The organism is Mycolicibacterium sichuanense (genome assembly GCF_033741125.1).
Taxonomy (GTDB): domain Bacteria; phylum Actinomycetota; class Actinomycetes; order Mycobacteriales; family Mycobacteriaceae; genus Mycobacterium.
The window spans coordinates 115,343-172,000 of the sequence record NZ_JAWQPU010000007.1 but is presented as its reverse complement, the minus strand read 5'-3'; the positions used below and the strand labels follow the sequence as shown (position 1 = coordinate 172,000).

Sequence of the window (56,658 nt, the reverse complement as noted above, 5' to 3'; positions counted from 1 at the left end):
TGGACCGGGATCGTCATCGCCACCTGCACCCTGCTCGCCGTGCAGGCGACGACGAGCGCCCTATGGCTGTCCGTCGCGGTCGGCATCGGCAGCTTGGTGATGGTTCAGGCCTCCCGCATACCGTCGATCTCGGCGACTCCGGCGATCGTCTTCGGGTTTGCGATGACGGTCGGGACCATGGCGGCGACGGGTCGACCGATCACCACGGCCGATTTCTCTCACCCGGCGCTCGTCGCCGCGGTCACCGCACTCGTCGGTGCGTGCTTCGGCGTCGCCTCCGAAGTGGGCGCAACGGCATTGGAGCGAGGTTTTGGTCGGCTGCGGTCCGCCTCGGCACAACCCACCTAGCGGCGGTGGCGCGCGCCACCGCCGCATGCGGTAATTTCCCAATAATTCGCAATGGAAGCAATGAGCTCAGGAGCATGGTGCCAACGCGTACTGATCTGGACGTGGTCGCCCACGGGTCCGAGGTGTTCTTCGATGCCGCGCGCTGGTGGACCGAGGCGTTCGGTACCGCCCTCGTCGACTCCGACGTGAACACACTCGAAGGCTGGCGTGTGCTGGGAGCCCTTCGCCACGGTGACGGATCGACGATGAGTGAGATGTCGGCGGCGATGGCGATTCCGCCGCCCACGCTCACGCGGATCGTCGACAAGCTCGTCGATGGCGGGTTCGTTCTGCGTCGCGTCGACGCAGCGGATCGGCGACGCGTGCTCATCTACCTCTCGGCTCGCGGTAAGACCAAGGTGCGCAAGCTCAGCAAGTCCGAAGCGCTCGTCAGGCAGAAGCTGGTCGACCATCTGGGCGCGGATGCCACGGCGCAGTTCCTCTCGACGCTGGCGCGAATTGGCGAGTTGACCGTCTGATTCGAGAGGTGGGGGATCCACCCGATGAACGATATTTTCATCGCGAGAACAGCCATGCAATGCCGTAGTAACCCGCCGGGCACACCATCTTCTCGTCGAGCGCGATCGCGCGGACGGCGGACGACGAGGTGATGATGAACACGGGAGCGCAAGTGACGGCACGGGCGCGCGGCCGCAGCACCATCGACGTCGCACTGGTGATCCCTCGAAGCGGCTCAGCCGGAATCTACGGGCCGTCGTGTGAGGCCTGTGCCGAACTGGCCATCGCCGAGGTGAATTCGACTGCCGGGCTGCTCGGCAGTCGGGTTCGCCTCGTCCCCGTCGATGGCAGCCGAGCACCGATGGCCGTGGCAGCCGACGTCGCCCGCCTGGTCGATGCCGGCGCCGTCGACGCCGTCACCGGGTGGCACATATCTCCGGTGCGACAAGCGATCGCGCGAGTCACCAGCGGCCGCATCCCCTACGTCTACGGTCCGCTCTACGAGGGTGGTGAGCGCACGCCCGGGCTGTTCCTCACCGGTGAGACGCCGTCGCGCCAGCTGCTCCCCGCGATGGACTGGATGAAGGCGGAGCACGGCGTCGATCGATGGATCCTGATCGGCAACGACTACGTCTGGCCCCGTCGGACCGGCGCCGCGGCGCGCGATCACGCCCGCGCCGCCGGCAGCCCGCTGCTCCAGGAGATCTACCTGCCGCTAGGTACCCAGGACTTCACCGCGGCCATCCGCGACGTGGAAACCACCTCGTCCACCGGTGTACTGCTCCTGCTGGTCGGTGGTGACGGTGTCGCCTTCAACCGTCAATTCGCGGCCGCCGGGCTGGCCGACGCCATTCCACGGCTCAGCCCGCACGTCGAGGAGAACATGCTGCTGGCCAGTGGCAGCGAGAGCAACGCCGGGCTGTTCGCCGCGGCCGGGTACTTCGAAGCGCTGAACACCACCTCGAGCATGGACTTCGCGGCACAGTACTACGCCCACTTCGGTCCTGGCGCTCCGGCGCTCAACAGCATCGGTGAATCTTGCTACGAGGCAATCACCTTGCTGATCGCCCTGTGCGCGAGAGCGGGTTCACTGGACGTCACCGCACTGACGGCGGCGTCGGCCAACCTCGCCTACACGAGCCCCCGCGGGGAGGTGGCCCTGCGCGGGAACCAACTCACCCAGGACATCTACGTGGCCGAGGCCGTTGACCTCGACTTCGAGATCCGGGCGCGCATCTCGGCCGCCTGACCCCTCGCCGCGGACGACTAGGTCGCCCGCCCCCGGGACAGCAGCAGGCCAGCCGAGAGCAGCTGCCACCCGATGATCGTGTAGACGCTCGTCCGCTCCAACACCGCGCCGGGCAGCCCCACGCTCACCGACGTCGTCGTCATGGCGAGCAGCGCGAAGCTCGTCAGACCCAGCGCCGCGAGACCGTAGGACGCGGCGCGATACCAGCGCGGGCGATCGAGGGTGGGTACCGTCGTGACACCAGCGGCAATGGCTGCGTTGCCCCCGAGGATGGCCAGCGCCGCACCGGTCACGTGCACCCAGGCCACCCCGCTCGTACCGCTCGGTACCGTCGCGACGACGGCGTTGCCGACTCCATTGGCCGCGGCGCAGACCAAGAAGACCCGCGCGCTTCGAGCTCCGCACGCCCGGGCCGCCAGCACGGCACCGGCCAGGAACATCGTCCCCTGAATCACGAGGGCCCCGTTCATCGCCCAGCTCAACGGCGACTCCGGGCGACCCAGATCGCTGATGAAGTCGTGGGCGTACCGGTACCCGGATTGGGCGCGCGCGGCGCCGGCCTCCAGTGCGAGGTAGAGGACGCCTCCGGCCAGCCAGCACGTCGCGGCGCGCCTGGCCGTCACGGCGAGACGCCAAGGGCGACGGTGAGTTCCAGGATGGTCCTCGGATCGTTGAGTGCGTCGCCGTAGAGTTCGCGCACCTGGGTCATGCGATAGCGCACCGTCTGCGCGTGGACGAACAAGTCGGCTGCGACGGCGTCGCGCTGCCCCTGGTGCAACAGCCACGACCGCAGCGTCTCGGCCAACCTCTCGGCGGTGTTGGGCCGCAGACCGGCCAAGGGCGCCAAGGCTTGCCGGCGAAGATCCATGGCCGCTTCCCGGTCCGCGGTGAGGACGAGTTCGACGAGATGGTCGTCGGTGTCGACCACGTCGTCGTCCACGTTCAGCTCGCGGGCCCGCAGCGCGCGCCGATAGGACGATTGGGCGAGCGCCCACGGCCGGGCCGGTCCCACCAGCGCCCGTCGGCCCTGCAGCGTCGAACGCAGCTGCGCCCGGTGCCGGCCGTCGAGATCGGGCACCAGGAGCACCGCGAGCGAAGCCCCGGCATCGACGTCGGGCAGGTCTTCGCTGAGCTGTAGGGTGGATTCGCCGAATCGTGCTGCCAAACCACGGGTTTGGGCCTCGGCCACGACGACGGCGGTCAGCGTCTCCGGCGGCCGCCAGTCGGCCTCGTCGGCGCTCGTGCGCAGCTCGTCGACCGGCGCACCGGCGAGCAGCTGTCTGGCCAACCGCTCGAGGTAACGCTGCCGCACCCGGCCGGTGGTGGCCAGTTCGTCGGCGTGGCCCGCCACGCTGGACGCCGACAACTCGTCGATGAATGCGAAGACCAGTTCGGCGAAGCGGGCGATGGTCTCGGCGGACAGCCCCGACGCGACGGCCGTGGCCGATAGCTCGCGCCAGGCGACGCGGGCACCGACGCGGTAAGCCGAGAGCAGCGCGTCGATGCTGCGCCCCTGGCGGGCCTCACCACGACCCAGTTCGTAGGCGCCGTCCAGCGCGGGTGACAGCGTGGCGCTCGGGTCTGAGTCGTTCGACCCGACGGCCAGTCTCAAGAACGCCCCCAGCGCCATCTGCACCGCGTTCTCGATGTTCTGGCCCATCCGCCCGCTGAATGCCCGGGTGTAGCTGGGCACCTCGACCGTCACCGCCGTGACGGTGCGCTCGGCCATGCTCGGGAGCACGGCCTCCAGCGACGCGACGACCTCGTCGTCGAGGGCTAAGCCGGTCAATTGAGGCGAATCGGTCATTATCTATTCCTGACGAACAATTCATGCCGGGTTATTCACGCCAGATGGCCAAGACTTTATACCCCCGGTTCGACGACAGTGAAGTCATGACCACGACCGCACCCCGCCCGACCACCGTCGGAACGCTCCGGGCGCGCATCATCAAGTTCGCCGAACGGGTGACCACTCCCCTGGTGCCCGCGGACTACCTCGACGTCATCGATCCCCTGCGGTCGGGCGCCGACCTGCGCGGCCGCATCGTCGCCATCCATCCCGAGACGCGCGACGCCGTCTCCGTGGTGATCAAGCCCGGTCGTGGCTGGCGCGGTCACACCCCCGGTCAGTACGTGCGCATCGGCATCGACGTCGACGGCGTTCGTCAGTGGCGCGCCTACTCGCTGACCTCCGAGAGGGCGCGCGCAGACGGTTGCATAGCCATCACCGTCAAGGCCATCCCGGACGGCAAGGTCAGCAATCACATCGTCCGCCGGGCCCGGCCCGGCACCATCGTCCAACTCGATCAGGCCGCAGGCGAGTTCACGCTCGGCGAGCAGGCACCGCCCAAGATCCTGTTCCTCACCGCCGGCAGCGGTGTCACCCCCGTGATGGGAATGCTGCGCAACCTGACCGCCGACTCGGACATCGTGGTCGTGCACTCGGCACCGACCGCCGACGACGTCATCTTTGGCGGTGAGCTCCGCCAACTGGCTCGACAGGGTCGAATCCGACTGGTGGAGAAGCACACCGACGTCGACGGCATGCTCGACGTCGCGACGCTGCACCAGCTGGTCGACGATCTCGCCGACCGGCAGACCTGGGCGTGCGGACCGGCCGGAATGCTCGACGCCCTCGAAACCCGCTGGGCTGCCGACGGCATCGCCGACCGCCTGCACACCGAGCGCTTCCGCCCGATCATCATCACCGAGGGCGACGGTGGCGAGGTCACCTTCTCCAAGTCCGGCGCTCGAGTCGACGCCGGTAGCGCCGAGACCCTGCTAGACGCCGGGGAGGCCGCGGGCGTACTGATGCCCTCGGGCTGCCGGATGGGCGTGTGCTTCGGCTGCGTCGTTCCGCTGCGTCAAGGCGCCGTCCGCGACCTGCGCACCGGCGACGTCACCTCCGCCGCACCCGGCGACAACGTCCAAATCCAGACCTGCGTCTCCGCCGCCGCGGGCGCCTGCGACATCGATCTCTGACCTCCGAGGGAGCTTCACCATGACCACCACGCAGATTCACCCGAATCCCACCGTCGCGCACCTCACCGCCGAGGACGTCGAGAACCTCGGCCGCGAACTCGACGCCATCCGCGAACAGATAATCGCCAGCCGCGGTGAGCGCGACGCCGCCTACATCCGCAGGGTCATCGACGGCCAGCGCAAGCTGGAACTCGGCAGCCGCGCCGTGCTGCTGTTCTCGCTCTTTCCGCCGGCTTGGCTCGTCGGCACCGTCGGCCTGTCCGTCTCCAAGATCATCGAGAACATGGAGATTGGCCACAACGTCATGCATGGCCAGTGGGACTGGATGCGCGACAGCAAGATTCACTCCACCACCTGGGAGTGGGACAACGCCTCACCCGCCGAGATGTGGAAGCACTCGCACAACGAGGTGCACCATACCTACACCAACGTGCGCGGCAAGGACCACGACCTCGGCTACGGCATCATGCGCGTCGACGAGAACCAGAAGTGGGTGCCCTTCTACCTCGCCCAGCCGCTGTGGAACTTCATCAACGCCTGCGTGTTCGAGTACGGCATCGCCGCCTACGACCTGCAGATCGGCCGGTACCTCAAGGGCCGTTCCGACAAGGCGGACTTCCGGGCCAAGAGCAAGCGGGTGTTCGCCAAGATCCGCAAGCAGGCCACCCGTGACTACGTGCTGCACCCGCTGCTGTCGGGCCCGTCGGCGCTGCCCACGCTGACCGCGAACCTGACCGCCAATCTGGTGCGCAACCTGTGGACGCACTCGGTCATCATGTGCGGCCACTTCCCGGAGGGTGTGCAGACCTTCGAGAAGCACTCGATCGACGGCGAGACCCGCGGCGAGTGGTATCTGCGCCAAATGCTCGGCTCGGCCAACATCTCCGGAAGTCGGTTGCTGCACTTCATGTCCGGCAACCTGTCGTTCCAGATCGAGCACCATCTATTCCCCGATCTGCCCAGCAATCGGTACCAGGAGATCGCGCCCAAGGTCCAGGAACTGTTCGAGCGCTACGGCCTGACCTACACCACGGGTTCACTGCCGCGGCAGGTCGGCTCGGCGTGGAAGACGGTGTTCAAGCTGTCGCTTCCGAACGACTTCAAGGTCACCGACCTGCTGCACCGCGCGACCAAGACGATCGCGCCGGCGACGGTGACGCGTGCAGTGTTCGGCCAGCCCGCCACGGCCGACGAGGACGACGAGGCCCCTGCGATTTCGGCGTGATCGGTCGCGGTCGGCGCGACTCATCACGCCGAAACCGCGACGGCGGCGAGAAGAAGGCATTGTGGGCACTCGCGATCTTCTGTTAGCGTCGCGCATGCCCACCGGATCCGGGCGCTACCAACGCATCACGGCGTTCACCAACGCGCGCGCGAAGAGCAAGCGATACCCGGAAGGTCTGACCTTCCCGGTCACCGACACGGGTCCGCTCGACGGCGAGATCGTCGTTCTGCTGCACGGCTTTCCACAGACGTCCAAGTCGTGGCTGTCCGTCAGTGCCCTGCTGAACGCGAGCGGCTACCGGACGCTCGCTTTCGATCAGCGCGGTTACCCGGCGGCGGCCCGCCCCCGCGGCCGGTTCGCCTATCGCATCGGCGAACTGGTCTCCGACGTGGTGGCACTCGTCGACACCGTCGGGGCACCGGTTCACCTCGTCGGGCACGACTGGGGCGCCGTCGTCGCGTGGGCGACGGCGGCCTCCCACCCAGCCCTCGTCTCGTCGCTGACCGCGGTGTCGGTGCCGCACACCAGGGCGTTCCTGCGCTCACTGATCGGCAGCGACCAGGCGCTGAAGTCCTACTACATGGCGGTGTTCCAGCTCCCCTGGCTGCCCGAGACCATGTTGACCCGCGCGCCGAGACTGCGCCAGCGGATGCTCCAGGACAGCGGCATGGCCGCCGACTCGGTCCGCGACGTCGAACGCGACGTGATCGCCACCGGGGCCCTGCGTACGGCCATCAACTGGTACCGGGCCATCCCGTTCGCAACTCTCCGCTACCTCGCCCCTGTCTCCGTACCGACGACCTACGTGTGGAGCACCCACGACATCGCACTGGGCCGCCGGGGTGCCGAGCTGTGCGAGCGCTATGTCACCGGGCCGTACCGGTTCGAGATCACCGAGGGGTCGCACTGGATCCCCGAGGAGCAGCCGGAGCTCCTGCACGCCCTGATCGTCGACCGCATCGCGCACTGAGCCGTTCACCGAGTGTTTCCCTTGTAAATTCAGTGTTACATCCATGTTGCGGATACAGTGTCCACATGGACGAGAAGTCGGTGTTCTTCGAGGTCGAGGCGCTGCGGGCGGATCGGGCGCGCCCGGTGCTCTCCGCAGCCGCCCTCGAGGTTCACGTCCGGGTGGTCGACCACCTGGCCCACACGACGGGTGCCGCGTTCATCGCCGACGAGATACTGGACACCCTCGCGCACGGCCGGGTCACCACGATGGCCGCGATCGAACTGTGGCTCGCGGGCTGGTGGCGCCGGCTCGACGGCGGATACGTGATCGTGGACCAGGAACTCATCGATGCCCTGTCGCACAGCCCGGCGCTGCGCCGCCTCGGCGCGGCCTGCCGCCGGTTGTGGAAGACCCTCAACAGCGAGACCGTCATTCCGCTGTAACTCGCCTCAGCGCACCCGCTCGAGCAAATTGCGGGCGGCCACCGTCACCAGCACGCGGTCGTAGGTGATCGACATGTCGAAGCGGCGGTCATCGTCGCTGAGGGAGGCCGCGAAGTTCTGCTCGCGCGCGACCAGCGCGGCCGCGTGATGCGGGCCCAGCATCAGCACCACCCACTCCGCGCACAACGGGTCGTCGGCGTCGAGCTCCACCCCGCGGATGCCGCGCCCCAGATCGCCGTCGAGACCACGACCGAACACCGCGACCATCGGCGAGGTGGCTGCGATGTCGCGGTAGCGGCGGCGCGTGCTTCCGCTGAAGTTCTCGGCGCGCTGGAGCGAGGCCAGCATCATCGGCGGGTCGGTGGCATGTGCGGCCTGCGTCTCGATGTGACGCGAGAACGGAATGAGCACCGCCTTGCGCGCGGTCCGGACCGCCGCCCGGCCGGCGACCACGTCGAAGGGCGACCTACCATCGGAGCGCACCGGATGCTTCATCGGCGGTGGCGACCAGTCCACCGAAGTCTTGCCGGTCAGCGATTCAGCCCTGCCATAGCGGTAGCCCTGGCCGAGGGTCGCACCGAGCGCCAGCGCCTGCTCGAGGTGTTCCTCGGATTCGATGCCCTCGGCGAGCAGGACCGAGCCCGTGCGTTCCTGGTGGGCGAGCACGGCCGCCAGCACGCGCGCCTGGTCGTCTCCCATCGTCACCTGGATCAGATGCAGATCCAGCTTGATGACGTCCGGACAGATGACGTCGAGCAGTGCCAGCGAATCGGGATGCGCGCCAACGTCGTCCAACGCGATGCCGAATCCGTCGTCGCGCAGCTTGGCCACCTTGCGCAGCAGAGCGCGGGGACTCTTCAACAGGCTGCGCTCGGTCAGCTCGAAGACGACTCGGAACTGGTCGCCCGCACGAGCCAGCATCCGGTCGCAATGCCGGTCGACGTACCCGCTCATTGGTTCGCAGTTGAGCAGTAGCAGCGTTCCGGCGGGTAGGTTGCGGGCCAGCGCCGTCTCGAGGGCGGAGTCGATGCACGTGCGGTCCAGCTGCTCCAGCGTGCCGGTGACCGCCGCGCGGGCGAAGACCTCGTGCGGTGCGGGATTGCCCAGGGTCGGCCATCGCGCCAAAGCCTCGAAACCGACCACGGCGCCCTCGGGCAGCGAGACGATCGGCTGGAACACCGATTGGACTCCGAACCCGCTCGCCGCGGCGTCGGACACATGGGTGCCCGACGCGCCAGAAGTCACGAGCCGAGAAGCGGATCGATCATCACCCTGGTCGGACACCCGTCCCCCTTCGGCGTGTCACCCGACCATACGCCGCAGCGACCACGACCGGGCCGAGATCGGAATGCAGTCGAAGTGGTCGATTGGTGCTGCGGCAGAATCACCCGAGTGACGACGCCGAACGTGAACCTGATGGAGATGTTTCGACTCGACGGCAAGGTGGCCATCGTCACCGGCGCCTCGTCCGGCCTCGGAGTCGCCTTCGCCCAGGCGTGCGCCCAGGCCGGTGCCGACGTGGTCCTGGCCGCGCGGCGCGTCGAGAAGCTGGGCGCCACAGCCGAATTGGTGACCGCTGCCGGCACACGGGCACTGCCGGTTCGCACCGACGTCACCGACCCCGAGCAGTGCCAGGCAATGGTGGACGCCGCCATGGCCGAGTTCGGCCGCGTCGACGTACTGGTGAACAACGCCGGCGTCGGCACCGCGGTGCCCGCGACCCGCGAGACGCCCGAGGAGTTCCGCGCCGTCGTCGACATCAACCTGCACGGCTCCTACTGGTCGGCGCAGGCCTGCGCCCGGGTGATGATGCCAGGCAGCTCGATCGTCAACATCTCCAGCATCCTCGGGCTGACGACGGCCGGACTCCCGCAGGCGGCATACAGCGCCAGCAAGGCCGCGATCGTCGGACTCACCCGGGACCTGGCCCAGCAGTGGGGATCTCGAAAGGGCATCCGCGTCAACGCCATCGCGCCGGGCTTCTTCAAATCCGAGATGACCGATCAGTACAAGCCGGGCTACCTCGAGGCGCTGAACGCACGGCTGGTCCTGCCCCGGATGGGTGACCCCGCCGAGCTCGCCGCGACACTGGTCTGGCTGGCCTCGCCCGCCGGCGGCTACGTCACCGGCCAGACCATCACCGTCGACGGCGGCGTCACGATCACCTAGGTCCCAGTGCGGGGTCCTCGAATTCCGCGCGGACGCAGTCCAGGTTGACCTGCATGTTCTCCTGCCATTCGCGCAACCGCTTGGCCACGATCCGGCCCTCCAGCTCGGGCCTGGCCGTGATCGCGTAGGTCAGTCCGGACGGACCGGGGCCCATCCGGGCCCACTGCCGGATCAGCACGCCGTCGCTGGTGGGCTCGACCTCGAATCCCCACGTCGCGGTGGGGCCGTCCGGTCCGCCCAGGACGTTCCACACCCACCGCCGGCACTCCTCGACCTCGACGATCTCGCACTCGGTCTGCCACGACCCCATCGCGGCGTGCACGTTGGAGCCACGGAAACGCGCTCCGACCCTGACGCGGTCGGCAGCCCCGATCCACTCCACCCGCTGCAGCTCCGACGAGCAGCGCGCGGGCAGACCGATGTCGGTGACCCGGTCCCAGGCGGTCGCGACGTCACACGCCACCCGCTGCGTGACCTCCACGGTCGGCTGGTCGCGGTAGCGCATGGTGGGCAGCCTGCCATAGTGCAGGAGACGCATCCGTCGGAACGAGTCAGGAGCGGCAATGTTGGTCGGAGTCCTCGTCGAGCCGCACGCTCCAGGAGCGGTGGAGTTCGCCCGTGCCGCCGAACGCATTGGCGTGGACTCGCTCTGGGTTCCCGAGGTCTGGGGATACGACGCGCTCACCGGTCTGGCGTTCCTCGCGGCCAGCACGACCGAGATCGGGCTTGGGACGTTCGTGGTCCAGCTCGGCTCCCGCAGCCCGGCCCTGCTGGCGACGTCGGCGCTGAGCCTTCGGGAGTTGTCGAGCGGCCGCTTCACGCTGGGGATCGGGACCTCCGGGCCCGGGGTGATGGAGGGTTGGCACGGCGTCAGGTTCCGCAAGCCGGTGCAGACCACCCGCGAGACCATCGAGATCATCCGCACGGTCAGCCGGGGTGAGCGACTCGTGCACGCCGGCGAGATCTACCCGTTGCCCCTGCCCGGCGGCGAGGGCAGCGCCCTGCGGCCGCTGGTGCGCCCCGAGCACGTCCCGGTGTACGTCGCCGCGATGGGCCCGCAGAACCTGCGGCTGACCGGCGAGGTGGCCGACGGCTGGCTGGGCAATGCGTTCATCCCCGAGGCAGCCGAGGTGTTCCTGAACCCCTTGCGCGAGGGCGCCGAACGCGTCGGCCGCAGGCTGTCCGATCTCGATCTGGTCGCGCCCGTCGCGGTCGAATTCACCCACACCCGGGCCGAGGGTGACGAAGCAGCCAGACGTCACGCCGACGGCTACGCGTTCACGATCGGCGCGATGGGCTCCCCGTCCGGGCGCAACTTCTACAACGAGGCTTTCACCCGGCTCGGGTACGGCGCGGAGGTCGCGGAGACCGAGCGGCTCTGGAAGGCGGGGAGACACGACGACGCCAGGGCGGCGGTTCCGCTCGACCTTGGCCGGCTCACCAACCTGCTTGGCACCGACGCCGCGATCGCCGAGCGCGTCGACCGGTATCGCGCGGCGGGGATCACCACGCTGTTGGCCAAGCTCGACGGAGACCACGGCACGCAACTCTCGACACTGCGGCGGCTGCTGGCAATCGCCGCCGACCGGTGACGGCGTCGCGACGCCGGGGCGGGGCGCCCATCGGCCCGGCGCTGCTGGTCGTGGTGGCCGCGGCGTCGCAGGAGGTGGGTGCGGCGTTCGCGGTCGGACTGTTCGGTGCGCTGGGCGCCGGCGGCGCGGCGCTGACCCGGTTCGCCGTGGCCGGTGTCATCCTCTGCGCCGCCGTCCGCCCCCGCATCCGCGCGTTGCCCCGGCGGTCCTGGATCGCTGCCCTGGCGCTGGCGCTTTCGCTGGCCGCCATGAATCTGTGCTTCTACGAGGCGATCTCACGTATCCCGCTCGGTATCGCGGTCACCATCGAAGTCCTCGGTCCGCTGGTGCTGTCGGTGACCTCGAGTCGTCGGCGCATCGCCTGGCTGTGGGCGCTGCTGGCCTTCGCGGGGATCGCCGTCCTCGGCTTGACGCCGAAGGACGTGGGACGCCTGGACTGGGTCGGCGTCGGGTTCGCCGGCGCCGCCGCCGTGGCGTGGGCCGGTTACATCCTGTCGACGGCCCGGGCCGCACGGCTGCTGCCGCGCCTGGACGCCCTGGCGATAGCGACGGTGATCGGCGCCCTGGCGGTGGCGCCCGTAGCCGCGTTCACCGTCGACGTCACCGCCGCGCTGCACTGGCACGTGGCGGCACTGGCCGTGGCGGTCGGCGTGCTCAGCTCGGTGATCCCCTACTCACTGGAGCTGTGGTCGCTGCGCACGCTGGTGCCGGCCACCTTCGCCGTACTTACCTGTCTGTCACCGGTGGTCGCCGCGCTGGCCGGGTGGGCCGTGCTCGATCAGCGGCTATCGCCGCTGGACTGCCTGGCAATCGTGCTGGTCACCGCGGCTAGCGCGGGCGCCGTCCGATCGGGGCGCGGGCCAGGACTGCCCGCGGAGTAGCGACGTCCTCAAGCGGCCGACTGCAACTCCCGCAGCGCGGTCCGCAAGCCGCGTCGCTTGCCCGTCTTGGGGTCCACCCCGAAACTCTCGCGCATGCCCTCCCGGATGCGAAACTTCAACTCCGAGTTGGTCTCCGGCGCATCGTCGGGCGTCGCCTTGAGCAGCTTGTCCGGCAGGGCGAGCTTGAGGATCGTCCAGAATGATTGGGCGTACTGTCGCAGCAGCGGCCCGGTCGTGTAGGGCAGGTCGTACTTCTCGCACAGGGCCCGCACCCGCACGCTGATCTCGGCGTACCGGTTGCTCGGCAGGTCCGGAAACATGTGGTGTTCGATTTGGTAGCAGAGGTTTCCGCTCATGAACGCCATCACGGGGCCGGCGTGGAAGTTTGCCGAACCCAGCATCTGGCGCAGGTACCACTCGGCCTGCGTCTCGGTCTCGTATTCCTCCTTGGTGAACTTCTCCGCGCCATCGGGGAAGTGGCCGCAGAAGATCACCATGTAGGACCAGTAGTTGCGGATCAGGTTCGCCACCGCGTTCGCGCCGAGAGTGTGCTTCCAGGCCGGGCCGGTCAGCGCCGGGAACACGACGTAGTCCTTGCCGACCTGCTTGCCGACCTTCTTGCCGATGACCTTGAGGTCCTTGCGAACCTCCGCCAGCGACTTCTCGCCCTTGCGGTACTTGGTGGTCTCCAACCCGTGCGCGGCCACCCCCCACTCGAACAGTGTGCCGAGCAGGATGTTGTAGATCGGATTCCCGATCATCCACTTCTCCCAGCGCTGGTCGCGGGTGAGACGCATGATGCCGTAACCGATGTCGTCGTCCAAGCCGACGATGTTGGTGTACTTGTGGTGAATGTAGTTGTGCGACTTCTTCCAGTGCACCGACGGGGAGGTGGTGTCCCACTCCCACTCGGTGGAGTGGATCTCGGGGTCGTTCATCCAGTCCCACTGACCGTGGGTGATGTTGTGCCCCAACTCCATGTTCTCGATGATCTTCGCGAGCGCGAGCATTCCGGTGCCCGCCGTCCAGGCGAGCTTGTCGCGGCTGGCGAACAGCGCGATCCGGCCCGCCGCCGCGAGTCCGCGCTGCAACTGGATCGTGCGCCGGATGTAGCGCGCATCCCGCTCACCGCGGGATTCCTCGATGTCTGCTCTGATCGCGTCGAGTTCGCGCCCGAGTTCCTCGACGTCCTCGGGGGTGAGGTGGGCGTATGCCTTGATGTCGCTGATGGCCATGATGTCTCCTAGATGTTGAGAGTGCAGTCGCCGGATGCCGCGGAGATGCAGGTTTGAATGCGGTCGCCCTCGCCGTGTTCCTGGCCGGACCGGAAATCCCGAACGTGGCCGGATTCCAATGGCAGAACGCAGGTTTGGCAGATTCCCATGCGGCAGCCGAAGGGCATCTGGATGCCCACCTTCTCACCGGCCTCCAGCAGTGAGGTGGCGCCGTCGACCTCGATGGTCTTGTCCGAGACGGCGAACGTGACGGTGCCGCCCTCACCGCCCTTGTCGGTGCGGGCGATGACGAAGCGCTCCATGTGCAGGTGGTCGTCGGGCACACCGGCCTCGGCCCACACCTTCTCCAGGGTGTCGAGCATTGCCGGCGGACCGCAGGCCCAGGTGGGGCGCTCCCTCCAGTCCGCGACCACCCGGTCGAGTTCGGCGAAGTCGAGATGGCCGTCCTCGTCGGTCAATTGCAGGTGCAGCCGGTAGTTCTCCCGGTCATCCTCGAGCCGTCGCAGCTCGTCGTGGAAGATCACCTCGCCCGCGGTCGGTGCGGAATGCAGGTGCACGATGTCGCAGTCGTGACCGCGCTGCTGGATGGAGCGCAGCATCGCCATCACGGGTGTGATCCCGCTGCCTGCGGTGACGAGCAGGATCTTCGCGGGCGGCGGGTCGGGCAACGCGAAGTCACCCTTCGGTGACGCCAAGCGAACGATCGTTCCGGGTTCCACGCCGTTCACCAGGTGGGTGGACAGGAAGCCCTCGGGTGTGGCCTTCACGGTGATCGTGATGAGCTTCGCGTCACGTCGCGGAACGGAGGTCAGCGAGTAGGACCGCCAGTGGAACCGGCCGCCGATGCGCAGCCCGATGCCGACGTACTGACCGGGTTGGTAGTCACCGGAGAATCCCCACCCCGGCCGGATCGTCACGGTGGCCGAGTCCTCGGTCTCCCGCTGCACGTCGACGATTTCGCCGCGAAGCTCGCGCGCCGACCACAGCGGGTTCAGCAGTGTCAGGTAGTCGTCGGGCAGCAGGGGCGTGGTCGCACGGGCGGCGAGGCCACGCAGGACGTTGATGCGCCGGCCCGACGCGGTCGCCACGTTCCTGGCCGGCTTCTCACTCCAGCGGGTGAGCCTACGCAGCGTCGAGGCCATGCGTCAGCCCCCTCCGCCCGGCTCCGTCCAAATGAGCTTTCGGTGTACACATGTACGCCGACTACCCAGACGTGGCGCAGTTCACACCACCGGATTGCGAGGAGTCAGTCGTCTTCGTGCGGGACGGGGGTGAGCAGGCCCGCCACATCGGGTGAGCCCGCCGTGGTGGACGCCATGAACTCGTCGATGAGGTCTGCCACCGCCGTGGGCGCCTCGACGTGGGCGAAGTGTCCCACCCCCGGCAGCACCTCCAGCCGGCTGCCGGGCCGGGCCGCCTGGGCGGCATGGCCGTGCGCCACGGGGATGATCTCGTCGTCCTCACCCCAGATCGCCAGGGTGGGGAGCTCGGAGCGGACGTGCAGGCGGTTCAGCGCGCTCACGGCCTGGCCGCGATAGTCGACCACGGACCGCAGGGTGCGCAGGAACGCATCGCGCGTGGCCTTGTCCGAGAACGACGAGTACGCCCGCCACATCTCGCTGGCGCGCGGCGCTCGCATGCCGGCGGCAGTGAACCAGGAGCCGATCTTGTTGCCCACCTTGAGAACCGGGGTCGGCGCGATGACGGGCAGCACGAACTCCGCCCCCGGGGCCGACAGCAACCGAAGGACGAGGCCGACATCCGGGCCGAGACCACCGCTGCTGATCAGGATCAGGCGTTCGCAGTAGTCGGGATGCTGATAGATGAACTGCATCGCGACCCCACCGCCCAGCGAGTGGCCGACGATGGTCGCCCGGGCGATGCCCAGCTCGTCGAGGAGGTCGCGCAGCCACACCGCGAACGCACCGAGTGAGTAATCGCCGCGGGGTTTGGTCGACTTGCCGTGGCCGAGGAGGTCGGGTGCCACCACGCGATGGGACTTCGACAGCCGCGGGATCAACTCCCGCCAGGCATCCGAGCTGCCGGCCATGCCGTGGATCAGCAACAACACCTCACCGCTGCCCTCGTCGCGGTAGGCGACCCGGTCTCCGTGCAGGTCGAGGAACTTCAGGTCAGTCATCGTCGGACACTCCGAACTACTCGCCGGTAACTTCGAGACTGCCCGATCGAATGGGCACCGTCAACGCCCCGCGTCAGCGAGCTCGCTTGGCGAGCCGCTCCGGATCGAGGATCAGCACGCTCTTGCCCTCGACCCGGACCCAACCCCGTTGACTGAAGTCCGCGAGAGCCTTGTTCACCGTCTCCCGCGACGCGCCGACCAGCTGGGCGATCTCCTCCTGCGTCAGGTCGTGGGTGACGCGCAGCGCGTTGCCCTCCTGCGCGCCGAAGCGCTGCACCAGTGCCAGCAGCTGCTTGGCCACCCGGCCGGGAACGTCGGTGAAGATCAGGTCGCCGAGGTTGTTGTTGGTCCGGCGCAACCGCCGGGCCAGCACGCGCAGCAGCTGCTCGGCGATCTCGGGGCGCCCCGCGATCCAGGACCGCAGCGCATCTCGGTCCATCGACACCGCGCGGACCTGGGTGATCGTGGTGACGCTCGAGGTTCGCGGACCCGGGTCGAAGATCGCCAGTTCGCCGAACATGTCCGACGGACCCAGCACGGTCAGCAGGTTCTCCCGGCCGTCGGATGAGCCGCGGACGATCTTCACCTTGCCCGAGACGATGATGTACAGCCGATCACCGGGTTCGCCCTCGACGAAGATCGTGTGTCCCTTGGGGAAGTCGATCGGCTGCAGCTGTTCGATGAGGGCGGCCACCGCCGCGGGTTCGACCCCCTGCACGATGCCGGACCGCGCCAGCGTCTCCTCGACGTTGCCGGGATCGACCGCCGACCTCACGCCTGCCCTCTCGCAGTTTGTGCGTACATACCTGTGAGCGTGACGCCGCCACCTGAGTTTGTAAAGGGTGCAGGCACCTTAGACGTCGGTGGTGACGTAACGCGTCTTGACCGGGGGCGCGGCCAGCAGGGGCGGAAGATCGGTGATCTTGCCGTCCCCGGCCCGGAAGGCGCGGTAGGCCTCGTCGTCGGCGACGGTCTCCCAGACCTCGTGGATGATCCAGTGCGCCTCGTCGTCCTCGTCGACGAGCACGTCGACGACCTGCGCACCCTTGAAGCCGCGGGTCTTGACGAGCTCACGGGCGAAGACCTCGCGGGCCTCGGCGACCGATTCGGGCTTGAACCTCAGCTCGAGCAACACGGTGACGGACATGGTTCTCCTCGAGACGTCGCGATTCCGGCGGAGTTCCGGCTGCCTCCACCTTCTCAGATCTCCAATGCGACGGTGACGTCGCCGCCCCCGGGACGTGCGTCCGCCACCAGCGACCACGGTGCGCGATAGATCCGGCCGGGCGCCGCCGGCCAGAGCGTGCGCCTCGTCCCGATGACGCGGCCGTCCTGGTGGGCGCGCAACCGCGGGGCGCGGTGGTACTCGTCGACCCAGAACAGCAGATCACCGCGCGGTGCCACACCGCCGCCGGCGGTGACGAGCTGCGGGGTGACCCACCGCAGCGGCGCCTCGGCCCGGATCCGGGTGCCCGCATCGTCGTGTTCCCGATGCGTCAGCCAGGCGCGGACGTGCGGGGCGACGTGCCGACCGTCCAGCGCGGCGGCGTCGGCGGTGTCGACCGGGTGCAGCAGGTTTCCGACCGCGAAGACCCCGGGGACGCTGGTACGCAGACCGGCGTCGACCAGAGGCCCGCGCGTCGCGGAATCCATTGCGAGCCCGGCAGTTCGGGCCAGTTCGTGGTCGGGTATCCAGTCACCGGTCGTGATCACCGTGTCGCATTCGATGACCGAGCGGACACCCGTGTCGAGGTTCTCCACCACCACCGAGCGCACCCGTCCCTTGCCGTCGATGCGGGCCACCCGGCTGCGGGTCAGCACGGGTCCACGCAACAGCGCCCGACCCGGGACGCGGAAGGCGGCGTACGCCTCGGCGTGCGGATGGGCGCTGACCATGGCGACCGTGGCACACCCGGCTTCACGCAGGGTCAGCACCGCCGACCAGCTCACCAGTTCGGCGCCGATCACCACCGCGCGCCGGCCGACGTCCGCATGGTGTACGTGGACGAGGTTCTGCAGCTGACCGGTGGTGCAGACCCCGTCGGGCCGGTCCCCGGGAATGAGCCGCGCCGGTCTCGGCCGCTCCCTGGCTCCGGTGGCCAGGATGACGGCGTCGGCCTCGACGATCCGGCGACCGCGCGGCGAGGTGACCTCCATGGTGCGCTCGGCGCGCCATCCGGTGACCATGGCCTCGGTCTCCAGCCGGGCTCCCGCGTCCTGCGCGCTGGCGGTGAGCGTGCGCGCATAGGCGGGCCCTGAGACGAAGCGCCGCAGATCCCGCAGGCCGTAGCCGAGATGGTCGCTGTGCCTGGGGATTCCGCCGGCCTGCGCCTCGCGTTCCAGGACCAGGACCTCGCCGTCGACGGTCGGGGCCAGAGCCGCCGCTGCCGTCAGCCCGGAGGGACCGGCGCCAACGATCGCCACCGCCACCCGCTGGACGTCGGCGTCGGGACGGCTCATCGGGCGGTTCCCACACCGGCAGCGAGCAGGTCGGCGGTCTCGGCACCGCAGTAGAAGCCCTGGCACCGGCCGTTCATCACCCGGGTGCGCCGACGCAGGCCGTCGAGGTCGTGCGGCGGGATCACCGAGTCGAACGCGTCGCGGATCTCACCGGCGGTGACGCGCTCGCAGAAGCACACCACCCGGCCGTACTCGGGGTCCTCGGCAATGCGTCCGGCGTCCTGGTAGGGCCGCAGCGCGGCCTCGCCGATGTTGGGCATCCGCGGCGCGGGCGGCAGGTCGGGCCGAGGTGTCAGGTCCAGGCCCGTCGCGGTAAGCAATTGCGAAACATGTTCTGCCACTGCCATTCCCGATGTCAACCCGGTCGACCGGATGCCGCCGACGAGCACGTAGCGCTGCTCGGAGTCGACGTCGATGAGGTAGTCGTCGCGGTCGGCGGCGGCCCGTAGCCCGGCGTAGGTCGCGGTGATCTCCTCGTCGAAGAGGGTCGGCATCAGGGCCCGGCCCTTGCCGACGAGGAACTCGAAACCCTCCTCCGAGGTGCCGGTGGCGGTGCGGTCGGTCAGGTTCTCCGACGTCGGACCCACCATCACGTTGCCGTAGATGGTGGGACTGACCAGCACGCCCTTGCCCCGCGAGGACGGGACGGCCAGGACGATGCACGGCACCATGGGCCGGGTCAGCTTGTCGAACACCAGCAGTTCGCCCCGTCGCGGCGTGACGGTGAAGCGGTGGTAGCCGAACGCCGCGTCGAGGTGGTCGGCACCCAGCCCGGCCGCATTGATCACCCAGCGGGCCCCGATCCGCCCCCGGGTGGTGACCAGCGTGGTGTGGTCCTGGTGGGCGACGACGCCGGTGACGCGTTCGCCGCGGCGCAGTTCGGCGCCCCGCTGGACGGCGTCGGTGGCCAGCGCGAGGTTGGTCGTCCACGTGCAGATGATGGCTTCACCCGGCACGGTGAGCCCGGCCAGCGCACCGGGGCCCAGTTCGGGCACCCGGCGGTAGACCTCCTCGGCGGTGACCAGCTCGCAGGCGTGATATCCATTGCGCTCGGCCTTGTCCCGCAGCCCGGGCAGCGCGTCGCGTTCCTCGTCGGTCCAGGCCACCAGCAGCGCCCCGGTGCGCTCGACGGGGATGCCCGTCGCCTCGGCGTACTCGCCGAGCAGGTGGTAGCCGCGGGCCACCAGCCGGGACTCCAACGTGCCGGGGGTGGCGTCGAATCCCGTGTGCAGCAACGCGGTGTTGGCCTTGCTGGTGCCGTCCCCGACGTCGTCGCGGGCGTCGACCAGTGTCACGGTCAGCCCGGTGCCGGCCAGCACGCGGGCGATGGCGCTGCCGACGATTCCGGCTCCGACGACGACGACGTCGCGAATCTGGTTCTCGTCGGTCATGTTTGGGACTCCTCGTGGGTGGTCGCTGCCGCAGCGGCATGCCGCCAGCGGGCGAGATGTTCGGCCGCGCGGTCATCGGACCAGACGGGTTCGTAGGTGTGCGACGGCGTCCAGGTCCCGACGACCTGCGCCGGGCCGAGCATCGGATCGATGGCCAGCCGCGCGCATGCCGCCGCGCCGAGCGGGGTGGCATGCGCCGACGGGTAGACCTCGACGGGGATGCGGACCAGATCGGCTTGGGCCTGCATCAGCGCGGCGGAGCGCGTCAGCCCGCCGTCGACCCGCAGCCTCGTCAACGGTTGCCCGAGGTCTTGGGCCACCAGGTCGGCCAGGCACGCAACCTGAGCGGCGATGCCCTCCAGCAGCGCGCGCACCAGGTGGCCCCGGCCGCTGCTGAGCGTCATGCCCGTGAACGACGCGGTGGCTTGGGCGTCCCACCACGGCGCGGCGAGGCCGGCCAGCGCGGGCACGCAGAGCACGCCGCCGGAGTCGGCTACCGACGTCGACACCGCATCGAGCTGGTCGGCGGCCGGTACCAGCCCGAGGTCGATCGCCCAGCGCACCGCCGAGGCCGCGGTGTAGACCTGCCCGTCGGCGCAGTAGGACGTGGCACCGCGCAACGTCCACGCCACCGATGTGGTCAGGCCGGCACCGGACCGGGCAGCGTTCGCACCCAGCTGGGCGAGCAGGAATGCCCCCGTGCCGTAGGTGCACTTGGCCGCACCGGGGTCCAGGCAGCTCTCGGCCAGCAACGCGGCCTGCTGGTCGACGATCAGGCCGGCGACCGGAATGGCAACCTCGCCGAATGCGGTCGTCTCGCCGACGACTTGGTCACTGGCGACGATGTCGGGCAGTGCCTCGTCCGCGAGCCCGAAGAGGTCGAGCAGCTCGGCACTCCAGGTGGCGGTGTCCAGATCCAGCAGCAGGGAGCGGCTGGCCGTCGAGGTATCGGTGACGAACGCCCCGCAGAGCCGGTGCACCAGCCACGTGTCGGTGGTGGTGACCACGCCGTCACGCGTCAGGGTGGCCCGGAGCCAGGCCATCTTCGGCGCGGAGAAGTACGGGTCGAGCACCAGGCCGGTCCACCGGGCGACCGCGCCGGCCGAGTCGGCGAGCCCCGCGCAGATGCCCTCGGCACGGCGGTCCTGCCACACGATCGCCGGTGTCAGCGGCCGGCCGGTGGCGCGGTCCCACGCCAGCACGGTCTCGCCCTGGTTGGCCAGCGCCACCGCTGCCACGGGCACCCCTGCCTCGGCGAGTGCGCGCCGACCCGCTTCCACCACGGACTCCCACAACGCCTCGGGGTCCTGCTCGACACCGCCACCGGCCAGATACACCGGGCGCAGGGCGGTCTCGGCGATCGAGACCACCCGGCCGGTGGCGTCGACGACGATCGCCTTGGTGCCCGAGGTGCCCTGGTCGATGGCCAGTACGTGGGTCATGGCCGCGCGGTACCCGCTTCGTGGTCCAGGACGGCGTCGATCGAATGTTGGTCGGGCATGGCCAGACCGGCGCGCCCGCGCCGGGCGAGCAGGTAGCCGAGGTAGCCGGCGCCGATCACGACCATCACGATGACATACAGCCACGCGTCCTTGAAGCTGGCATCGCGGAACAGGGCCAGCTCGAATACCAGCCAGACGACCGCGACCACCAGGATCGGCTTCTCCCACCCCCCGAGGTCGAACTTGCCGTTCACGGGCAGCTGCCTGCGCTTGGCCAGATAGAGCACGACCGTGGCGGCGTAGATGATCGCCGGCAAGAGCGTGGCCGCCCCGAAGAGGGTGAACAGTGCGTCCTCGGATTGGGAGAAGATCGCCAGGATCAGTTCGGCGAGGACGACGAACAGCACCGTCGCACGTAGCGGCGTGTGGAACCGCGGTGAGATCCGGTTCCACTGCTGCCAGCCGGGGAAGCGCTCGTCGCGAGACATGGCCCACGTCAACCGCACTCCCGTCATCATGATGACGAGCCCGCAGGCGAAGATGGCGATCACGACCATCAGCAACAGCAGCGTACTGACCACCGAACCCAGGGTGTGCTTGATGACGTCGGCGATCGGCGTGCCCGACTCGGCGAGCGCCACCGGGTCACCCGCCGCGAGGGTGACGGCGATGAGGAAGACGAAACCGAGGATGCCCGAGGCCAACACGGCCTGACACATGGCGCGCGGAACCACTCGCTCGGGATCGTTGGTCTCCTCGGCCAGGTTGGCTGCCGACTCGAAGCCGACGATGGTGAATGCGCCGAGCAAGAAGCCGAGCATCCACGGGCCGGCCGAAGTCCAATCACCGAAACTCCAAAAGCCCTCTGCTGCAACGGCTCCCTTGCTGAAGAGGTTGCCGAAGTCCATCTCACCGCGGACGGCAGCGACGATCAGCAGCAGCAGCGTCAGGGAAACCATGCCGATGAGCTCGAGGGACACGGCGCCGTTGTTCACCCGTTCGCTCCACCTGGTGGACAGTGCGAGCAGGGTCGCCTGGGCCAGCAGCACGGCCGCGGTGACTGCCCACGTGACGGCGCTGGTGCCCTCGTAGTTCAACAGGACCGGCAGGACCGTCGAGGCGATCGTGTAGTCGACGGCCACCACGACGATCGCCAGGAAGGTGAACGAGATCCAACCGATGATCCAGCCGAGGACCGGGTTGGCCAGCCGCGACATCCATTGGTAGGCGTAACCGGTGACCGGCATCCGCGAGGCGATGGTGCCGAGCACGAAGGCGACGGCCAGCTGCCCGACGACCGCAATCGGCCAGGTCCAGATGCCGACGGGGCCAGAGGAATTCAGTACCGCTCCGTAGGTGGTGAAGATGCCGGTGGCAATGGAGACGAACGCGAACGCCACCGCGAACGACGCGAACTTGCCGGTATGGCGCTCCATCGACTGCTGGTAGCCGAACTGAGCCAGCTCGGCCTCGTCACCGCCGGAGCGGGCCGCGGGCTGCGGATCGGACATTGGTTCCTCCAGTTGGTATAGACCATGTGGGTGAACCAAAGTATGGGAGCGGTGTCCGAACCCGTCAACCCGAATGGGAATGTTGCGTCGTTTCGAGGTGGTCTGGACCAAGTGGGCTCTTGGCCGCACTACCCTGCAGGGGTGACGGCAACGGGCAGCGAGCGGCGGGCGCCGGCCACGCCGCGCTACCTCGCCATCGCCGCCCAGGTGCGCGACCGCATCGTCGTCGACCAGCTGGGACCGCACACCCTGCTGCCGTCGGAGCGCGAACTGGCCGAGCAGCATCAGGTCAGCCGCATGACCGCCCGCCAGGCGCTGTCCCTGCTGGAGACCGAGGGCGTGGTCTACCGGCGACCGCCGCGCGGAACCTTCGTCGCCGAACCCCGGGTGCGATTCCACATCGGCAGCTTCTCCGAGGAGGTGTCGCGGCTGGGTCGCCATCCCGCGGCGCACCTGCTGTGGGCCGAGCTCCAGGAGCCAACCCCCTCGGTGCGGCTGGCCCTCGACCTGGCCGGCGGGGCGGCGGTACATGCCTTCCACCGGCTGCGCACCGTCGATGACGTGCCCTTCGCCCTGGAGACCACGTTCCTGCCCGCCGATCTCACCCCGGGCATCCTCGATCTGGCCGACGAGGGCTCGCTGTGGGCGACGTTGCGCGACCGCTACGGCATCGAACTCAGCCGCTCCACCGCGGTCCTGGAGTCGATCGTCCTCGACGACGCCTCCAGCGCCCAGCTCAACGTCCGGCCCGGTGCCGCGGGCACCCTGCTCACCAGGACCACGTTCAGCACGGACGGCCGTCGGGTGGAGTTCGCCCGCGACGTGTATCGCGCCGACCGGGCCTCGTTCGAGGTGTCGGTCGACCTCTCCTGAGTCGCGATTCGTGCACACGCGGTTGCGGCTCGCGCAACCGAGCGTGCACGAATCGCGCGGCTACAGCCCCAGATCGCGCCCGATGAGTTCCTTCATGATCTCGTTGGACCCCGCCCAGATCTTGGTGACCCGCGCGTCCTTCCACGCCCGCGCGACCCGGTACTCGTTCATGTAGCCATAACCACCGTGCAGCTGCACGCAGTGGTCGAGGATCTCGTTCTGCACCTGCGAGCTCCACCACTTCGCCTTCGCGGCGTCGATCGCCGACAGCTCGCCGTGCGTGTGAGCCACCACGCAGTTGTCGATGAACGCCTGCGCCACATCGAGTTTCGTGACCAGCTCGGCCAGCAGGAACTTGTTCCACTGCAGCGAGCCGATCTGCTGACCGAAGGCCTTGCGGTCCTGCGCGTACTGCACGGTGTCCTCGAGGCTGCGTCGCGCATGGGCGAGGTTCTGCACGGCGCCGCTGATCCGCTCCTGCGGGAGCAGCTGCATCATGTGAATGAACCCGCCGTCGAGTTCGCCGATCCGGCGCGACGACGGCACCCGGACGTCTTCGAAGAACAACTCGGCGGTGTCGGCCTCGGGCTGGCCGACCTTGTCGAGCTTGCGGCCCCGCGTGAAGCCTGGGTCGTCGCACTCCACGGCGAAAAGGGTTATCCCCCTTGCTTTCTTCTCTGGAGAGGTGCGCGTGGCGACGATGACGAGATCGGCCTGGGTGCCGTTGGTGATGAACGTCTTGGAGCCGTTGATCACGTAGTCGTCACCGTCCTTGACGGCCGTGGTCTTCAGAGCGGCCAGATCGGATCCGCCGGACGGTTCGGTCATCGCGATCGCCGTGATCAGTTCACCACTGCAGAACTTCGGCAACCACTGCTGGCGCTGCTCCTCGGTCGTCAGCTTCACCAGGTACGGCGCGACGATGTCGAACTGGATGCTGAACGCCGAGGCGATGGCCGCACTGGAACGCGCCAGCTCCTCGTTGAGGATCGCGTTGAACCGGTAGTCACCCGCGGCGCTGCCGCCGTACTCCTCCGGCACCTCCAGACCCAGATACCCGTTGCGACCGGCTTCCCGCCAGGTGTCACGGTCGACGAACCGCTGCTCGATCATCTTCTCTTCGGCAGGCTCGACGGTGCGGGTGACGAACTCGCGGACGGATTCGCGGAATGCGTCTTGATCGGCATCGAACAGGGTGCGCTTCATGGGGCTTCTTTCCTCGTCGATCGGGCTCACTCGAGGATAACTACCGGGCGGTAGCGGAGACGTGGGGCGCCGACCGCGCACGCGCCGCGCGGTCTAAGGTTCACAAGATGGCAGATTCGCAGCGAACCACCGCCGAACTGATCGTCGAATGCCTGGAGAACGAGGGCGTCACCCACGTCTTCGGCATTCCGGGCGAGGAGAACATCCGGCTGGTCGACGCGCTGTCGCGTTCGTCGATCTCCTACGTGCTCACCCGACACGAACAGGGTGCGTCCTTCATGGCGGAGGTGTACGGCCGGCTCACCGGCAACGCCGGCGTGTGCTCGGCGACGTTGGGCCCGGGCGCCATCAACCTGCTGCTCGGTGTGGCCGACGCGACGACGAATTCGACACCAGTGCTTGCCCTCTCGGCTCAGGTCGGCATGAAGCGCAGCTACAAGGAGTCCCATCAAGGAGTCGACCTGGTGTCGATGTTCGCGCCGGTGACCAAGTGGTCTGCGCTGGTCGCAACGCCCGGTGCGGTGCCGGAGATGGTGCGCAAGGCGTTCAAGCTCGCGCAGACCGAACGCCCCGGCGCGGTGTACCTGGCCGTGCCCGAGGACGTCGAGTCCGCCGACGCCCCGGAGGGATCGTTGCCGTTGCGCGTCAACATCCCCCGCCCCGACGATCCATCGGCGACGCAGATCGCCAGGGCCGCCGACATCCTCGGCGCCGCCCGCAATCCGGTGGTGCTCGCCGGGCACGGGGCGGCCCGCTCCGGCGCGGCCGACGCGGTCCGCCGTTTCGCCGACACCCTGGCCATCCCCGTCGCCACCACGTTCCACGGCAAGGGCGTCATGCCCGACGACCACCCCCTTGCGCTCGGCGCCGTCGGCTTCATGCGGCACGACTACGTCAACTTCGGCTTCGATCAGGCCGACGTCATCGTGGCGGTGGGTTACGAACTGCAGGAATTCGACCCGATCCGGATCAATCCCCGCGGTGACACCAAGATCATTCACGTGCACCGCTTCCCGGCCGAGGTGGACGCGCACTACGACGTCTCGGTGGGACTGCACGCCGACATCGGCGGATGCCTCGACGAGCTCGCTGCCGCGGTGCACCGCGAGCATCCACCAACATCCGGTCAGGAACGCATCCGGGAGCTGCTCACCTCCGAACTCGAGGGCGGCCGCGACGACGACCGGTTCCCCCTGGCACCCGCCCGCATCGTCGCCGACACCAGGGCCGCCCTGGGCCGCGAGGACATCGTGCTCGTCGACACCGGCGCCCTGAAGATGTGGATGGCACGGCTCTACCCGACCTACGAGCCCAACACCTGCCTGATCTCCAACGGCCTGTCCACCATGGGGTGGACCCTGCCCGGTGCCATCGCCGCGAAGATCGCCCGGCCGTCGGCCAACGTCCTCGTCGCCACCGGTGACGGGTCGTTCCTGATGAACTCTCAGGAGATCGAGACCGCCCTGCGTGTCGGCACCCCGATCGTCATCCTGGTCTGGGTGGACGACGCCTATGGGCTGATCAGCTGGAAGATGGATCTGGAGATCGGGCACAACGTCGACACCCGGTTCGACAACCCCGACTTCGTGGCCTACGCCGAGAGTTTCGGCGCCACGGGGTACCGGATCGCCTCGGCCGACGAATTGCTGCCGACCCTTCGCGAGGCGCTGGCCGCCGACACCGTCAGCGTGATCGCCTGCCCCGTCGACTACTCGGCGAACAGCGTCCTCATCGCGTCGCTCGGTGAGCTCGACGAGTCCTGGTCGTGATGCTGCGGACCACGTAGCAGACCGCGCTGGTCAGGTAGAAACCCGCGACCAAGAGCAGCCAGCGCCCCAGGTACGGCTCCTGAGTCAGGCCAGTGGCCGCCGTGTAGGTGAGGCCACCCTGCCGAATGATTCCGGGCAGGAACAGCAGGAAGGTCAAACCGGCTGCCAGCGTGGGCATCCGGAGGTAGTTGATCGACGCGACCCGCGGTGGGCGAAAGTCGATCGAGGCAACCCATTTCGTGCAGTGCACCCCAGGAAGGGCAGGAACGACGATCCTGGCCGGGTAACCGTGGTCAGCTGATAGCTCGGCGCCGTTGACCCGCAGGGCGAGCAGAGAGTCGGGGTGTAGCACCTGATTGCGTTGCAGGCGAGCGTGATTGAACGCTCCAAATCGCTCGAGCGAGGACACGGCGGCCGATCCCGGGTCAGGTCGGCCCGCGGCGGCCGCGGCGCGGTTGATCTGAAAGTCGTTGAGACCGTCGCCATGGCTACGTCCCCTGGGCAACAGCAGCTCCAGCGGCCGCAACCACCCACCGACGGTCTGACCCACGATGAGTACGGCGACCAACAGGGCACCGCCACCGACGACCGCCACCTCCTGTCCCTTGGGCACCATGGCGGCGGAGCTGAAGAACGACGGAGCATTCCGCCCGCTGCTCGACGCCGCCTTCCGCCGGTGGGAACGCCCGATCCGCGCCGGTGACCCGGCGACCCGCTCAGCCGGTGGTGAGCAACACGTACTGCGCGGCCAGCTGCTGATGGACGTCGAGCAGCTGCTCGCTGCGGGCCTCGATGGCGTACCGGCCGGCGGGCACCACGCAGTAGAAACCCTTGGCCAGGGCATGGCAGCGGCTGTCGGGCAGGGCCTTGACCCCGTCGGCGGGTGTGGTGCCCTCCGAGGACACCTCCTTGTCGAAGGAGTCGACGATCATCTGCGCCGACCCCTCGTCCCTGGTCTGATAGACGTTCGTGCTTCCCATCCCCACCTGCGTGGTGCCGGTGTCCTTGAACAGCGTCGCCGAGGCCAGTGGATTGCTCTGGAAGTGTTCGGCACCGCGGGCGGCGTAGACCGCGTTCTTGGCCGCGGCCGAGACTGCGGCCGGCAGGATCTTGGCCAATAGCCCGGTCGGATCCAGGGGAACGGCGGCGAGATCGGGGGCCGGGGTGAACTGGTCGATCATCGGGGCCTGCGCGTCGATCGCCTTGGCCACCAGCGAGGTGGCCCGGTCCAGCCCGTCGCCGGACTGCACGAACTGCATGAAGACGTACGGACCGTGCGCGGTGAACGATCTGACGGCAGCCCTTGGCTGGTTCGACCCGTGCGGCGTGAACGGGTAGGTGGAGGCCACGGTGTCGGGATGGCCGGGGATGGGCTGGGCGGCAGGCAGGATCCCGGCGACGGGTTGCTTGGCCGAGGCGTCGCCCATCGCGGCACTGGCGGCGACGGCGGCAGCCGGATCGGGGAAGCGCATCACGGCGTTCACCATCGAGGCCTTCTCGGATTCCTGGCGGGCCGAGGCAAACCCGTTGATCATCCCGTGCTGGGCGGCAGCGGCAGCGATGGCCTCGGGACCCAATTGCTGCAACACGTCGGTGGTGGAGATGACGTAGTAGCTGTTGAGGTAGGTGTCGACGAGCTCGTCGTCGACCTCCCAGGGCCCCACCACGAAGTCGGCCATGTTCCGGGCGTCCACCACCGCACCCATTCCCGGGTTTCCCGCCACACCCAGCGGCGGCCGCGGTTTCACCGGATACGGGCCGACGTCGAGCAGCGCGGGGCTGACCACCGGCCGTGGCGGCGCCGAAGTGGTCGCACTGGTGGCTGACTGCTGCCCAGTCCCGTTGACCTGCCCTGAGTTACCAGAACTCCCGCAAGCGACGAGCATCAGCGCGCACACGCCGAGAACCCCGTATCGACCCGTGCGCCGCATCTTGTCTCCCATCGTCGGACGCTCCAACCTACTGGGCAGCACCGTCTCGGTCCGGCATTTGCTGGCCACCGGGTGCCCGGCACTGGCTAGCGTGTCGGCATGATCCCTGCCGCCCTCCTCGTCCGCGCCGTGCTCGTCACCGCGGCCCTCGCGCTGACGACGACCGCCGTACCCGCCCCGGCCCGCGCCGACGAACAACCTCCCCTGTACGCGTTGGTCGACGCAGCCGCGACGCGTCTGCAGACCGCCGACGACGTCGCCGCCTCCAAGTGGACCACCGGCGGGTCCATCGAGGATCCCGCCAGGGAGCGCCAGGTGCTCGACGCGGTCGCGGCGGCCGCCACCGAGCGCGGTGTCGACCCGACCTACGTGACGGCGGCCTTACGCAACCAGATCGACGCGACCGTCGGGGTGGAGTACGCCCTCTTCGGGGACTGGAAGCTGGATCCGGCCAGCGCCCCCACCGCCGCACCGAACCTGGCGAACTCCCGGTCGACGATCGACGCGCTCAACCGCACCATGGTCAGTGAGATTGCCGGACAATGGGATTCACTGCACTCGAGCGGATGCCCAGCCGAGCTTCAGGCCGTCAGGGACGCCGTCGCCGTCGCCCGCCACCTCGACGAGCTCTACCAGCGGGGGCTGGCGCTGGCGACGCGTTCCTACTGTCAGTAGAAGCCGCGATGAACCCCAGGTGAACCGCGTTCGCCGGGCCAGTCGCCCCGATTAGCACATCGGTCAAGCGATTAGGTGATCCGGGTGTTCACGCATTACTCTTGCCCGCGGTTCGTCGTCGACTCAGGAAACTTTCCCCATGACTGTTCAGCCCGCTCTGCGGCGCCCGCATGCCCTGCGCGGCGCCCGTCGGCACAGCTTCGCTCCCCGCGTGCAGTGCCCCACCGTCGGCCAGTGTTTCGACATCGAGGTCAGCCGCGAGATCGACGGCTGGACCATCCGCGTCCCCGAGATCGGCGCCGTCACCCACGCCAGGCGCAGGGCGACGGTCGAGATCGCGGCGCGCGAGTGCATTGCCGCCAAGACCGGCATTCCGATCGGCTACGTCACGGTGTTCGTGGCCACCGAGAAGGTCTGACTCGCACTAGATTCGCCGCTTGTCCGAGGCGGCACTGAACACGGCGTACGCGTGCATCGGCACCGCAAGCCCAGTCGCCAGGCCCGCGATGACGAGAACGGCGACGGCTCCATCGGAGCACAGTGAGGTCAGTAGCTCCGGGGAAGGTGCGGACGCGAACTGCACCAGACCGCTGAGCATCCGGAACACGAAGACGCCGGGCACCATGGCCACCACCGAGGCGAACCCGATCGCGGCGAACGGGATTCGCAGCCGATGCGACACCGGTACCAGCAGCGCTCCGATGATGAGGCAGGACACCAGTCCGGCGGTGGCCAGATCCACCCGCCCGATGCCGAGCAGCCACCAGTGCGCGGCGTGCGCGAGCATGCCGAAACCGACTGGCCACCCGATCATCCGGTACGGCATCGAGAAGAAGACCGGGTACGAGCCAGCCGCGACGCCGGCCGCGATCACGTCGACCCACAGCGGCACGCTGGTCGCGGGTTGCGCGACCGAGATGGTCAATCCCCCCGCCGCCACCCCGAGAATCAACCCGGTGGCGATCGCCACCAGGATCAGCGCCGCATAGCCGAGCCGGCCGAGCCCCAGCGTGATGCGCAGCGCGAGGAGGTCGAGGGCGCCGTTGAGGATGTGCGGCCCCGGTACCAGCACCATGGCGGGGCACAGCACGACCAGCCCGAGGGCGTCGGGGATGCCGACGTGGTGGGCGGCGACGCCGCCGAGGCCGGCGACCAGCGCCGCGGTGAACGCCTGGGTGAGGATGCCGCCGCCGAGGCGGTCCACGCCACGCCGCGCCAACCCGCCAAGGGCCGCACTGAGGGCCACGATCGCAACGGTCAACGGATCGTGCGTCCCGAACAGCACCGCCAGCGCGCCGGCACCCGTCGCACAGGCGGTGGCGAACAGCCAGGTGTTCGACACCGGTTCGCGCTGCGCGGCGGTCAGCTGGCGCCGCACGTCGACGGGATCCAATGGGCCGTCCTGCGCGGCGTCGATGGCCGCCATCGCCGTCGCCACCCGGCGCATGTTCACCGCGGTCGGCGAGACGCCCGCGACGCGCACCGAACCATCCGATCCGATCAGCTGCAGCGCCGGCCAGCTAGGCACCAGCGTGGCCTCGGTGCCGAAGCCACGGTTCAACCGGTCGACGGCCGTCAGGGTCATGCCCGTCGACTGGGCGTCGACGTGCAGCAGCACCACCGCGTCGAGCACGACGTCTAGCGGGTCGACCGGCGCGCCGGTCTGCACCTCACCGCCCATCAAGCCCCGCCAGGACCGTTGCCGACCATGCCCAGGGGATCGACCACCGAGTCGAACTGCTCACCGGTGACGTGCCCGGAGGCCACCGCCGCCTCGCGCAGCGTGGTGCCCTTGGCCAGCGCGTCCTCGGCGATGTGGGCGGCGTTCTGGTAACCGATGACCGGGCTGAGCGCGGTGACGAGCATCAGGCTCTCCGAGACGTACTTGCCGATTCGGTCGGTGTTGAGAGTCGTTCCGCGAACCGAGAACTCGAGGAACTTCTCGCACCCGTCGCCCAGAATCCGCGCCGAGTGCAGGAAGTCGTTGATGATCACCGGGCGCATGGCGTTGAGCTCGAAGTTGCCCTGAGAGCCCGCCAGCGCAACGGCCGTGTCGTTGCCGATCACCTGGATGGCGATCATCACCAGCGCCTCGCACTGCGTCGGGTTGACCTTGCCCGGCATGATCGAGGACCCGGGTTCGTTGGCGGGCAACACCAACTCACCCAGTCCGCACCGCGGGCCGGACGCGAGCCAGCGCATGTCGTTGGCGATCTTCATGAGCGCCACCGCGAGGCCGCGCAGCGCGGCGTGGGCGCGCACCATCGCGTCCAGTGATCCCAACGCCGCGAACTTGTTCGGCGCGGTGACGTACTCCGTGCCCGTCAGTTCGGCCAGTTCTGCGGCGACGTCGGCGCCGAATCCCGCAGGGGCGTTCAGGCCGGTGCCGACGGCAGTGCCGCCGACGGCCAACTCCAGCAGCCCCTTTCGGGCATGCCGCAGTTCCTCGATGCACGCGTCGAGCTGGGCCGCGTATCCCGACCACTCCTGTCCGACGGTGAGGGGAACTGCGTCCTCGAGATGGGTGCGACCAATCTTGACGACGTCAGCCCACTGCGCGGCCTTGCCGGCGATCTCGTCCCGGAGGGCCTCGACCCGGGGAATCAGGCGGTCGTCGAGTTCGGTCACCGCGGCGATGTGCATCGCGGTGGGGAAGGTGTCGTTGCTGCTCTGGCCCATGTTGACGTGGTCGTTGGGACCCACCGGCTGCTGGCTGCCGAGTTCGCCACCGAGTAGTTGAATCGCCCTGTTGGACAACACTTCGTTGACGTTCATGTTGCTCTGTGTGCCGGAGCCCGTCTGCCAGACGAAGAGTGGGAACTCACCGTCGAGCTTGCCGGCGATTGCCTCGTCGGCCGCCTGCACGATCACCTTCGCGCGCCAGTCCTGCAACCGGCCGGCGCGCTCGTTGACCAGCGCACAGGCCTTCTTCACCAGGCCGTAGGCGCGGTATACCTCGATGGGCATGTGGTCGTTGCCGATGGAGAAGTGCTCCAGCGAGCGCTGGGTCTGGGCACCCCAGTACCGGTCGGCCGGAACGTCGACGGTGCCGAGGCTGTCGAACTCGGTCCGCATCCCGGTCGCGTCGATCCCCACCGGTACGTCGGTGTAGGTCGGCGCGTCGTGATCGGCGGCGTCTGGCATGTCGTGTTCTCCCATCGTCGGATTCGGTGCAGGCGCGCGCAGGGTGGACGGTCCGGCGCACGCCAAGAGTGCCAGCATTGGCCTCGCCGGCGGAGGCAAACCGCACATCGCCACGCCCGTCGGACGGAATCCATTCTCCGTCCTTGGGACGGCCGCCGTCGTCCACGGTGGCGCCACCACCGTCTGGGGGTTAGCTGCTAGAACGCTCGTCTCACCGCCGCGACGTGCCTCGCAGGCGCTGCGCCGCCAGCCGCACCGGGGCGTTGTCGATGCCGTAGCCGTCGTAATCGCCGATGCGCTGGATGAATTCGAAGAACACCGTGCCGACGGTGCGAGTGTAGAAGTGGATGAAGGCGCCGTCGGCGCTGCGGTCGTAGAGCAGGTCGAGGTCGCGCAGCTCGGCGATCGTGTCGGCATCGACGCCGAAGCGGCCCGCGACGTAGTCGTAGTAGTTGTCGGGCACGTCCAGGAAGCCCAGCCCCCGGGCCCGGGCGGCGCGGGCGAAGGCGACGACGTCAGCGCACGCAAACGCGACGTGCTGAGGCATGGGGTCCTGTTCGAGGACCTGCGGTGCGACGTTGAGCGGCAAGCGAATCGAGCCGTCCTCGGTGCGCATCACCTGGCTGCGGACCAGTCCGATCGGCCCGGCCACCTCGGTGGGTGCGTCCGCGCCGAGCCCGAAGACACTGGTGAGGAACAGCACCGCCTCGTCCGCCGTCTGCCACGGGACGGCCAGGTTGACGTGGTCGATGCCGTACGGGGCCGGACCCGGCCGCGACGGCAGACCATTCTCGAACTCGCCCACCCAGGCTGGAGCCGAGCCGGTCGACGGTGCCCCGACCCAGAAGAACTCGGTCCCGTCGGGTGCGGTGGCTCCGCCGAGTGCCTGTTCACTGGCGTAGGTCCGGCGGTAGGCGGCGGGTGCCATCAGGTCTGCCGCGCGCTGCGAGGTGGCATCTGCGTCGGGTACCAGCAAGCCGACCGCGGCGACGTGCGGGGCGACGTCGCGGGCCTGGTGCTCATTGAGCACCACACGGACCTCGCCCGAGGTCCACAGCGACACCGGCTTGGTGCGGTGCCGACCGGCTGGGATGAAGCCCAGCTGTTCGAGCAGCACCTCGACGTCGCTGGTGTCCTCGGCCTTGAGTTCGACGAAGTCGAAGCCCACGGGCGGCTTGGCGTCCGCGACGGGCGTCAGCGCGGCGGCGCGGCCGGCGCCCGGCAGTGCTGCCACCTTGTCCTGGAGCCAGACCAGCGACCGCAGCGCGTGCACCGCGGTGCGTTCCGGGTCGGTCTGCCGGAAGGTGTCGTTGAAGACCTCGAGGGACAGCGGTCCGTCGAACCCGGTCGCCAGCACATGGGAGACGAACGTCGCCAGATCGAAGGCACCCTCACCGGGAAACAGCCGATGATGCCTGCTCCACGACAGCACGTCCATGGACAGGGCGGGCGCATCGGCGAGTTGGAGGTAGAAGATCTTGTCCCCGGGGATGCGTTCGATGGCCGCCGGATCGTCGCCGCGGGACAGCACGTGGAAGCTGTCCAGACAGACCCCGACCGCGGGGTGGTCTGCCAGTTCGGCGATGCGCCAGGCCCGTCGGTAGTCGTCGACGAACCGCCCCCACGCCAGCGCCTCGAAGGCGATCCGGACTCCGTAGCCGGCGGCGACGTCGCCGAGCCGGCGCAGCTGGTCGGCGGAGTGCTCGTCGGAGTCGACGGTGGCGGTGGCCACGTTGCTGCAGACCAGGACCGTGTCGATGCCGAGCCGCTGGGCGGTGGCGAACGTGGCACCGGCGCGGCGCAGGTTCTCGGCGAAGGTGGCCTCGTCCACGCCCTCGATGTCGCGCAGCGGTTGGTACAGGTCCAGCGAGAGGCCGAGGCGGCGCGCCAGCGCGCGGATCTCCTCGGGGCTGTGGTCACTGGCGATCAGGTCCGGCTCGAAGATCTCGACGCCGTCGAACCCTGCGGCTGCGCACGCATGCAGCTTCTCGACGAGCGACCCGCTGATGGACACGGTGGCGATGGACGTCCTCATGGTGTGCCTCCAATCACACCCAATGTACTAAACGGTTAATACATTCGGAAGACAGTCCGCCAAATCGACTTCGGACGCGAAGTAAGCTGCCCGCGTGACCGTCCCCGAGCCCAAGCGGGAGCTGCAGCGCGATGCCGAGCGCACGCGGGCCGAGGTGCTGGCCGTGGCCACCGAGGTGTTCGCGGAGTCGGGATACTCGGGCGCCAGGGTCGACGAGATCGCCGATCGCACCCGGACCACCAAGCGGATGATCTACTACTACTTCGGCGGCAAGGAGCAGCTCTACCTCGCCGTCCTGGAGAACGCCTATCGCGGCATTCGCGAAGCTGAGCAGAAACTTCAGGTAGACCACGTCGATCCCGTCGTCGCGATGCGCCGGCTCGCCGAGCTGACCTTCGACCATCACCTGGACCACCAGGCGTTCATCCGACTGGTGTCGATCGAGAACATCCACCGGGGTGAATTCATCGGCCGACTCGACTCGCTGCGCACGCTGTCCCGGCCGGCCACCTCGCTCCTGGACGAGATCCTGGCCCGCGGCCGGGATCTCGGCGTGTTCCGCGACGACGTCGAGGCGCTCGACGTGCACATCGTGATCAGCTCCTACTGCGTCTTCCAGGTCGCCAACCGGCACACCTTCGGCTTCCTCTTCGGCGTCGACTTCACCGAGGTCAACCAGCGCGCCCATATGCGCCGGATGATCGGCGACGTCGTGGTCGGCTGGCTGACCTCGCGGTAGTACGCGGCCCCACACTGAGACCGGGCCCACCAACCAAGGCTTGACGAGACGCACGCCACACTGCTCTACTCTCTTGTACGTACCAGTTAGTTCATTAGAGAGAGCGGTAGACCGTGGCGAACGAACCCTTCCTCGTCGGCCTGGTCGGCATCGGCGTCGGGCCGTCGCTGACCCCGGCCATGCACATGGCCGAGGGCGCGGCCCACGGCCTCGACTACGTCTACCGGACCATCGACCTGCGCGAGATCGGCGTCGCCCCCGAGCGCGTCGGTGAGGTGCTCACCTGGGCCCGCGCCCTCGGCTTCAACGCCCTCAACGTCACGCACCCGTGCAAGAAGCTGGTCATCGAGCACCTCGACGCGGTCGACGACGCGGCGGCCGCGCTAGGAGCGGTCAACACGGTCGTCTTCGAGGCGACCCGCACGGTCGGGTACAACACCGACGCACCCGGGTTCGCCACCGGCTTCGCCGAGGGACTGCCGGCAGCCGCAACCACCGACGTCGTCCTGCTTGGCGCGGGCGGCGCCGGTGCCGCGGTCGGTCACGCCCTGCTCGAGCTGGGTACCGATCATCTGACCGTCGTGGACCTCGACGTCGATCGCGCGACCGCGCTGGCTGGTGAACTGGCCGCGCGGCACCCGAACTCGCGGGTCGACGCCTCGTCCTTCGACAAGCTCGCGGTGCTCCTGCCGCACGCCGACGGCGTCGTGCACTGCACGCCCACCGGCATGGCCGAGCACCCCGGCCTGCCCTTCGACGCCGGCCTGCTGCATCAGGGCCTCTGGGTCGCCGACATCGTCTACCGCCCGTTGAACACCGAACTGCTGACGGCTGCCCGACGCGCCGGCTGTCGCACCCTCGACGGTGGGCACATGGCCGTGCACCAGGCCACCACCGCATTCGGACTGATCACCGGCCGCACGCCGGACGCCGGCAGGATGTCGCGACACTTCCGCGGCCTCGTCGGCTGATTCACCCCCACCAACCCAGCGCCCGCAGGAAACTTAGGAGGATCCGATGACCGCAATCCACCCAAATCCCGCCGGGGGTGTGCCCCCGGCCCGGCCCGCGCGCACCCCGCGCCGGGCCGCGCTGGCCAGCTTCATGGGCAGTGCGGTCGAGTACTACGACTTCTTCCTGTTTGGCCAGGCGGCTGCGCTGATCTTCCCCCGGGTGTTCTTCCCCGCGGGCGGCGGCCAGGGCGCCCTGGTGATGTCCTTCGCAACCTTCGGCGTGGCCTACTTCGCGCGGCCCGTCGGGGCATTCGTGCTCGGCCACTTCGGCGACCGGATCGGCCGGCAGAAGGTGCTGATGTTCACCATCGTCTTGATGGGCGTCTCGACCTTCGCCATCGGCTGCCTTCCGACGTTCTCCAGTGCTGGTTACCTCGGACTCGGTCTGCTGGTGCTCTGCCGTCTGCTGCAAGGCTTCTCGGCGGCGGGTGAGCAGGCCGGCGCCAGTTCGCTGACCCTGGAACACGCCCCCGACCACAAGCGCGCGTTCTACACCTCGTGGACGCTGACCGGGACCCAGGGCGGACTCATCCTGGCGTCGCTGGTACTGATCCCGTTCGTCTCGCTGTCGGATGAAGCCGAGCTCTCCTGGGGTTGGCGAGTTCCCTTCTGGCTCAGTGCCGTCGTGGTCGTCGTCGCGTACTTCATCCGCCGCAAGCTGCACGAGACCCCGGAGTTCGAGGAGGCCAAGGCCGCGGGCACCATCGCCCGGATGCCGCTGAAGCCGCTGATGCGCGATCACTGGCGCGACGTGCTGCGCGTCTTCTTCTGCGCCTTCATCGCCGCGGTGTCGACGGTGTTCGGCACCCTGGCCATCGCCTACGGCAAGAAGGTCGGGTTGCCCGCCGACATCACCTTGTGGCTGGTGGTCGTGGCCAACGTCGTCGCCCTTGGCACCCAGCCGTTGTTCGGCATGCTCGCCGACAAGATCGGGCGCAAGCCGACATTCGTCTACGGCGCACTGTCCTCGGCGGTGCTGATGCCGTTCTACATGCTCTCGATGAGCAACGACGATCACACGCTGACGTTCATCTTGGCCATCGCGACCTTCGCGTTCGGCTACGGTGCCGCCAACGCCGTCTGGCCGTCCTTCTACAACGAGATGTTCAGCACCGAGGTGCGTTTCTCCGGCGTGGCGATCGGTACTCAGCTCGGCTTCCTCGTCGCCGGCTTCGCCCCGACGATCGTCACCGCGCTCGGCGGCATCCGCGAGGGCGGCTGGGTCGTCATCGGCGTCTTCACCGCCGTCGTCTGCGTCATCGCGGCCGCGTCGGCCCTGACCGCCAGCGAGACCAAGGACGTCCCCACCATGCTGCTCGGCAAGCGGACCCAGGACCCGACCCGGGCACTGGTCGACCACTAGCACCGAGGAGGACCACGACATGTCAAGCATCGCAACCAATTCCGACAGCGCGTCAAGCAGCCAGGCCGACGTCAGCGCCGAGATCGCGGCCATCGAGAGTACCTATCAGCAGGCCGGGGTCGAAGAGACCCAGCCCCGGCTGGACTACGCGCCGTACCGCAGCAGCCTGTTGCGGCACCCGACCAAGGACCTGCACCACGCCGATCCCGAGGGGATCGAACTGTGGACGCCGTGCTTCGGCCAGCGTGACGTCAACGCACTCGAGTCCGACCTGACCATCGGGCACGGCAGCGATCCAATCGGTGAGCGGATCGTGGTGACCGGGCGCGTGGTCGACGGGGACGGCCGCCCGGTGCGGCGTCAGCTCGTCGAGATCTGGCAGGCCAACGCCGCGGGACGCTACATCCACCAGCGTGATCAGCATCCCGCCCCGATCGATCCCAACTTCACCGGGGTGGGGCGATGCCTGACCGACGACGACGGCTACTACCGGTTCACCACCATCAAGCCGGGCCCGTATCCGTGGAAGAACCACCGCAACGCGTGGCGACCGGCGCACATCCACTTCTCGCTGTTCGGAACGGAATTCACCCAGCGGATGATCACCCAGATGTACTTCCCCGGTGACCCGCTGTTCGGTTTGGATCCGATCTACCAGGCCATCACCGATCAGAAGGCGCGCGATCGATTGGTCGCCACCTACGATCACGACGTCACGACGCACGAATGGGCGACCGGATACCGATGGGACGTGGTGCTGACCGGTGCCCACCGCACGCCGATGGAGGAATCGTGAACGCCATGCTGACTGCAACCCCCGGCCAGACCGTCGGCCCGTTCTTCGGTTACGCACTTCCGTTCGAGCGCGGCAGTGAATTGGTACCACCCGGGTCGCCGGGTTCGATCCGGCTGCACGGCGTCGTCACCGACGGCGAGGGCAACCCGGTTCCCGACGCACTCCTGGAGATCTGGCAGGCCGACGCCGACGGCAACGTGCCGAACGCCACCGGGGCGCTGCGGCGCGACGGCTGGACGTTCACCGGTTGGGGCCGTGCAGCCACCGACGACGAGGGGCACTACAGCTTCTCGACGGTGTTGCCCGGCGCGACCAATCCCGGTGCGGCGCCGTTCATCATGGTGACGATCTTCGCCCGCGGGCTGCTCAACCGACTGTTCACCCGGGTCTACGTACCGGGTGACCACCTGGCCAAGGACGCCCTGCTGGCATCGCTGCCCGCCGATCGGCGCGACACGCTCGTCGCCACCGGCGAGCCCGACGGCCTCCGTTTCGACGGCCTCCGTTTCGACATCGCCCTGCAGGGTCCCCGGGAGACGGTCTTCCTGCGGTACCCGGGCCATCGGCCGTGACGGATCCCTTCTGGCCGGGTGACCACCTCGCCGGCGAGGTGATGAGCGGTGCGACGTTCCTGCGGGCCATGGTTGCGGTGGAACGGCATTGGCTCGACGGCCTCGTCTCAGCGGGGATCGCACCAAGGGCCGCCAGCGCCGAGCTGAGCGGCTACCTCGATGCCGACGACGCGGAGGCCATCGCGCAGCGGGCCGACACCGACGGCAATCCGGTGTCGGGTCTGGTGAGGCTGCTGCGCCAACGCACGCCCGAGGCGACGGCACGCTGGTTGCACCGCGGACTGACCAGCCAGGACGTCGTCGACACCGCCTTGATGCTGTGCCTGCGCGAGGTGGTCGACCGGATCACCGCGGAGATCGCCGTCCAAGTCGGTGCCCTGTGCCAGCTCGCCGAAACCCACCGTGACACACCGATGCTCGCGCGCACCCTGACCCAGGCCGCGCTGCCGAGCACCGTCGGGGTCAAGGTCGCCGCCTGGCTGAGCGGTCTGCTCGATGCGGCCGAGCCGTTGGCCGACGTCCGCACCGGCCTGCGCGTGCAGGTGGGCGGCGCGGTGGGCACGCTGGCCGCGATCGTCGAGCTCACCGGATCGGTGCGAGGCGCCGTCGACCTGGCCGACGCATTGGCCGGTGCGCTGGGTCTGGCGCCTGCGGCACCGTGGCACACCACGCGCGCGCCGATCACCCGGGCCGGCGACGTGCTCGTCGGGTGCTGCGACGCCTGGGGCCACGTTGCCGCCGACGTCGCGACCGGCAGCCGACGCGAGATCGGGGAGTTCGCCGAGGGCAGCGGCGGCGGGTCGTCGACCATGCCCCACAAGAACAATCCGGTGCGCTCGGTGCTGATCCGGCGCGCGGCGCTCACCGCCGGCCCACTGGCCGCGACGCTGCACACCGCCGCGGCCGTCAGCGTCGACGAGCGCGCCGACGGCGGCTGGCACGCCGAGTGGGCGCCCCTGCGGACCCTGGGCCGCCAGACCGTCGTCGCCGCCGTGCACGCCTCGGAGCTGCTGACCGGGCTCGCCGTCGACGCCGACCGGGCCGCGGCCAACCTCGCTGCCGCCGGCGACCTGGAAGACGAGCAGCGTACGATGGCGCAATTGGCTGGGCGGCAACCGAATCCGAGCTATGTCGGCGCGGCCGACCTGCTCGTCGACGGTGCGCTGGACCGCGCGCGCCGCTACCGGAAGGACGCTTCGTGAGTACCCCGCGACTGGTCGGAACCGACTTCGGCGGCCCGGCCGACGCACCCCTGCTACTACTCGGCCCGTCGCTGGGCACCTCGGCGGACACGCTCTGGGCCAGCGCGGCACGATACCTGCGTTCGCATCTGCGCGTCGTCGCATGGGACCTGCCCGGCCACGGCCGCAGCCCGGCGGCCGAGGTGTTCGGCATCGCCGACCTGGCCGCCGGCGTGGTGGCACTGGCCGATCGGCTGGACGCCGAAAACTTCCACTACGCAGGAGATTCCGTCGGCGGAGGCATCGGCCTGCAGCTGCTGCTCGACGCCCCCGACCGGGTGCGCACGGCCACGGTGCTCTGCACCGGCGCGGTGATCGGCACCCCCGACGGCTGGCACGACCGAGCCACCGCCGTCCGCGCCGAGGGGATCTCCGCCGTCCTAGGCGGTGCCGCGCAACGCTGGTTCGGTAGCGGGTTCGCCACCCGTCGACCCGACCTGGCCGCCGGGCTGCTCGGCGCGCTGCGCGACACCGACCCGCAGTGCTACGCGCAGACCTGCGAGGCGCTGGCCGCGTTCGACGTCACCAGTCGTCTCGCCGACATCACCACGCCCGTGCTGGCGATCGCCGGGGCCGAGGACGTGCCCACTCCCCCGGAGTCGTTGCGGCGCATCGCCTCCGGAGTGAAGAATGGTCGCCTGGAGGTGCTCGACGGCGTCGGGCACCTGGCCGCCGCCGAAGCTCCGGCCCTGGTCGCCGCGCTGATCGCCGAGCACTGCGGCGTGACCACCGAACCCGACGGCACCACCGCCGCCATCCACGACGCCGGGATGACCGTGCGCCGGGCCGTGCTCGGTGACGCCCACGTCGACCGTGCCGTCGCGGCGACCACCGATCTCACCGCCGACTTCCAGCGGATGATCACCGAGTACGCCTGGGGCACCATCTGGACGAGGCCCGGGCTGGACCGTCGCAGCCGCTCGATGATCACGCTCACCGCGCTGGTCGCCCGCGGCCACCACGAGGAATTCGCCATGCATCTGCGCGCGGCCCGGCGCAACGGGCTGACCAACGACGAGATCAAGGAACTGCTGATGCAGACCGCCATCTACTGCGGCGTGCCCGACGCCAACACGGCGTTCCGGATCGCCTCGACGGTGCTCACGGACTACGACTCCGGAGAGAACCGATGAGCCGCACGGTGATCCACGATGACTCCGCGGCGGCCGTAGCCGGCATCGCCGACGGTGCCACCATCCTGGTCGGCGGGTTCGGCATGGCCGGCATGCCCACCACGCTGATCGACGCGCTGATCGACCAGGGGGCCAGCGGGCTGACGATCGTCAGCAACAACGCAGGCAACGGTGACACCGGGCTGGCCGCCCTGCTGGCCGCCGGACGAGTCGACGAGGTGATCTGCTCGTTCCCGCGGCAGTCAGACTCCTACGTGTTCGACGGGTTGTACCGCGCCGGCAAGATCCGGCTCGAGGTGGTGCCGCAGGGCAACCTCGCCGAGCGCATCAGGGCCGCGGGCGCCGGTATCGGGGCGTTCTTCTGTCCCACCGGTGTCGGAACGCCGCTGGCCGAGGGCAAGGAGACGCGCACCATCGACGGCCACGACTACGTCCTGGAGTACCCGATCCACGGCGACGTCGCGTTGATCGGCGCCCACGTCGGCGACACCGCAGGAAACCTGCTGTACCGCAAGACCGCCCGCAACTTCGGACCGGTGATGGCGACCGCCGCGGCGCTCACCATCGCCGAGGTCGCGCGCGTCGTCCCGGCCGGTCACATCGATCCCGAGACCGTGGTGACGCCAGGCATCTTCGTCGATCGCATCCTCGATCTGTCCGCGTCGACCCAGTCGGAGGTGGCATCGTGACGCTGCACGCACCCGTTGCGCCGACGGTCGAGCACCTCGATCGTGGGCCGCTGAACCGGCGCGAGCTCGCGGCCATCGTCGCCCGCGACATCCCCGCCGGCTCGTACGTCAACCTCGGCATCGGGCAGCCCACCACCGTCGCCGAGTACCTCGATCCGGCGGCCGGGGTGGTGCTGCACACCGAGAACGGAATGCTGGGCATGGGCGGCGAGGCCACCGGTGACGCGATCGACCCCGACCTGACCAACGCGGGCAAGATCCCCGTCACCGAGACGATCGGGGCGTCCTACTTCCACCACGCCGACTCGTTCGCGATGATGCGCGGCGGCCATCTCGACGTCTGCGTGCTCGGCGCGTTCCAGGTCAGCCACCGCGGCGATCTGGCCAACTGGCACACCGGTGCCCCCGACGCCATCCCCGCCGTCGGCGGCGCGATGGATCTGGCGATCGGCGCCAAGAACGTGTTCGTGATGATGAACCTGTTCGCCAAGGACGGCACGGCAAAGCTCGTCGCCGGCTGCACCTACCCGCTGACCGGCCTGCGGTGCGTCAGCCGTGTCTACACCGACCACGCGCTGTTCGAGATCGACCTCGGCGGCTCGGGGGTGCGCATCCTGGAGACGTTCGGCACGCCCGCCGCCGACCTCGCCCGCCGCTGCGACTTGGGCGCGTAGTCGAACGTCTACGCGGTGAAGACGGGGATGGCGCGGCCAGTCCGCAGCATGACCACGGGGATGTGGCGCGTCGTCGAGCTCTGGTAGCCGAGGTAGGGCGGGAACAGGTGGGTCATGTAGGCCCAGACCTGGTGGCGCTCCTCGTACTCCGGTTCGCGCCAGGTGGCCTCGAACGCCTGGGTGGCGATCTGCACGTCGACCGTCTCGCTCTCCCTGATGTTCAGGTACCACTGCGGATCGGTGTCGGCGCCACCCTTGGAGGCGACGATCACCACCTCCCCACCGACGATGCCGTAGATCAGGGGCGTGACGTGGGGTGTGCCGGACTTGCGGCCAGCGACTCTGATCAGGCAGTGCGTCCCGAGCTGGTGGCCGCCGGCCGAGCTGAGGTCCAGGATGTGCCCCTGCGCACCTCCCGATCCGAGGTAGGTCTCGAGGTGCTGCCTGGTCCAGTCCGCGGCGTCTGCGTCGCCCATGAACGAAATCCCCTCATTCGGTCGATTCGGCCGCCTACCCAGACGGGCCGCCCCATGGCGCTGCGGACCGCGGCGAGCGGCGTGCCGTTCTGCGTCACCCGATCGAGCGTACTGATCCGACCGCGCACCCGAGGTTGCCGCGCCTGGCGCCCCACCTACACTCCTCGGGTGCGCGCCATCCCCGTCATCGCCTTGACCGGGTACCTCGGTGCCGGCAAGACTAGTCTGCTCAACCACGTACTGAGGGCTCCGGACGCGCGGATCGGTGTGGTCATCAACGACTTTGGTGACGTCAACGTCGACGCCGCGCTGGTGACCGGCCAGGTCGACGAGCCGGTATCGATCGCGGGCGGGTGTGTCTGCTGCCTGGAAGACGACGAAGGGCTCGACACTGCCCTGGAGAAGCTGACCGACCCGCGGTTGGCGCTGGACGCGATCATCGTCGAGGCGAGCGGGTTGGCCGACCCCGTCGCCGTCTCACGGTTGATCCGCTTCAGCGGCGTCGAGCGGGTGCGCCACGGCGGTGTGGTCGACGTCATCGATGCCGCCACCCACTTCGACGTCGTCGACCGTGGCGGCGCCCCGCTCGCGCGGTACGGTGCGGCGTCGCTCATCGTGGTCAACAAGCTCGACCAGATCCCCGAGGACCGGCGCGACGCCGAGTTGGCCCGCATCGAAACCCGCATCCGGGAACGCAATCCGCACGCCCACGTGGTCGGGGCAGTCGGCGCCAGGATCGACCCCGCGCTGCTGTACGACGTGGCCGACACCGACGACGGGACGGGACAGCTGTCGATTCGCGAGCTGTTGCTCGATGCGCACGCCGACCACCACGACCACGTCCACGCCGCCTCGGCCACGGCGACCAGCGAGGGATGCATCGACCCCGGCGCCCTGCTCGACCTGCTCGAGGATCCACCCGCCGGGGTGTACCGCCTCAAGGGCACCGTCGCGATCCGGGGTCGCGACCGGGTGCGCCGCTACGTGGTGAACGTGGTGGGCACCTCGGTGCACGTGGCGACCGCACCACCCAACGCCAGGGCCAACTGCCTGGTGGCCATCGGCACGCACTTCGATCCCGACGCCGTCGGCGACCGGTTGGCGACGGCGCTGCGCCAGCATGACGGCCCCGCAGGCGCGGTAGGCGTGCGCCGGCTGCAGCGTTACCGGAGGCTCAGCATCTGATCGGTCAGAACCGCCAGAAGCGTTGGCGCCGATCGGGTTCGGTCGGCGTGATCTCGTGGGGTTCGAAGCGGCACCGGACGCCGAAGTGATCCGAGGGGAACACCCGCGGCAGCTCGGCGGCGATCGGTTCGGTGCCGAGCAAGTCGATTTCGGTGGCCGCCCAGCAGTCACCCTTGAGCAGCACCCGGTCGAACCGGACGTGGCGGTGCTTGCTCTTGCTGTCGAAGCGCATGTGGTTGATGGAAGTGTCCTCGGTGAAACCCGGCTCGTCCGGCCGCAGCGCGGGCCATACGTCCCGGTACGCCGCGGTGATGATGGCGTTCTCGGTGTCACGCATGTTGAAATCGCCCATCACGATGGCGTTCTCGGCCCGTCGCAGAGAGCCGAACACCCGGCCCAACTGCCTCGCGCGAAGTGCCGAGGCGGCCTTCCCGCTCTCCAGGTGGATGGCGGTGATCACCAGGGGACGGCCGTTGACGATCAGCTGGGCGGTCAGGAAGCCACGGTCCAGATGCGTCGGCAACCGGGTGTAGGTGACGCGCCCGAGCGGCAATCGGGACAACATCAGCATGCCGTAGTTGCCAACGCCGGCACCGGTGATCTCGGCCCGGCGGTAGCGCACCCTGATCCACGGCTGGGTGAGGAAGACCTCGAGCGCCTCGGGGGTGACCTCCTGAAAGACCATGACGTCCGGAGGGTTTCGGGACAGCAAGCGTGCGATGGCCTGGAAGCGGTCCTGGGCGTAGTACTCGCTGAACCACACGTTGAAGGTGGTAACGGTGAGCGACTCGCGCTCGACGTCGGCGACGCCGCCCGCGTCGACCCATCGGTCCGACGCCACGTCGAACTTGCCGACGGGGACCGTCCTGCCGCGCGCTCTCAACGGCGTGTCACGGCCGGCGCAGGGTCAGCACGGTGATCTCGCTCGGTGCGAAGACCCGGAACGGCGGACCCCAGAAACCCGTGCCGCGGCTGGTGTAGAGCTGGGTGCGCTCGCCGTGACGGCTCAATCCGTGCACGACCGGCTGATCCAATCGGACCAGGACGTTGAACGGCCAGATCTGACCGCCGTGGGTGTGCCCGGAGATCTGCAGGTCCACCCCGGCCCGGACCGCCTCGGGGATCTGCTTGGGCTGGTGGGCCAGCAGCAGCACGGGCAGCGCCGGGTCGGCACCGGCGAGGGCTTCATCGAGGTCGGCCCCATGCCCGAGGGCACCCGAGCCGCGGGCGGTGGCGTCGTCGACGCCGGCGACCACCAGGGCATCGCCACCACGCTGCACCACGACGTGCCTGTTGTGCAACGCATCCCAGCCGATGTCGGTCATGTAGTCCAGCCAGCCCTGGGCCTCGCCGAAGTACTCGTGGTTGCCCGTGACGTAGACCCGGGCCAGCCGCGCGCGGACCGCCGCGAGGGGGCGCACCTGTTCGTCGCGCATCGCGGGCGTGCCGTCCGCGAGGTCACCGACATGGCAGACGACGTCGGCGTCGATCTCGTTGACACGGTCGGCGACCAGCGCCGACCACCGGGTCCGATCGATCGGCCCGTAGTGGGTGTCGGTGATCATCGCCACCCGCATCCCGTCCAGTCCGCCGCCGAGCCTGGGGATGACCACGTCGACGTGCTTGGTCCGTGGCAACCGCATCGCCTCCACGTGCCCCCAGACGAGCAGCACCGCGACGACCACGACGACCGAGGCTGCCACGATCCGAGAGCGGGCCGGATCGTCGATGCCCGCCAGTAGTAGTGCTACGCGCAGCAACTGCGCCAGCACCGTCCAGACGAACAGCACCCAGATCGCGCCGAGCAGGGTGTCACCGATGACGGCAGCCCAGTCGCGGTGCCGCCGGCCGTGACCCAGCATCATCGCCATCGGAAGCCCGACGAATACTGCGGCGAATGCGACGGTCCCGGCGATCACCACGGCCGGCGGCCACGCCGTGCCCGCCGAGAGCAGCGTCCACCAGGGCGCTCCGAGCAGGATCAGCAGGATCAGGCCGACGACGACGAGTCGCACACCACTGCGCCCGCGCCTGCGCGCGGTGGTCTCGACCGTGACTGCCGGGGTGTCTGCCATGACCGCCGAGGTTACCCGTCGCTCCTCGGTCACCCGGGCGCGCCGCGGCCCCGGATCAGTTCGGTGCGGCCGGGTCCCGTTCGACGGCCGGGTCCCGTTCCACCGCGATGACGAAGTCGTCCCCGTGCTCGCAGACCCCGGCGATCACGGCATCCTCGACGGCCTCGGCGGCGTAGCGCTGCCGAATCATCATGGGGTCGTTGCGAAGATCCTTCACCAGCGCCACCGCGAGACCAACCATCACCAGCACGAACGGCAGGGCGGCCAGGATGGTCAGCGTCTGCAGACCGGTCAGCGCATCGTCCCCGCCGACGAGCAGCATGACCGCCGCGACGGCCCCGGTGGCGGCACCCCAGAACACCACGGTCGCCTTGCTCGGCTCTATGGTCCCGCGTTCGGACAGCGAGCCCATCACGATCGACGCGGCGTCGGCTCCGGAGACGAAGAAGATGGCCACCAGCACGATCACCACCACGCTGGCCACGGTGGCCAGCGGGAACTGGTCGAGCAGCGTGAACAGCTGACCCTCGGTGGTGCCCTCGCCGGCGAGGTCGACACCGCTCTGCTGGATGTGTATCGCTGCGCCGCCGAAGATGGCGAACCAGATCAGCGACACCACGCTGGGCACCAAGAGCACACCGGTGACGAACTGGCGGATGGTGCGACCGCGCGAGATTCGCGCGATGAACATGCCGACGAACGGCGTCCACGACAGCCACCACGCCCAGTAGAACACCGTCCAGGTCTGCAGCCAGGTGTCCACCGCACCCCCCTCGGCACCGCTGCGGGCCGACATCATCGCGATGTCCTGCAGATAGCTGCCGAGTGCGGTCGGAATCACGTTCAGGATGAACACCGTTGGGCCGACCACGAAGACGAACACGGCCAGCGCGAGCGCCAGCACCATGTTGATGTTGGACAGCCACTGGATGCCCTTGGCCACACCGGAGACCGCGGAGAAGACGAAGGCGATCGTCAGCACCACGATGATGCCGAGCAGGACCGCGTTGCCGCCGGCGCCGATGCCCGTGACGATGTCGAGCCCACTGCGGATCTGCAGGGCACCGAGACCGAGTGACGCGGCCGAACCGAACAGCGTCGCGAAGATCGCCAGCATGTCGATGACCTTGCCGAGCGGCCCGTTGGCGCGATCGCCGAGCAACGGTGCGAACGCCGCGCTGATCAATTGCAGGCGGCCCTTCCGGTAGACGCCGTACGCGATGGCAAGACCCACGACGGCGTAGATCGCCCACGGGTGCAGCGTCCAGTGAAAGAGCGTGGTGGCCATCGCGGTTTGCATGGCCTCGGGGTTGCCCGGCGCACCGGTCCCGGGCGGCGGTGTCACCAGGTGCGAAAGCGGCTCGGCGACCCCGTAGAACATCAGCCCGATGCCCATGCCCGCGCTGAACATCATCGCGATCCAGGACACGGTGCGAAACTCCGGTTCCTCACCGTCACGCCCGAGTGGGATGGCGCCGAAACGGCTCGCGGCCAGCCACAGCACGAAGACCACGAACCCCGTCGACGTCACGACGAAGAGCCAGCCGGTGTTCTCCATGGTCCAGGTCAAGGCGGTACCGGACACGCTGCTCAGCGACGGCGTGCTGACGAAGCCCCACACCAGGAATCCCACGGCGATGACGGCGGTGACGCCGAACACCGCCCAGTCGATGCCACGACTGCGCGCCTGCTCGGTCTCGTCGACCGCGACGTCCAGCGCAGGATGGGATACCGCGTCGACCGTGCGACGGCGCCTGCGTGGTTCGGCGGGCTGTTCGACATCTGGGCTGGCTTCGGTCGTCATGAAGCGACCTTCCGGTTGACTGTCGGCATACGGATGGCTAACAGACAACTACCTCACAGGGTGTGCGTCAAACGCGGGTGCGGGTCACTGCGGGGCAGAATCCAGCGACAGGTGTTCGTGAACGCCGAGCCAGCGGCCGTCGGCGTCGCGCCGCAGCACGATGGTCTCGCGTTCGCGTTGCTCGGTGTCCTCGCCGGCCAGCCGCGTGCGCACCTGGTGCGTGAACACCGCGACCTCGTCGGTGACCACGTCCAGGCGCGGGTTCACCGAATGGCAGGACAGCACCCGAAAACCGTCGCGCTCCCACTGCGCCCACAGCTGCTCGTAGGCCGCCCGCGATGGCAACAGCGCGGGTTCGGCGTGGAAGAGGAACGTTGCCTCTGGGGCGAACGCGTCGAAGTAGGCCGCGGTGTCGTGCGCGCCGAAGGCCTCGATGAGGGCGACCGCGGCCTGCATGGCCGAGGTCGAGGGATCGTCGGACGTGGGCATGTGTACCTCCGGGTTGACGCTAGCGGGTGACGATCTTGACGCATGTGAGCGTCGGGTCGGAGGCGCTGATCGGGTTGCCGGCATCTCGCAGCGCCGTCAACAGTCTCAGCACGTCGTCGTCGAACCGCTCGCCCGGCATCACCAGCGGGATGCCCGGCGGGTAGGGCGTGATGGCCTCGGCGGCGATCCGGCCCGCCGCCCGATTCAGGCTCACCGTCTCCGCATCGGCGAAGAACGCCTCCCGCGGGGTCAGCACCACCTCGGGCCGCACGGCCAGCACGTCGGCGACCAGCGCCGTGCCGCCGGTGCCGGACCGCGCCCCGGCGTACTGGGCGACCTCGGTGAACGCGGTGACCAGTCGCTCCATGTCGGAGTCGGTGTTGCCGATCGTGGTGATGCACAGCACGTGCCCGGCTCCGGCCAGCTCGGGTTGGACGCCGTGAACGTCGTTGAGCCGCTTGAGGATCGACCGGCCGTCGGCGCTCGATCCGGCGGTCCCGATGAGCAGCTTGGTCTCGTCGAGCTGGTGCAACCCGGTGCCCGGACCCGCGAGGTGTTCGGGCCGCAGCACGGTCAGTCCGGGAATGGCGGCGAGGCGGGCCCCGGTTCGGCGGGCGCGGTCCAGGGCGTCGTCGAGGAGTCGTCGCCCGTCGAGCATCATCTGCCGGCGCGCGAGATCGATCGAGGCCATGATCGCGAAGTGCGGGCTGGTGGTCTGGATCAACTGCAGGGCGCGGCGCACCGTCGCCTCGTCGAGGACGTCCGGGTCGACGTGCAGCACCGCCGCCTGGCTCAGACCCGAGATGACCTTGTGCACCGACTGGACGGTCGCTGCACCGAATCGTTCACCGGGCGTTGGCATTTCGGGGTGAAATGCGAAGTGCGGCGAGTGCGCACCGTCGACGAGCAGGGTGGCACCGTGGCGGCGACACGACGCGGCGATGGCCGAGAGGTCCCCGGTGGTGCCGTAGTAGGTGGGGTGCAGCACCCACAGCGCGGTGGCTCCACTGTCGCGGAAGCCGCGTTCGACGACGTCGACGTCGAGGCCGTGGGCGACCCCGAACGCGTCGTCCCAGCGGGGTTCCAGCCACACCGGCCGCGCGCCGACCTGCACCAGACCCGCCAGCACCGACTTGTGGGCGTTGCGCGCCACCAGGACCGGCTGCCCGGGCCGCAACGCCGAGAGCGCGACGGCGATGTTCCCGCCCGTCGACCCCTGCACCATGATGAAGCTCTTGCCGACGCCCCAGGCGTCGGCGATCAATCCCTCGGCCTGCGCGATCGGCCCCTCGGGGCAGTGCAGGGTGTCGGTGTCGGGCAGATTGTTCAGGTCGACGGCGGCGAGGTGGTCGCGAAACCACGGGTCGAGGGTGCGGCCCCCCTTGTGCCCTGGGCTGTAGAACGGTGCCTGATCGCGTTCGACGAACCGCCTCAGCGACTCGTAGAGCGGTGCGGCACCGTGCTTCACAGCCCGTAGACCCGGGTGGAGTTCTCGACGCCGATCATGTCGACCAGGTGAATCGCGTCGGCGACACCGCAGTCCCCGGTGCGGATCCAGTCGCCGAGCACCTGGCCCATCGCCCGGCGCCACAGCACCGAACCGAGCACGTGGAGTTCGGGTGGGCCGAAGGCATCCGAGGAGTACAGCTGCTTGGCGAACGGCGCGGTCTCCAGCGCCTCGGCGACCAGTCCCGTGGACCGCACGCCGAGGTAGTTGATCGCCAGGCCCACGTCGAAGTTCACGTGGTCGAAGGCTTGCGCCAGGTAACCCGCCTGCCGCTGGAACGGATAGCAGTGCAACAGCAGCACCGGGACCGGGCTCATGGTGCGCAGTAGCGGCAACAGCAGCATCGGGTCGCTGCGGTGCAGGTCCATGTCGCGGTCGCCGAAGCCGACGTGTACCTGGATCGGCAGATCGTGCGCCGCCGCCTCGTGGACGCCGAAGGCGATCAGCACCGGATCGGCGACCCGCAGCGGCGCCGGGCCGGCTGCGAGCGCGCGGGCACCAGCGACCACGTCGGCGTCCGACGGCCGCGACCAATCGATGTCGAAGCCGATGCGGTAGGCGGCGATCGTCTTGGTGCCCAACACGTTCGGGTCTGCGGTGGCCTTCTCGAGGGCGGCGCGGAACGCCGCGGGGAAGTCCTCGGGCGACGTGCCTCCCTCGAGCAGGTCCTCGGTGAGACGCTCGAGCCGCAGGATCTCCGACGACGGCACCCCGCTGAGATCGGTGAGCCGCTCGGGGGTAGTGATGAGGTCGCCCTTGAAGCCGGTGTCGACGATCCAGCGCGCGACGCCCGCGGCGGGCAACAGCAGTCGGGCCAGCTCGTCGGGGGCGAATTCACTGCGGCGTGCCCAGTAGTCGTCGGCGCTGGCGAACGCGTCCAGGCCGAGCAGCGGTGCGCACCACCGCCGGATGGACAGGCCCAGCGGCGAGTCGAACTGCGTCATGAACCCGGGCACCGGATCGGTGGAGCCCTCGTTGATGGAGGCCTCGAAGTCGGCGCGGTCCACGGCTTGGTCGAATACGCCGTGCACGTGGTGGTCGATCAGGCCGATGCCCCGAAGATGCTCGGCCAGCGGGCCGGGCACCACGTCCTCGATGCCGGCGAAGAAGTCGGGCATCCCCGCTGCGGACACGTCACCAGCCTGCATAGCGTGCAACCTCCTCGGTATCGACTCGTCCGCCGGCGGCGTCGGCGATGGCAGCGCCGAGGATCTCGACCGCACGGTCCGCCTCGGCCTCGGTGAGGACCAGCGGTGGGGTGATCTCCAGGACGTTGCCGCCGACGTAGTAGACGACCGCTCCCAGCTCCCACGCACGGTAGACCACCTGCGCTGCGAGCCGGGGATCACGGTCCCCGGTTTGCGGGTCGACGAGCTCCAGGCCGATCGCCAGGCCGCGGCCCCGGACGTCGCCGATGTGCTCGGCGCCCGGTGATCCGGCCAGTGCGCGCAGCCCGTCGGCCAGGCGCGCGCCGACCGTCGCCGCTCGTTCGGCCAGCCCGTCGCCGACGATGGTGGCCAGCACCGCGCGACCGGCCGCGGTGCACACGGGGTTGCCTGCGGTGGTGAGAAGAGCTGCGGCAGGCGGATCGTCGAGGATCTCGGCCGGGCCGACGGCCGCCGAGAGGGGCAACCCGCCGCCCAGCACCTTGCCGAAGGTCACGATGTCGGGGGTGATGCCGTCGTGCTCGAACGCGTGCAGGGTGCCCGGGCGGCCGAGTCCCATCTTGACCTCGTCGCAGATCATCGGAACCCCGTGCTGCGTGCACAGTTCCTGCAACCGGGCCAGGAACCCATCGGGCGGGACGACCAGCCCACCGTCGGACAGGATCGGTTCGACGATCAGGCAGGCGGCCGAACCGCTGCTCAGATGGGCCTCCGCCTGCTCGAGGCAGCGGGTGACGTCGTCGGTGACGTCAGCCCCCGATGGCCGAAAGGGGTTGGGATAGGCCAGGAACACCGCGTCCGGATCTGCCGGGGTGCCCGCATCGACGTGCACGCCGGAGACGCCCATCGCGACGCCGACCCCACCGTGGTAGCTGTGTTCGAACGCGATCACGGTGCGCTTGCCGGAGGCATGCCGGCACGCGCGCAGCGCGACGTCGTTGGCGTCGGAACCGGCGTGGCCCAGGTACACCCGCCGCTCCCCGCTGCCCGGCACCAGCGCCAGCAGATCCTCGGCGAGGCCCACCGAGTCGGGATGCACCGCGGACAGGCCACCGGAACCGGGGGCGGTCCGCACCGCGCGGCTGACCGCCTCGACGATGGCCGGGTGCCCGTGGCCGAGGCCGCTGGCCGTCCACGTCGCCGACAGGTCGAGCAGCTCCCGGCCGTCGGGGGTGACGAGCGTCGACCCGTGCCCCGATGTCACCTCGAGCGGGAAGAACCGCAGCTTCTCGATGCCGGCGATCGCGGCGGCGTCGCGCTGGTAGAGCGTGCTCATTCGGACTGCGTTTGCGCCAGCTCGGCGGCCAGGGACTCACCGACGCGCTTGGCAATCCGCGACGCGGCCAGGGCGATGACCAATCCGACCAGACACCAATACAATCCGAGCAACGGAGCGTCGGACCACGTCTGTGCGCCCTTGACGTTGAACCACAGCACCACCGCGATGACGATCGCACCGAGCGTCGGCAGCAGCAGCCCGAGCACCTTGCCGCCGCCGCCGTGTACGCGGACGAACCTCGGCGCGCCGACGAACCACACCGCAGCGATCTCGACGAGCAGGTAGCAGACCATCAGGCAGACCGAACCAGCGACCGCGAAGAGGAAGTAGGTGTTGATCGCGGCGTTGCCGGTGCCCATGTCGGGCCAGCCGAGGGCACCGCAGATCAGGTCGACCACCAGGGCCACCCCGACCACCAGCCAAGTGGCGAAGCGCGGTCCGCCGGTGCCTTCGTGGATGTGCGCCAACGACTTCGGGCCGAAACCGTCCCGCCCGAACGCGTACAGCATCCGGCCGGAGGTCGCAGAGCACGCCAGGTGGCAGCCGAACGCGGATACGATCGCGGTGAAGATGATCAACAGGCTGAACCACTGGCCGACGTAGCTACTACCCAAGTCGCCCAACGTGTTTCCGGAGTTCTGGAAGGCGTCCAGGCCCGCCTGATCGGTACCGAACCCGACCACCTGGGCGAACATCACGACGACGAACAGCACACCGGTCAGGATCAGCGTGCCGGCCAGGGCCCGCGGGATGTTGCGGCCGGGATCGTCGGTCTCCTCGCCCATCGAGGCGCAGGCCTCGAAACCCGCCCACGACAGGAAGGCGGCGACGACCGCGCTGAGCACGGCCGAGGCGGAGACCCCGTCGAAGGAGAACGCACTGAAGTCCACCCCGGTGCTGGGCGCGCCACCCTTGGCGAAGATCACCACCACCAGCACGATCATCGACACGATGCCGACTCCCTCGATGGCGAGCAGGATCTTGGCCAGCAGCCGGACGTCACGCCCCGACAACAGGAACGAGATCAGGGCGCCGATCACCACGACGACGAGCCACGGCACCTGGAACGGGTTGTCGTTACCGGGCTGCAGTTCGGCGATGAAGGCGTTGACGAACGCCGCGGTCAACGCCAGGGTTCCGATGGCGAAGCCGACGTAGGCCCCGAGCATGGCGAAACCGGAGAAGAACCCGGCCCGCGGCCCCAGGGTGCCGCCGACCAGGCCGTAGGCCGATCCGGCGTGGTTCAGGTGACGCGTCAGCCGCACGAAGCTGTAGCCGACGAGCGAGACCCCGATCAGGCCGATCAGGAACACCAGCGGAATGGCCTTGCCGACCGTCGCGATCAGGCCCTGGCCGTTGCCGGACATCGCGAGGGTCGGCCCGACCAGGGCGACCGACATCGCCAGGGCCACCCAGAAGGGCAACCGGCGGTGCGGAATTTGGTCGGATCCCTCCGACGGGGTGACCGGCGAGGTGTTGGTACTCATCGATGTCTCCTTCTCGGCGTGCGGTGCGGCGGTGGTGGGTCAGCAACTCCAGGCGAGGCGCAGCGCCTGGGTGGTCTCGGCGGGGGTCAGCGGCCCGTAGGTGGTCAGCTCGTAGCGGCGCACCGCGACGAGCGCCTCTACCACCTCCGGAGTGAGCAATTCGGCTGCGACCGTCGAGTTTTCGAGCGCCTCGATGGCCTCGCGCTGTCCGGTGGGCAGCGGCGGCGGTGGCTCCGAGGACTGCGCGGGATTCTCGGGGATCTCAGGCGGCAGGGCCAGACCATGGTCGATGCCCCGCAACGCGCTGCCGAGGAACGCCGCGGCGGCCAGGTAGGGGTTGGCGCTCGGATCGATCAGCTTGAGTTCGGCGTTGGCGCCGTAGGGGCTGCCCGGCGTGGCCGCGATGAAGCGCACCGCCGCCTCTCGGTTCTCCAGCCCCCAGCACGCCGCCGCGCCCGCCCAGTTGCCCGGCTTGAGCCGCAGCGCCGACAGTGCCGAGCCGGCGTAGACCCCGATCAGGTCGGGAAGGGTGTCGATGACGCCGGCGATCGCGGACCCGCCCGCCGGGCGGATGCCATGCGGGCCGTCGCCACCGGACAGCAGCGGCCCGGTCTCGTCAGCAAGCGACAGGTGCAGGTGTGCCCCGTTGCCCGCCGCGCCCTCGAAGGGCACCGGCGCGAACGAGATTCGCAACCCGTGGCGAGAAGCCGCCCGACTCAACACGATTCGCGCGAGGATCACCGCGTCGGCGGCCTCAACCGGCGTCGTCGGCGCCAGGGACACCTCGAGCTGGTCGTGGCCGTACTCGGTGTGGATCTGTTCGACCTGCAACCCGGCCCGTTCGGCGGTCGCCGCGAGGTCGACGAGGAATGCCGACCGGTCCAGCGACGTCCGGATCCCGTACGGGGACCAGGAACCGGTCGAGGCGGGGCTGCCGTCGGGCGCGATCATCGTGCACTCGAGCTCGGCACCCACGCGTACCTCGAGCCCGAGTTCGGCTGCTGCCCGCTCCTTCGCGGCCAGCAGCGAACGCAGGCACAGCGCAGCGGGCGCGCCCTCTTGTTCGGTCAAACTGCCCGGGGCCCAGGCGATGCCGTCGTCGATGATCCTGACCTGGTCCGGGTCGATGCGGATCCGCAGGTCTCCGGCGACGCCGATGGTTGGAGTGAAGGCGATGCCGGTGTCGACGCAGAACACGCTCCACGACGGGGACACTCCCATCCCCGAACGCTGGAAGGCGGAGAGCCGACGCAGCGGAACGTACTTGGCCCTGGTGACACCGGCGGGATCGGTGAGCGAACCAGCCACCAGCTCGACGCCCGCGGCGCGCAGTTCCTCGATGCGGTCGTCGGTCGACACCGGCATTCGTTCTCCTTCGCATGGCACGGGTTGGTCGGGACGGGCTTGTCGGACGGCAATCAGCCTGCGAGGAATCTATGTCATGAATGTTTCAGGATCTTTAAATTCGACGGTTTATGGTTGATTCATAAGATGACGGATCGGAGGATGCTTGCATGTGCCGGCTCTTGGGCGTGGTGGCCACCGGCCCGACATCGGTCGCCGACGCCGTCGGGGACGGGGTGCTGAAGGACTTCGTCGCACTGACGAAGATCCACGGCGACGGCTGGGGCGTCGCGGACGTGGACCGAATCGGCGCCACGCCCCACGTACGGGTATCCGCGGGCAGCGCGCTGGACGACGCGGACTTCGGCGCGGCCACCCACGACCTCCGGTCCGCGGCGGCCCTGGTCCACCTGCGCTGGGCCACCAACGGCCTCGCCGTGGAACCGCAGAACTCCCACCCGTTCCGCGCCGATGGGCTGGCGATGGCGCACAACGGCTCGATCAAACCGATGGCCACGCTCGACGACCTCCTCGAACCCGCCGTCGCCGCGTCCCTGCGCGGCACCACCGACAGCGAGCGGTACTTCGCCGTGATCCGGCAGCACCGCAGGACGGCGCCGAGTCTCGCCGAAGCCGTCCGCCGCGCCGTCGCCCAGCTGCGGCAGCTCTACCCCGACGCCAGCCTCAACGCCCTGCTGCTGGGTGAGGACCAGCTGATCGCGGTGCACGCCCACGCCCGCAGTCGGCTGCTCGACGAGGACATCGAGGAGATCAGCGCCACGGATCTGCCCGCCGAACACCTCGAGGACTACTTCTCGCTGCGTGTCGCTCGCCCCGCCGACGGGGTGCTGGTGATCGGGTCGACGGGATTCGGCGACCTGCCCTGGGAACCACTCCCGACCGAGTCGGTGATCGCGGTCTCGATGCGGGACCTGTCGACGACGGTGCTTCCACTCGCCCACCACTGACGTCATGCACCATTGACCCCGATGAGCGACGAGAGCGTGGCCACGCGAGCGAACGCAGCCCTGCCCACCCTGAGTCGGGCCGAGCGCCGGGTCGGGCGCGCCCTGCTCGCCGACTATCCCAGCGCCGGGCTGGCCAGCGCTGCCCGCCTCGCCGAACGCGCCGAGGTCAGCCCGCCAACCGTGCTGCGCTTCGCGCAGTCCCTCGGGTACGACGGATTCACCGATCTGCAGGTGGCCCTGCGGGCGGAGTTGACCGCGCGGTCCAGTGGCCCGATCACCCGCCTGCCGAACGCCCCCGCGAACGCCGAGGGTGGCCTGCTGGATCGGTTGCTGCACCAGGCCAGCGCGCAGAACGACAGAGCCGAACAGACCCTGGCCGAACTGCCCGTCTCCGCAGTCGAGGCGGCGGTGGCGCTGCTCGCCGACACCGGCCGGCCACTGCACCTGCACGGCGGGCGGTTCTCCCACCTGCTGGCGATGCACCTGGCCGCGCACCTCGAACAGTTA

55 protein-coding genes (2 of these 55 only partly in view) are annotated in these 56,658 nt (G+C 69.1%); 26 read left to right on the top strand and 29 right to left on the bottom strand.

What is annotated here, in order from left to right:
• From SBI80_RS21540 to SBI80_RS21530, 3 genes are all read left to right on the top strand, one after another.
• A protein-coding gene (locus tag SBI80_RS21540; protein WP_318976860.1) for a DUF1097 domain-containing protein crosses the window boundary here: on the top strand, positions 1–348 show its 3' portion. It extends 171 nt beyond the left edge of the window; 348 of the gene's 519 nt are visible here — the last part of the coding sequence; its start codon lies beyond the left edge, outside the window; it ends in the stop codon at positions 346–348.
• 74 nt (positions 349–422) lie between these two features.
• Positions 423–866, top strand: a complete 444-nt coding sequence (locus tag SBI80_RS21535) for a MarR family winged helix-turn-helix transcriptional regulator (RefSeq protein ID WP_413232771.1) — start codon at positions 423–425, stop codon at positions 864–866.
• Between the two features lie 152 nt (positions 867–1,018).
• Complete coding sequence (locus SBI80_RS21530; protein WP_318976858.1) at positions 1,019–2,095, top strand: substrate-binding domain-containing protein; 1,077 nt, start codon at positions 1,019–1,021, stop codon at positions 2,093–2,095.
• A 17-nt stretch (positions 2,096–2,112) separates the two neighbouring features.
• On the opposite strand, the gene SBI80_RS21525 is transcribed toward SBI80_RS21530, so the two are convergent.
• On the bottom strand, positions 2,113–2,718 hold the full coding sequence (locus tag SBI80_RS21525) for a DUF998 domain-containing protein (protein WP_318976857.1): 606 nt from the start codon (positions 2,716–2,718) through the stop codon (positions 2,113–2,115).
• Positions 2,715–3,902 (bottom strand): PucR family transcriptional regulator, encoded by a 1,188-nt coding sequence (locus tag SBI80_RS21520; RefSeq protein ID WP_318976856.1) that lies wholly within the window; start codon positions 3,900–3,902, stop codon positions 2,715–2,717. Before SBI80_RS21520 ends, SBI80_RS21525 begins: the two co-directional genes overlap by 4 nt.
• Before the next feature lie 86 nt (positions 3,903–3,988).
• Between SBI80_RS21520 and SBI80_RS21515 the strand changes: the two genes are divergently transcribed.
• From SBI80_RS21515 to SBI80_RS21500, 4 genes are all read left to right on the top strand, one after another.
• Positions 3,989–5,077 carry a ferredoxin reductase gene (locus SBI80_RS21515; protein ID WP_318976855.1) on the top strand — a complete coding sequence of 363 codons (1,089 nt, stop codon included), beginning with the start codon at positions 3,989–3,991 and terminating at the stop codon, positions 5,075–5,077.
• A gap of 19 nt (positions 5,078–5,096) precedes the next feature.
• Positions 5,097–6,302 (top strand): fatty acid desaturase family protein, encoded by a 1,206-nt coding sequence (locus SBI80_RS21510; protein WP_318976854.1) that lies wholly within the window; start codon positions 5,097–5,099, stop codon positions 6,300–6,302.
• 94 nt (positions 6,303–6,396) lie between these two features.
• The gene (locus SBI80_RS21505; RefSeq protein ID WP_318976853.1) at positions 6,397–7,272 is read left to right on the top strand and encodes an alpha/beta fold hydrolase; all 876 of its coding nucleotides are present in this window, start codon (positions 6,397–6,399) and stop codon (positions 7,270–7,272) included.
• 65 nt (positions 7,273–7,337) lie between these two features.
• Positions 7,338–7,697 carry a hypothetical protein gene (locus SBI80_RS21500; RefSeq protein ID WP_318976852.1) on the top strand — a complete coding sequence of 120 codons (360 nt, stop codon included), beginning with the start codon at positions 7,338–7,340 and terminating at the stop codon, positions 7,695–7,697.
• Positions 7,698–7,703: 6 nt separating this feature from the next.
• Here SBI80_RS21500 and SBI80_RS21495 read toward each other — a convergent pair whose 3' ends face one another.
• A complete protein-coding gene (locus SBI80_RS21495) occupies positions 7,704–8,942 on the bottom strand; it encodes a sensor domain-containing phosphodiesterase (protein ID WP_318976851.1) in 1,239 nt (412 codons plus the stop codon).
• A gap of 171 nt (positions 8,943–9,113) precedes the next feature.
• Between SBI80_RS21495 and SBI80_RS21490 the strand changes: the two genes are divergently transcribed.
• Positions 9,114–9,866 carry an SDR family NAD(P)-dependent oxidoreductase gene (locus tag SBI80_RS21490; protein ID WP_413232779.1) on the top strand — a complete coding sequence of 251 codons (753 nt, stop codon included), beginning with the start codon at positions 9,114–9,116 and terminating at the stop codon, positions 9,864–9,866.
• Here the strand turns inward: SBI80_RS21490 and SBI80_RS21485 are convergent.
• On the bottom strand, positions 9,859–10,371 hold the full coding sequence (locus SBI80_RS21485) for an SRPBCC family protein (protein ID WP_318976850.1): 513 nt from the start codon (positions 10,369–10,371) through the stop codon (positions 9,859–9,861). The genes SBI80_RS21490 and SBI80_RS21485 overlap by 8 nt on opposite strands.
• 58 nt (positions 10,372–10,429) lie before the next feature.
• Here SBI80_RS21485 and SBI80_RS21480 point away from each other — a divergent pair, with 58 nt between their 5' ends.
• Complete coding sequence (locus SBI80_RS21480) at positions 10,430–11,458, top strand: LLM class flavin-dependent oxidoreductase (protein WP_318976849.1); 1,029 nt, start codon at positions 10,430–10,432, stop codon at positions 11,456–11,458.
• Positions 11,455–12,339: an EamA family transporter gene (locus SBI80_RS21475; protein ID WP_318976848.1), complete on the top strand. Its 885-nt coding sequence runs from the start codon at positions 11,455–11,457 to the stop codon at positions 12,337–12,339. Before SBI80_RS21480 ends, SBI80_RS21475 begins: the two co-directional genes overlap by 4 nt.
• Positions 12,340–12,347: 8 nt before the next feature.
• On the opposite strand, the gene SBI80_RS21470 is transcribed toward SBI80_RS21475, so the two are convergent.
• The 9 genes from SBI80_RS21470 to SBI80_RS21430 all read right to left on the bottom strand — a co-directional run bounded on the left by SBI80_RS21470 (position 12,348) and on the right by SBI80_RS21430 (position 22,518).
• On the bottom strand, positions 12,348–13,574 hold the full coding sequence (locus SBI80_RS21470; protein ID WP_318976847.1) for a fatty acid desaturase family protein: 1,227 nt from the start codon (positions 13,572–13,574) through the stop codon (positions 12,348–12,350).
• 8 nt (positions 13,575–13,582) lie between these two features.
• Positions 13,583–14,716 (bottom strand): ferredoxin reductase, encoded by a 1,134-nt coding sequence (locus SBI80_RS21465; protein ID WP_318976846.1) that lies wholly within the window; start codon positions 14,714–14,716, stop codon positions 13,583–13,585.
• Between the two features lie 104 nt (positions 14,717–14,820).
• Positions 14,821–15,714: an alpha/beta fold hydrolase gene (locus tag SBI80_RS21460; RefSeq protein ID WP_318976845.1), complete on the bottom strand. Its 894-nt coding sequence runs from the start codon at positions 15,712–15,714 to the stop codon at positions 14,821–14,823.
• A gap of 73 nt (positions 15,715–15,787) precedes the next feature.
• The gene (locus SBI80_RS21455; protein WP_318976844.1) at positions 15,788–16,489 is read right to left on the bottom strand and encodes a Crp/Fnr family transcriptional regulator; all 702 of its coding nucleotides are present in this window, start codon (positions 16,487–16,489) and stop codon (positions 15,788–15,790) included.
• 78 nt (positions 16,490–16,567) lie between these two features.
• Positions 16,568–16,861: a putative quinol monooxygenase gene (locus SBI80_RS21450; protein WP_318976843.1), complete on the bottom strand. Its 294-nt coding sequence runs from the start codon at positions 16,859–16,861 to the stop codon at positions 16,568–16,570.
• A 53-nt stretch (positions 16,862–16,914) separates the two neighbouring features.
• On the bottom strand, positions 16,915–18,174 hold the full coding sequence (locus tag SBI80_RS21445; RefSeq protein ID WP_318976842.1) for an NAD(P)/FAD-dependent oxidoreductase: 1,260 nt from the start codon (positions 18,172–18,174) through the stop codon (positions 16,915–16,917).
• Positions 18,171–19,565 (bottom strand): NAD(P)/FAD-dependent oxidoreductase, encoded by a 1,395-nt coding sequence (locus tag SBI80_RS21440; protein WP_318976841.1) that lies wholly within the window; start codon positions 19,563–19,565, stop codon positions 18,171–18,173. Before SBI80_RS21440 ends, SBI80_RS21445 begins: the two co-directional genes overlap by 4 nt.
• Complete coding sequence (locus tag SBI80_RS21435; protein WP_318976840.1) at positions 19,562–21,007, bottom strand: FGGY family carbohydrate kinase; 1,446 nt, start codon at positions 21,005–21,007, stop codon at positions 19,562–19,564. Before SBI80_RS21435 ends, SBI80_RS21440 begins: the two co-directional genes overlap by 4 nt.
• A complete protein-coding gene (locus SBI80_RS21430) occupies positions 21,004–22,518 on the bottom strand; it encodes an amino acid permease (protein ID WP_318976839.1) in 1,515 nt (504 codons plus the stop codon). Before SBI80_RS21430 ends, SBI80_RS21435 begins: the two co-directional genes overlap by 4 nt.
• Positions 22,519–22,659: 141 nt before the next feature.
• Here SBI80_RS21430 and SBI80_RS21425 point away from each other — a divergent pair, with 141 nt between their 5' ends.
• Positions 22,660–23,391 (top strand): GntR family transcriptional regulator, encoded by a 732-nt coding sequence (locus tag SBI80_RS21425; RefSeq protein ID WP_318976838.1) that lies wholly within the window; start codon positions 22,660–22,662, stop codon positions 23,389–23,391.
• A 60-nt stretch (positions 23,392–23,451) separates the two neighbouring features.
• On the opposite strand, the gene SBI80_RS21420 is transcribed toward SBI80_RS21425, so the two are convergent.
• Positions 23,452–24,597: an acyl-CoA dehydrogenase family protein gene (locus SBI80_RS21420; RefSeq protein ID WP_318976837.1), complete on the bottom strand. Its 1,146-nt coding sequence runs from the start codon at positions 24,595–24,597 to the stop codon at positions 23,452–23,454.
• Between the two features lie 107 nt (positions 24,598–24,704).
• On the opposite strand from SBI80_RS21420, the gene SBI80_RS21415 reads away from it, so the two are divergent.
• Positions 24,705–26,366, top strand: a complete 1,662-nt coding sequence (locus SBI80_RS21415; protein ID WP_318976836.1) for an acetolactate synthase large subunit — start codon at positions 24,705–24,707, stop codon at positions 26,364–26,366.
• On the opposite strand, the gene SBI80_RS28260 is transcribed toward SBI80_RS21415, so the two are convergent.
• Both SBI80_RS28260 and SBI80_RS21400 read right to left on the bottom strand, forming a co-directional pair.
• Positions 26,326–26,982, bottom strand: coding sequence for a molybdopterin-dependent oxidoreductase (locus SBI80_RS28260; RefSeq protein ID WP_413232770.1), 657 nt, complete (start codon positions 26,980–26,982; stop codon positions 26,326–26,328). The two genes, SBI80_RS21415 and SBI80_RS28260, sit on opposite strands and share 41 nt — an antisense overlap.
• Before the next feature lie 100 nt (positions 26,983–27,082).
• On the bottom strand, positions 27,083–28,309 hold the full coding sequence (locus SBI80_RS21400; protein WP_318976835.1) for a DUF7373 family lipoprotein: 1,227 nt from the start codon (positions 28,307–28,309) through the stop codon (positions 27,083–27,085).
• An 87-nt stretch (positions 28,310–28,396) separates the two neighbouring features.
• On the opposite strand from SBI80_RS21400, the gene SBI80_RS21395 reads away from it, so the two are divergent.
• Both SBI80_RS21395 and SBI80_RS21390 read left to right on the top strand, forming a co-directional pair.
• Positions 28,397–28,972 carry a chorismate mutase gene (locus tag SBI80_RS21395; protein WP_318976834.1) on the top strand — a complete coding sequence of 192 codons (576 nt, stop codon included), beginning with the start codon at positions 28,397–28,399 and terminating at the stop codon, positions 28,970–28,972.
• 211 nt (positions 28,973–29,183) lie between these two features.
• Positions 29,184–29,390, top strand: coding sequence for a long chain fatty acid-CoA synthetase Faa4p (locus tag SBI80_RS21390; protein ID WP_318977028.1), 207 nt, complete (start codon positions 29,184–29,186; stop codon positions 29,388–29,390).
• 6 nt (positions 29,391–29,396) lie between these two features.
• On the opposite strand, the gene SBI80_RS21385 is transcribed toward SBI80_RS21390, so the two are convergent.
• The 3 genes from SBI80_RS21385 to SBI80_RS21375 form a co-directional block, all read right to left on the bottom strand.
• On the bottom strand, positions 29,397–30,653 hold the full coding sequence (locus tag SBI80_RS21385; RefSeq protein WP_318976833.1) for a threonine/serine exporter family protein: 1,257 nt from the start codon (positions 30,651–30,653) through the stop codon (positions 29,397–29,399).
• Positions 30,653–32,047: a class II fumarate hydratase gene (gene fumC / locus SBI80_RS21380; RefSeq protein ID WP_413232778.1), complete on the bottom strand. Its 1,395-nt coding sequence runs from the start codon at positions 32,045–32,047 to the stop codon at positions 30,653–30,655. The genes SBI80_RS21385 and fumC overlap by 1 nt, the downstream gene beginning before the upstream one ends.
• Before the next feature lie 280 nt (positions 32,048–32,327).
• Positions 32,328–34,151, bottom strand: a complete 1,824-nt coding sequence (locus SBI80_RS21375; RefSeq protein WP_318976831.1) for a bifunctional sugar phosphate isomerase/epimerase/4-hydroxyphenylpyruvate dioxygenase family protein — start codon at positions 34,149–34,151, stop codon at positions 32,328–32,330.
• Between the two features lie 94 nt (positions 34,152–34,245).
• Here SBI80_RS21375 and SBI80_RS21370 point away from each other — a divergent pair, with 94 nt between their 5' ends.
• The 9 genes from SBI80_RS21370 (at position 34,246) to SBI80_RS21330 (ending at position 42,371) form a co-directional block, all read left to right on the top strand.
• A complete protein-coding gene (locus SBI80_RS21370; RefSeq protein ID WP_318976830.1) occupies positions 34,246–34,890 on the top strand; it encodes a TetR/AcrR family transcriptional regulator in 645 nt (214 codons plus the stop codon).
• Positions 34,891–35,003: 113 nt separating this feature from the next.
• On the top strand, positions 35,004–35,861 hold the full coding sequence (locus SBI80_RS21365) for a shikimate dehydrogenase (protein ID WP_318976829.1): 858 nt from the start codon (positions 35,004–35,006) through the stop codon (positions 35,859–35,861).
• 46 nt (positions 35,862–35,907) lie between these two features.
• Positions 35,908–37,266 (top strand): MFS transporter, encoded by a 1,359-nt coding sequence (locus tag SBI80_RS21360; protein ID WP_318976828.1) that lies wholly within the window; start codon positions 35,908–35,910, stop codon positions 37,264–37,266.
• 19 nt (positions 37,267–37,285) lie between these two features.
• Positions 37,286–38,062, top strand: a complete 777-nt coding sequence (gene pcaH / locus SBI80_RS21355) for a protocatechuate 3,4-dioxygenase subunit beta (RefSeq protein WP_318976827.1) — start codon at positions 37,286–37,288, stop codon at positions 38,060–38,062.
• Positions 38,059–38,634: a protocatechuate 3,4-dioxygenase subunit alpha gene (gene pcaG, locus SBI80_RS21350; protein ID WP_318976826.1), complete on the top strand. Its 576-nt coding sequence runs from the start codon at positions 38,059–38,061 to the stop codon at positions 38,632–38,634. Before pcaH ends, pcaG begins: the two co-directional genes overlap by 4 nt.
• The gene (gene pcaB / locus SBI80_RS21345) at positions 38,631–39,836 is read left to right on the top strand and encodes a 3-carboxy-cis,cis-muconate cycloisomerase (RefSeq protein WP_318976825.1); all 1,206 of its coding nucleotides are present in this window, start codon (positions 38,631–38,633) and stop codon (positions 39,834–39,836) included. The genes pcaG and pcaB overlap by 4 nt, the downstream gene beginning before the upstream one ends.
• Positions 39,833–41,008, top strand: coding sequence for a bifunctional 3-oxoadipate enol-lactonase/4-carboxymuconolactone decarboxylase PcaDC (gene pcaDC / locus SBI80_RS21340; protein ID WP_318976824.1), 1,176 nt, complete (start codon positions 39,833–39,835; stop codon positions 41,006–41,008). Before pcaB ends, pcaDC begins: the two co-directional genes overlap by 4 nt.
• Positions 41,005–41,697, top strand: a complete 693-nt coding sequence (locus tag SBI80_RS21335) for a 3-oxoacid CoA-transferase subunit A (RefSeq protein WP_318976823.1) — start codon at positions 41,005–41,007, stop codon at positions 41,695–41,697. Before pcaDC ends, SBI80_RS21335 begins: the two co-directional genes overlap by 4 nt.
• On the top strand, positions 41,694–42,371 hold the full coding sequence (locus SBI80_RS21330) for a CoA-transferase (protein WP_318976822.1): 678 nt from the start codon (positions 41,694–41,696) through the stop codon (positions 42,369–42,371). The genes SBI80_RS21335 and SBI80_RS21330 overlap by 4 nt, the downstream gene beginning before the upstream one ends.
• An 8-nt stretch (positions 42,372–42,379) precedes the next feature.
• Here SBI80_RS21330 and SBI80_RS21325 read toward each other — a convergent pair whose 3' ends face one another.
• Positions 42,380–42,847, bottom strand: coding sequence for a nitroreductase/quinone reductase family protein (locus SBI80_RS21325; RefSeq protein ID WP_318976821.1), 468 nt, complete (start codon positions 42,845–42,847; stop codon positions 42,380–42,382).
• A 168-nt stretch (positions 42,848–43,015) separates the two neighbouring features.
• Between SBI80_RS21325 and SBI80_RS21320 the strand changes: the two genes are divergently transcribed.
• The gene (locus SBI80_RS21320) at positions 43,016–44,032 is read left to right on the top strand and encodes a CobW family GTP-binding protein (RefSeq protein ID WP_318976820.1); all 1,017 of its coding nucleotides are present in this window, start codon (positions 43,016–43,018) and stop codon (positions 44,030–44,032) included.
• 4 nt (positions 44,033–44,036) lie between these two features.
• Here the strand turns inward: SBI80_RS21320 and SBI80_RS21315 are convergent, their stop codons facing one another.
• The 9 genes from SBI80_RS21315 to SBI80_RS21275 all read right to left on the bottom strand — a co-directional run bounded on the left by SBI80_RS21315 (position 44,037) and on the right by SBI80_RS21275 (position 55,204).
• Complete coding sequence (locus SBI80_RS21315) at positions 44,037–44,873, bottom strand: endonuclease/exonuclease/phosphatase family protein (RefSeq protein WP_318976819.1); 837 nt, start codon at positions 44,871–44,873, stop codon at positions 44,037–44,039.
• A gap of 49 nt (positions 44,874–44,922) precedes the next feature.
• Complete coding sequence (locus tag SBI80_RS21310) at positions 44,923–46,107, bottom strand: metallophosphoesterase (protein ID WP_318976818.1); 1,185 nt, start codon at positions 46,105–46,107, stop codon at positions 44,923–44,925.
• A gap of 55 nt (positions 46,108–46,162) precedes the next feature.
• Entirely contained in the window at positions 46,163–47,911 is a 1,749-nt protein-coding gene (locus tag SBI80_RS21305) for a BCCT family transporter (RefSeq protein ID WP_318976817.1), read from the bottom strand.
• Between the two features lie 84 nt (positions 47,912–47,995).
• Positions 47,996–48,400, bottom strand: a complete 405-nt coding sequence (locus SBI80_RS21300) for a YybH family protein (RefSeq protein ID WP_318976816.1) — start codon at positions 48,398–48,400, stop codon at positions 47,996–47,998.
• A 19-nt stretch (positions 48,401–48,419) separates the two neighbouring features.
• Positions 48,420–49,868, bottom strand: coding sequence for an aminotransferase class I/II-fold pyridoxal phosphate-dependent enzyme (locus tag SBI80_RS21295; RefSeq protein ID WP_318976815.1), 1,449 nt, complete (start codon positions 49,866–49,868; stop codon positions 48,420–48,422).
• On the bottom strand, positions 49,865–51,025 hold the full coding sequence (locus SBI80_RS21290; RefSeq protein ID WP_318977027.1) for an amidohydrolase family protein: 1,161 nt from the start codon (positions 51,023–51,025) through the stop codon (positions 49,865–49,867). Before SBI80_RS21290 ends, SBI80_RS21295 begins: the two co-directional genes overlap by 4 nt.
• A gap of 16 nt (positions 51,026–51,041) precedes the next feature.
• Positions 51,042–52,349, bottom strand: coding sequence for an aspartate aminotransferase family protein (locus SBI80_RS21285; RefSeq protein ID WP_318976814.1), 1,308 nt, complete (start codon positions 52,347–52,349; stop codon positions 51,042–51,044).
• Positions 52,346–53,839: an APC family permease gene (locus tag SBI80_RS21280; RefSeq protein ID WP_318976813.1), complete on the bottom strand. Its 1,494-nt coding sequence runs from the start codon at positions 53,837–53,839 to the stop codon at positions 52,346–52,348. Before SBI80_RS21280 ends, SBI80_RS21285 begins: the two co-directional genes overlap by 4 nt.
• Before the next feature lie 39 nt (positions 53,840–53,878).
• The gene (locus SBI80_RS21275; protein WP_318976812.1) at positions 53,879–55,204 is read right to left on the bottom strand and encodes a type I glutamate--ammonia ligase; all 1,326 of its coding nucleotides are present in this window, start codon (positions 55,202–55,204) and stop codon (positions 53,879–53,881) included.
• Between the two features lie 149 nt (positions 55,205–55,353).
• Between SBI80_RS21275 and SBI80_RS21270 the strand changes: the two genes are divergently transcribed.
• A complete protein-coding gene (locus tag SBI80_RS21270) occupies positions 55,354–56,151 on the top strand; it encodes a class II glutamine amidotransferase (protein ID WP_318976811.1) in 798 nt (265 codons plus the stop codon).
• A 21-nt stretch (positions 56,152–56,172) separates the two neighbouring features.
• Positions 56,173–56,658 carry the 5' portion of a MurR/RpiR family transcriptional regulator gene (locus SBI80_RS21265; RefSeq protein ID WP_318976810.1) on the top strand. The gene runs 375 nt beyond the window's last position, so only the first 486 of its 861 coding nucleotides appear in the window; it begins with the start codon at positions 56,173–56,175; its stop codon lies off the right edge, out of view.

What these genes read in the sequence shown, in the direction of transcription:
- SBI80_RS21270 (WP_318976811.1), top strand. Translation starts at nt 55,354, where the DNA reads ATGTGCCGGCTCTTGGGCGTGGTGGCCACCGGCCCGACATCGGTCGCC.
- fumC (WP_413232778.1), bottom strand. Translation starts at nt 32,047, where the DNA reads ATGCGGACCGAGTTCGACAGCCTCGGCACCGTCGACGTTCCGGCCGAC.
- SBI80_RS21430 (WP_318976839.1), bottom strand. Translation starts at nt 22,518, where the DNA reads ATGTCCGATCCGCAGCCCGCGGCCCGCTCCGGCGGTGACGAGGCCGAG.
- SBI80_RS21460 (WP_318976845.1), bottom strand. Translation starts at nt 15,714, where the DNA reads ATGACTGACCTGAAGTTCCTCGACCTGCACGGAGACCGGGTCGCCTAC.
- SBI80_RS21375 (WP_318976831.1), bottom strand. Translation starts at nt 34,151, where the DNA reads ATGAGGACGTCCATCGCCACCGTGTCCATCAGCGGGTCGCTCGTCGAG.
- SBI80_RS21360 (WP_318976828.1), top strand. Translation starts at nt 35,908, where the DNA reads ATGACCGCAATCCACCCAAATCCCGCCGGGGGTGTGCCCCCGGCCCGG.
- SBI80_RS21435 (WP_318976840.1), bottom strand. Translation starts at nt 21,007, where the DNA reads ATGACCCACGTACTGGCCATCGACCAGGGCACCTCGGGCACCAAGGCG.
- SBI80_RS21500 (WP_318976852.1), top strand. Translation starts at nt 7,338, where the DNA reads ATGGACGAGAAGTCGGTGTTCTTCGAGGTCGAGGCGCTGCGGGCGGAT.
- pcaH (WP_318976827.1), top strand. Translation starts at nt 37,286, where the DNA reads ATGTCAAGCATCGCAACCAATTCCGACAGCGCGTCAAGCAGCCAGGCC.
- SBI80_RS21510 (WP_318976854.1), top strand. Translation starts at nt 5,097, where the DNA reads ATGACCACCACGCAGATTCACCCGAATCCCACCGTCGCGCACCTCACC.
- SBI80_RS21450 (WP_318976843.1), bottom strand. Translation starts at nt 16,861, where the DNA reads ATGTCCGTCACCGTGTTGCTCGAGCTGAGGTTCAAGCCCGAATCGGTC.
- SBI80_RS21300 (WP_318976816.1), bottom strand. Translation starts at nt 48,400, where the DNA reads ATGCCCACGTCCGACGATCCCTCGACCTCGGCCATGCAGGCCGCGGTC.
- SBI80_RS21520 (WP_318976856.1), bottom strand. Translation starts at nt 3,902, where the DNA reads ATGACCGATTCGCCTCAATTGACCGGCTTAGCCCTCGACGACGAGGTC.
- SBI80_RS21470 (WP_318976847.1), bottom strand. Translation starts at nt 13,574, where the DNA reads ATGGCCATCAGCGACATCAAGGCATACGCCCACCTCACCCCCGAGGAC.
- SBI80_RS21420 (WP_318976837.1), bottom strand. Translation starts at nt 24,597, where the DNA reads ATGAAGCGCACCCTGTTCGATGCCGATCAAGACGCATTCCGCGAATCC.
- SBI80_RS21490 (WP_413232779.1), top strand. Translation starts at nt 9,114, where the DNA reads ATGGAGATGTTTCGACTCGACGGCAAGGTGGCCATCGTCACCGGCGCC.
- SBI80_RS21465 (WP_318976846.1), bottom strand. Translation starts at nt 14,716, where the DNA reads ATGGCCTCGACGCTGCGTAGGCTCACCCGCTGGAGTGAGAAGCCGGCC.
- SBI80_RS21325 (WP_318976821.1), bottom strand. Translation starts at nt 42,847, where the DNA reads ATGGGCGACGCAGACGCCGCGGACTGGACCAGGCAGCACCTCGAGACC.
- SBI80_RS21535 (WP_413232771.1), top strand. Translation starts at nt 423, where the DNA reads ATGGTGCCAACGCGTACTGATCTGGACGTGGTCGCCCACGGGTCCGAG.
- SBI80_RS21280 (WP_318976813.1), bottom strand. Translation starts at nt 53,839, where the DNA reads ATGAGTACCAACACCTCGCCGGTCACCCCGTCGGAGGGATCCGACCAA.
- SBI80_RS21395 (WP_318976834.1), top strand. Translation starts at nt 28,397, where the DNA reads ATGATCCCTGCCGCCCTCCTCGTCCGCGCCGTGCTCGTCACCGCGGCC.
- SBI80_RS21515 (WP_318976855.1), top strand. Translation starts at nt 3,989, where the DNA reads ATGACCACGACCGCACCCCGCCCGACCACCGTCGGAACGCTCCGGGCG.
- SBI80_RS21310 (WP_318976818.1), bottom strand. Translation starts at nt 46,107, where the DNA reads ATGGCAGACACCCCGGCAGTCACGGTCGAGACCACCGCGCGCAGGCGC.
- SBI80_RS21440 (WP_318976841.1), bottom strand. Translation starts at nt 19,565, where the DNA reads ATGACCGACGAGAACCAGATTCGCGACGTCGTCGTCGTCGGAGCCGGA.
- SBI80_RS21480 (WP_318976849.1), top strand. Translation starts at nt 10,430, where the DNA reads ATGTTGGTCGGAGTCCTCGTCGAGCCGCACGCTCCAGGAGCGGTGGAG.
- SBI80_RS21400 (WP_318976835.1), bottom strand. Translation starts at nt 28,309, where the DNA reads ATGGGAGACAAGATGCGGCGCACGGGTCGATACGGGGTTCTCGGCGTG.
- SBI80_RS21335 (WP_318976823.1), top strand. Translation starts at nt 41,005, where the DNA reads ATGAGCCGCACGGTGATCCACGATGACTCCGCGGCGGCCGTAGCCGGC.
- SBI80_RS21415 (WP_318976836.1), top strand. Translation starts at nt 24,705, where the DNA reads ATGGCAGATTCGCAGCGAACCACCGCCGAACTGATCGTCGAATGCCTG.
- SBI80_RS21385 (WP_318976833.1), bottom strand. Translation starts at nt 30,653, where the DNA reads ATGGGCGGTGAGGTGCAGACCGGCGCGCCGGTCGACCCGCTAGACGTC.
- SBI80_RS21290 (WP_318977027.1), bottom strand. Translation starts at nt 51,025, where the DNA reads ATGCCCGACTTCTTCGCCGGCATCGAGGACGTGGTGCCCGGCCCGCTG.
- SBI80_RS21285 (WP_318976814.1), bottom strand. Translation starts at nt 52,349, where the DNA reads ATGAGCACGCTCTACCAGCGCGACGCCGCCGCGATCGCCGGCATCGAG.
- SBI80_RS21305 (WP_318976817.1), bottom strand. Translation starts at nt 47,911, where the DNA reads ATGACGACCGAAGCCAGCCCAGATGTCGAACAGCCCGCCGAACCACGC.
- SBI80_RS21505 (WP_318976853.1), top strand. Translation starts at nt 6,397, where the DNA reads ATGCCCACCGGATCCGGGCGCTACCAACGCATCACGGCGTTCACCAAC.
- SBI80_RS21445 (WP_318976842.1), bottom strand. Translation starts at nt 18,174, where the DNA reads ATGAGCCGTCCCGACGCCGACGTCCAGCGGGTGGCGGTGGCGATCGTT.
- SBI80_RS21485 (WP_318976850.1), bottom strand. Translation starts at nt 10,371, where the DNA reads ATGCGCTACCGCGACCAGCCGACCGTGGAGGTCACGCAGCGGGTGGCG.
- SBI80_RS21275 (WP_318976812.1), bottom strand. Translation starts at nt 55,204, where the DNA reads ATGCCGGTGTCGACCGACGACCGCATCGAGGAACTGCGCGCCGCGGGC.
- SBI80_RS28260 (WP_413232770.1), bottom strand. Translation starts at nt 26,982, where the DNA reads ATGGTGCCCAAGGGACAGGAGGTGGCGGTCGTCGGTGGCGGTGCCCTG.